The sequence below is a fragment of the Thermaerobacter nagasakiensis genome (assembly GCF_055396825.1).
In genome coordinates this window covers 1,153,006-1,210,676 of sequence record NZ_AP043740.1, presented here as the reverse complement: position 1 = coordinate 1,210,676, position 57,671 = coordinate 1,153,006, and the positions used below count along the sequence as shown (strand labels likewise).

The following is a 57,671-nucleotide window of genomic DNA, read 5'->3' as shown; positions in this document are numbered from 1 at the left end:
CCTGGCGGCACTGGCCCTCGTGTGGGTGGTCAGCGCGATCCTGGCCGCGTGGCTCTGGCGCGTCGGCTTTCAACGAGCGGACGCCAACCTGCCGGAGTCGCCCTGGACCGGTCTGTGGTGGCCCCTGGCCGCGATCGCAGCGGGTTCTCTCATGACCTTTGCCGCCGTCTACGCAAAGCAGCTGCGGGATTTCCACGATCGCCAGCAGTAGACTCAACAGTCGGCCGTCGCTGCGACGGGCTGCGTTCGTCCGGCCACTCGTTTCGGCCGTCCGGGTCACCGCCCCGCCGCGGCCTCCCAATCCCGCCGCAGGATGGCGTAGAGACAGAGATCGACGAACCGCCCCTTGCTGTACATGACCTCCCGCAGCCGCCCCTCGTACCGCATCCCCACCTTCTCCATCACCCGCGCCGACGCCCGGTTCTCCGGGATGCACCGTGCCTCGATGCGGTTCAGCCCCATCTGCGTGAAGCCGCACGCCACGACGGCGCGGACGGCCTCGGTCATCAGGCCCCGGCCCCAGTAGGACCGGCCCATGGCGTACCCGAGCTCGGCCCGGGCGTGCTGGGGCGCCCAGGCGACGAAGCCCGTGGTCCCGATCACCCGGCCCGTCTCCCGCAGGACCATGGCCCACGGAGCGATCTGGTCGTCTTCGTAGGCCTTGACCTGGGCCTCGACGAAGGCCCGGCTGTCATCGATGCTGCGGTGGGCTTCCCAGGTGGTGTAGCGGGCCACCTCCGGGTCCGATGCATAGGCGTAGACGTCCTCCACGTCGCCCAGGGTCAGCGGCCGGAGGATCAGCCGCTCCGTCTCGAGCACCGGTAGGTTGCGGAAGAACCCGGCTCGCCGCTCGGGGTCGGGCGGGCCCCCGGCGGGCTGGCCCTTCGCCTCGGCCCGCAGGGGACGGTCAGGCTCCTTTCCGCCGGTGGAACGGGCCATGGTGCCCTACACCTCCTACATGGAGTCCTGGTCATCCTTTCGCCCCTGCCGCAGGTCGGTGGGTTTCGGTACAGGGAGCTCCCCGGGAGATTTGCCACCGCCCGTGCGTGTGGGACGGTCGGAACCGGTGAACGATAGCATCATCGTATGGCCTTCTGTTCCGCCCGACAACAGAACACGGGGGCGACCCCGCCGTGACCGCCCCCGCGCTGGTCTAACCCCATTTGTCCATTCCCATTGCGTCCATTCTCATGGGCCGGCAGATCGGCCGGCATCCTGCTCGACTCGACCCTCGCCCAGGCCTACCGGCCCGCTCCGGCCATCTGGCCTTCTTTTCCCACCCCTGCCGGGCCGCGCCCCTCAGCCGGATCCTCGATGACGATCCGCAGGCGGTTGTAGTTGCGACCCCGGCCGTCCGGCTTGTAGTTCTTCTCCACCAGGCCCTTGATGTCAACGGCGAAGAAGGAGACGTCGGTCGTCCGGTCGATGCGAAGGTCCGCGGGCCGGTCCCGCACCCCTGCGGCTTCGTAGCGGGTGGACTCCAGGGTGGGTCGGGTGCCGTCCAGGGTGTAGTACACGTCCGCCGGCTCGCTGGTGTGGAACCGCAGCCGCACGGGACCGGTGAACACCAGGGTCTGGTCGCCATCCTCCTCGAAGCGGACCTCCTGGCGATCCCCCTCCCCCAGGGCGCCCGCCGCCGACCGGGTCCCCTCCTCCGGGATGATCTCGACCCAGGAGCGGGGCAGTTGCCGGTCGTTCTGGTAGTCCAGGGCGACGCGAAGCAGTTCCATCGTCCCGTTGGCGAACTCCATGGCCTGTTCGAACGCCTCCGGCCAGGCCGGCTGGAATCCCTGGGAGCGCCAGCGGCCGCCCTCAAAGCGATACGCTCCGACCTCGAAGTCCCACCCGAACACCCGGTGGCGGTACCAGAAGTGATCGGCCGAGTTCCCCGCCGCCGAGTACAGCACGTCGATGACCGGACCCGTCTGGCCGGGGAGGATCACCGTGTCCCGCCATCGCTCGATGGCGTCGAGGATCCGCTCGCCCGCCTGCCAGAAGAAGGTCTCCTCCCCCAGGGTCGGGCGGGGCAACGGGATGCGCCCGGGGACCTTGTACGCCCCCGGCGGCCACATGAAGTAGCCGCCGTGGCTGTGCACGTTCATGGCGAACTTGATGTTGGGGAAGTTCTCCACCAGCCAGACCTCGTTGCGGGCCTCGGGTTCCGACAGCGCCGCAGGTCCGGCGTAGGTCGAACTCAGCGGGTTGGTGCTCCCGCCGGAGTAGCCGTCATACACGCTGCCTGCCGCGAAGTTGCGGTTGAGATCCACCCCCCACTGGTTGCGTAGGGCGGGATCCTTGTATGCGGGCCCACCGTGGTTCACCAGGTTCTTCCGCTGCAGGTTGTAGTCGTAGAAGGAGTAGTGGGCGCCGTCGGGGTTCACCGACGGCAGGATGAAGATGTCCAGGTTGTCCACCAGGTCCCGCGTCGGCTTGTGGGTCCGGTAGTTGTAGAGCAGGCGGGCCGCCGTCTCCAGGGCCACCAGCGGCGTCACCCACTCCCGGGCGTGCTCCTGGGCGTAGATGAACACGCCGGTGCGCGAGCCGTCCCGCCGCTTGCCGATGCGCAGCACTTTGACGGTGAAGGGATCCCGCGAGACGTGATCCGGAGCCCGCAGGTAGTCGCTCAGGACCACGGGCCCTTCCGGCGCGACGATGCCGGAGGGCTCGGCGGTCCGGTACGGGAACGCCTGGACCGGCAGTTCGGGATCGGCATTCACCGCCTCGATAACCTGGCCGGCGGTGCTGGTCACCGCGCCGTCGGGACCGGTGGCCAGGGACACGTGGACCGTGCGGGTCGCCGCCTCGTAGCGGACGGTCAGGGGCCGGTTCGGCTCGCCAGGATCTTCCAGCACGACCCGCAGCCCGTTGCCGCCCTCGTGCCCCCATGCCTTGGAGTACCACACGATGGCCCGCGACGCCGTGGCACCCGTGACCCCCATGGCCTGGCGGCGGTACCCGGGGGTGCGGTACGGCAGCTCGATGATCTCCGTCAGGTCGGGGAACTCCCGGGCCAGCGCCTCGAGCCGCGCGTAGACCTCGGTGGGATCCATGTAGTGGTCGACGAAGCCCGTCCGGTAGGTCCCATCGAAGTTGAACTGGGCGTCCTGGGACGGCCACGGCTCGACGGCGGCTTGCGCCTCCGCCCCATCGGAACCCGTCACCCGGACCGCCTCGGGCAGCGACGCCACGGGCACCAGCAGGGTGTGGTACATGTACACCCCGGCGTCGATAAAGGGCGTCATGGTGCCCAGGTGCCGGCCGCTCCCCGCGTCATAGACGTCGAGCACCGCCTGCGCACCGGTCGCCGCGCGGGCTTCCACCGACACGAAGGGACCGGCGTAGTTCTCGAACCCGTCGGCCCGCAGGATGCGGATGGGCTCATCTTGCGCGGCGGCCGCGGCGGCTGGTGCCGTACCGGCTCCGGCAGAACGGCTGGGCGCCGCATCCGTCTTCGTCGGGGACCCGGGGCTCGCGGATCCGGACGAACCGGCCCCGGCACCGCCGCCCGGGCCCTGCGGTCCGCCCTCGGCCGCACCCACCGGCTGCAAGCCGAGGACGGCCAGCTGGCGGGCCTGTTCGTCCGTGACGACCAGGTCGATGACCAGGCGCCCTTGGGCGTCCAGGAGCACGGGAGCCTCGACGGCGATGCCCATCTGCTGGACCCGGGAGAGGACGGCCGTCGACGGAAGGCGGAACGTGACCACCCTCTCCACGGCGGGATCCCTCTGGACGGGGGGATCCGCGGTCCCCGCCTCCGCCAGGGCCTGGGCCCAGGTCAACCCGATGAGCAGGAGGGCCAGCACCCCGGCGCCGAGACGATAGCTGAAGGTGAACCGATGCCGAAGGCGGGAGTCACGCGGCCTGCATCCTCGGTCCATGCGCATCCCTCCAGCCGGTTCTTCCACGGGGGACGAGCTCCGACGGCGGTGGACGGTTGCCACGACGGTCGTTGCCACGATTGTAGGACAGGCCGGTCACACCCACGGCACGAACGATGTCGAGGCCCCTCGTCGATTTCCGCGGCAGCCGTTGGAGGGTCACCGTCCCATCCGCGTCAAGGGCGCCTCGTGCTCGGGTACGGAGCGCGCGAATCATCGACGCACGCCGCAGGCGTTGAGGGGAGCCGTGGGGAACGGCGAACGGCAAGCAATGAGCCTTTCGGAGGCAGCCGCTGGGAGGCGGTCCGTCCCCGTGGGAGAGGTGGGTGGCCCTGCCGCAGCGAGTCGTGACCTGCCCGGCACGCCGCCGGCGCCGGGTACCGGGTGGACGCCTTCAGCCGGTTCGTCCAGGAGGGAGATACGGCGACCCCGGGACCAGTCGACCGAACCCCAGGGCGTGCACCGGTTCGTCATCGAGCTCGACGGCCGGCCGGCGGGGATCGCCGATGCCCAGTGTTCGGACAGCCGGTGCGCGGTGGTGAGCGTATCCATCAAACCCTCAGCTCGAAGGAGACGTCCGGAACGCAGGTCGGGGCGCCGGCCGGTGGGGCGCCGCACGCCTCATCCGCCCGGTCGCTGGCAACGGTCCTGGCCGGCGTGGCGGTCCTGGGCGCGGCCCTGACGGCCGGTGGCTACCTGGGGCCGCGCCGCGTGGCGGGCTATGGCAGGATCCGGTCGGCCGTCCCCCGTGAACCGGCCGGCATGCGTAGCGACCCGTGACGTTCCGAGGCCCACGGCGGCCAGCGCCCCGCCGCACACCCGCTCGGGCGCCCGCACACCCGCTCGGGCACCCGCTCCGGCTGGCTAGACCCGCTCCGGCTGCCGCCCGCGGCCCCAGAGCCGCCGGGTCACGGGCTCGCGCCGGGGCTGGCGGCCGGTGGCCCCGGGATGACCCCTGCCGTGTCCCTCCTGGCGGGGATCCCCGTAGCGGCCGATCTCGTCGGACGGCGTCCCCGTGGCCACCTCCCGGGTCTCCGTCTCGGTCCGCGCCGCCCAGGGATCCCGGTGCGCCACGGGTTCGGGCCGCGGGTAGGTGACCTGGGCCATCCGCACGTCCACCAGCACGGGGCCGTCGACCCGCAGGGCCCGTTCCAGGGCCGGTTCCAGGTCGCGAACCCTTTCCACACGGATCCCCACGCCGCCCGCGGCCTCGGCGAAGGCGGCGAAGTCCGGATTGACGAACCGGGTGCCGAAGGGCTCGACCCCCGCCCGGTCCTGGAGCTCCTCCTCTTCCGCGAAGCGGCCGTCGTTGCAGCAGATTACCACGATGGGCAGCCGCTCCCGCACCGCCGTGGTGAACTCCATCAAGGTCATGCCCAGCCCGCCGTCCCCGGCCAGGGCCACCACCGGCCGGCGCGGGGCGGCCAGGGCTGCGCCGATGGCGGCCGGCAGGGCGAACCCCACCGTCCGCCAGTGGCCGGACACCAGCACCATCTGCCGGTCGGGGAAGAAGTAGCGGCCGAACCAGTAGGTGTGCTGGCCGGTGTCGACGCAGATCACCGCCTCGGGATCGACGACCCCGGAGAGGACGGTCATCAGCGCCGCCGGGCGCACACCCTCCCCCGCCCGGCCGCCACGGCCTGCGGCCCCACCGCGCCCGCCTGCCCGGGTTCCGGGACCCGCGCCCCGGCCCTGGGCCGCCGCATCGGCTTCCTGGAGCTCCGCGTGCCAGGTCGCCCGTGCCCGCTCCCAGAAGGCGTGCCAGCTCTCCCGCGCCTGGGGCTTGATCCCGTCCCGCAAGGCGGAGACCACCGTCTCCGCCGGGCCGGCCAGGGCCACCTCAACGGGTAAGGTCATGCCCAGGTGGGCGCGCCGGATGTCGACCTGGATCACCTTGAGCCCCCGGGGCACGAAGGCCGGCTGCCACCAGGTCGAACCCACCACCAGCGCCACGTCGGCCGCGCCCAGCACGTCCGCCGCGGCCTGGGTGCCCGCCTCCCCCAGCACGCCGCAGTAGTGGCGGTGCTCCGCCGGCACCGCCCCGAGTCCCGGCAGGGTCGACACGATGGGAGCATCCAGGGCCTCAGCCAGGGCCAGCAGGGCTTCCCGGGCCGCCCGCGCGCCCCGGCCCGCCAGGATCACCGGCTTCATCGCCGTGCGCAAGAGGTGCAGGGCCGCGTCGATCTCCCGCTGGTCGGGGGCCGGTTCGGCCTTCAGGTAGCCCGGCTTGCCGGTGGGCTTCGCGTCGGCCAGCTCTTCCCGCTGCAGGTCCACGGGCAGCCCCACCCGGGCCGGGCCCGAGCGCTCCCAGGCCGCCCGCAGGGCCGCGGGCAGGTTGCGGGTCGCCTGGCCGGCCGCCGCCAGGGTGTGGTTGAAGACCGTGGCGCCGGCGTAGACCAGGTCCAGGTTGGCGTCCTGGGGCCAGTGGGTGGCCGTCTTCGCCGTGGGCAGGCCGCCGGTGATGACCAGCAGTGGCACCCGGTCCATGGCGGCATCGTACACGCCGTTCAGCATCTGCACGGCGCCGGGGCCGGCGTCGCTGCAGCAGGCGACCATCTGGCCGCTCAGCTTGGCGTAGGCCGCTGCCATGATCGCCGCCGCCCCTTCGTGGCGGGCGGCCACAAAGCGCGGGCGGCGGTTCTGCCGGACCGCTTCGAGCAGCGGGATGATGGAGTCCCCCGGCACGCCGAACAGGCAGGGGATATCCCATTCTGCCAGCTCGGCCGCCACGTAGTCGGCCACGGTCATCCGCCGGGAAGTCATGGGTCGTTGCCTCCTTGACCTCTGGGTCCAGGTTGTGAGTGGGCGGTCGCTGCGCCCGGCGCAACGGGCACCCGCGGGCCCCGCGCCGGCGCAGGCTCCCGGGCCGCCCCGGCTCCCAGGGGCCGGCCGTCCACGGCCGGTTCGACCAGCGCGGGCGTTCCCCGCAACCGGCTGAGCCCCGCGGTCCGGGGGTGGTACGCCAGGGGCACCCCGGTGATCTCCGCCACCTCCCGGGTCAGGGCCCGCAGGTCGCCCTTGCCCACGTCCGCCAGGCGGGCGTGGCCCAGGGCGCGGGCCGCTTCCACCATCTCCTGCACGCACGCCTTCAGGTAGTTGGCCGCCTGGATCGCCGCCTGCTCCCCGTCGAACAGGTGGGTGTAGCGGCCCTTGGCGATGAAGAGCTCGTAGGGCGGCGCGTAGGGCATGAGGCGCACCATCTGTGCCTGCACCATGGCCAGCAGGATCGCCGTGCCCACGTAGCAGGCGTCGGCGCCCAGGGCCATGGCCTTGAGGAAGTCCGCCCCGTCCCGGAGGCCCCCCGAGGCGATCAGGGTGATCCGGTCCCGCACCCCCAGCTCCCGCAGGATGCGGTCCGCCTCTGGAATCGCGTAGACGACCGGCAGGCCGAAGTCGTTGATGGTGAAGAGGTACCCCTTGCCCGTGCTGCCCTTGGCCCCGTCGATGCTGATGAAGTCGACTCCCGCCGCCACCGCCGCCCGCAGGTCGGCCTCCAGGTCGCCAGCGCAGAGCTTGACGCCGATGGGTACGCCGCCCGTCATCCGGCGCAGCTCCTCGACCAGCCGGGCCAGGTCGTCCGGCGAGGCCACCTGGGGAAAGCGGGTGTGGATCACCGCGTCCTCACCGGGGCGCAGGCCCAGGTGCCGCCGGACCGGTTCGTCCAGCATGTCCCAGGGGGTCGACTCCTGGGCGCTGGCGTCGGCGCCCTGGCCGAACTGGATCTCGATGGCGTCCGCCTGCCGCAGCTGCTCGGGGCGGATGTTCCAGCCGCCGCGGTTGTACTGGACGATGTAGTGCTTCGCGTGGCGGCGCTCGTCGGCCAGGAAGCCGCTCTCCCCGGAGTTGGTGGCGGTGCCCACCATGGCCGACGCCCGGGCCAGGGCCACCTTGGCTTCCAGGGTCAGGGACAGGCCGTACGCCATACCGGTGATCAGGATGGGGATCTTCAGGTGCAGGGGCCGGGCCGCCTGGGGGCCGATGGTGACCCGGGTGTCCACGTCGGGCTCGCCCCGCGGCAGCCGGCCGATCTGGGCGGGGACGAAGACCAGCTGCTCGAACTGCATCCACGGCCGGGTGGCGCCGTAGGGGCGGGTGAAGGGCCTGCCCGTCTCCGCGCGCCGCATGATGGCCAGCATCTGCTCGGGGTCGGTGTTGCAGGCTAGCACCATCCACTGCAGCATCTGGTTGCGGTCCTGGGGGCCGCTCAGCGCCGCCACCATCATGCGGTTGAACAGGCGCCGCAGCAGGGAGGGGCCGAGCCAGGCGGCCAGGCCCGCCACGGCCCCCAGCAGCACCAGCATCGCCAGCAGCGCCCCTGCGAAGGCGGCCAGCATGCGGCCCATCCCCCTTGATCGGACGAACCCGGCCCCGGGGCCCCGGCACTGCACTGCGGGCTCCGGCCCCTGTGGGCGCCCTGGCTCCTGCGCGGCTCCCGCCCCTGGGGACGCCCCGGCCCCTGCGACCGGGCTCCGCGGCGGTCCGCCTTGGTCAGCCCGTCCTCGGGCCAGAGCAGCCGGTCCGATGGGACAGTTCCAGCTCCCGGCCTGCCACCCGGACCCGGAGGCACCTCCGGTGCGGACGGGCACGGACGGGCGGTCAAGCCCTTGCCGGACTTCGCGCGACCGGTTCGGGCGTAGGGTTCCCGCGGGGCATGGCGAGGAATGAGGGGACGGAGGGTTCCGGGCACGGACATCATCCGGTAATGGTGGGTGCCGGCCCCAGCACCGCCGTACGCGCCGGCCGCCCCAGGGGGTACCTGCCGGGGTGGGCTCCTGGGGCGGGCCCCCGCAGGCCGTCCCCCAGGCGGCTTCCCGTGGTGGACTACCACCGCGGGCTCCCGTGGCGGCCTGCCCCTCGGTTGACTGGGGCGGCCTGCCACGGCCACCTCCCCCAGTAGCCTGTCGCGGTGGCGTCCCGGTGGCCGCCCGGCAGCCTCTCTTGGCGGGCCATCCCGGCGGCCTGTCAAGTGACCGCCCGCGGCGGACCTCCCAGCGGGCCCCCGGGCTGGCCCTCGGGCGGGCGACCACGGGGCACGGGGCGGCGGCATCCCCACCGGCGCAGATCGACGGCCAGCGGCCGTCCTAGCCGGCGTTCCGCAGGCCGGCCGCGATGCCCAGGATGGAGAGCAGCAGCGCCCGCTCCAGGGCCGGCCGCTCGGGGTCGCCTTCCGGCGTGGCCCGGTACCGGGCCAGCAGCTCCACCTGCAGGTAGCTGATGGGGTCGACGTACGGGTTGCGCAAGGCCGTCTGCCGCGCCAGCACGGGGTGGTGGGCCAGAAGCGGCCCGCCGAAGGTCTCCTCCAAGAGCGCCCGGGTCCGCACCATGGCCTCCTCGAGCCGGGGGAAGAACCGGTTCGCCAGGGGCCCGGGCACCAGCCGCAGGTACTCCCTGGCCACCGCCAGGTCGGCCTTGGCCAGGGCCAGGGCCGCGCCGTCCAGCACCGAGCGGAAGAAGGGCCAGCGGGCAAACATCGCCTGGCGAAGGTCCCGCGGCACCGCCGCAAGACCTTCGGCCAGCCCGTACCAGCCGGGCAGCAGAAGACGCACCTGGGTCCAGGCCATCACCCAGGGGATGGCCCGCAGATCCTGGACGCGCCGGGCCCGGCCCGTACGGGCCACCGGGCGGGAAGCGATCTTCAGGGCGGCGATCTCCCGGATCGGGGTGAAGTGCTCGAAGAACTCGAAGAACCCGGGCTCCGCCAGCAGCTGGCGGTAGGCCTCCGCCGACCGGGCGGCGGCCCGGTCCATGGCCTCCCGCCAGGCCGCCGGGACGGGGGAACCGCCCGCGGCGAGCCCCTGGCGCCCGCCGCCCGGCCTGCTCGGCGCGGTCCCGGCCCCGCCGGGCGGGCCGGGTTCCTCCGGCGAAAGCACCGCCTCTTGGGCCTGGGCCAGCGTGTCCCGGGCCGCCGCCAGAAGGAAGTGGTAGAGGAGCTGCTCCAGATTGCGCAGGGCCAGCTCGGGGTGAGCGTAGCGGTCTGCCAGCGCCTCTCCCTGCTCGGTGAGCCGCAGGCGGCGGCCCACGGTGCCCGGCGGCAGGCTGGCGATGGCGCGGCCGGCGGTCCCCCCGCCGCCCCGGGCCGTGGACGTGCCGCGACCGTGGAAGAAGGACACCGGCACGCCCGCCGCCCGGGCCACCGCCGCGATGCCCTCCTGGGCCCGGTAGAGGGCCCAGTTGGCCGCCAGGTAGCCCGCGTCCTTGCTGGAGTCGGAGTAGCCGATCATCACCTCGCAGCCGCCGCGGCCGCGGGCGTGGACGCCGAAGACGGGGTTCTGCAGCAGCTGCTCCATGGCGCGGGGCGCCGCCTCCAGGTCGGCCAGGGTCTCGAACAGGGGGACCAAGTCAAAGGGCAAGGGGTGGCCGGGGCGGTACAGCCCCACCTCCCGCGCCAGGACGAACACCTCCAGCACGTCGGCGGGGCCGCGGCAGCCGCTGATGATGTAAGCCCCCCGGTCCTGCCAGGCCCGCAGAGCATCCAGGGCCACGGCCAGCTCGCGGCTGCGGGGCCGGTAGCCCACCGGCGCCAGCGGCCGGGGCGAAGCCAGCTCCCGGGTCAGCACCGCCTCCCGCCCGGCGGCATCCAGGGCCAGGTACTCCCCTGCCGCCATGACCCCACCGGCTTCCAGCAGCTCCGCCACCGCACGCCCGTGGGCCTCGGCATGCTCCCGCAGGTCGAGGGGCGCCATGGCCTCCCCAAAGACCTGGGCCCGCCAGCGCAGGGGACGCACCAGGGTGGCCGCCGCCTCGCCCAGCCCGGCATCCCGCAACCCCTCTTCCACCTGGAAGAGCAGGCGATCCAGGGCGGTGGAACCGGCGGCCTCCGGCCCCTCGCCGGCCGGCGGTTCCCCGGCGGTCCCCTTTGGTGGCGCGGCCGCGGCGGGCCGGGAAGGCCGTTCGCCGGCTGGGTCCGCTGGAATGGCGGGCCCTCCAGGAATGCCCTCCGCGGAAGCGGGCGACCGGGGAGGCATTGCCGCTTCCTCCGGCGGAGCCGCCGGCCGGGGAGGCGGTGCCGCTGCCTCGACTGCAGCGTCCGGCCGGTGGGGTACAGCCGGTGCCTCCGCTGGAGCCGCCGCCCGGGCGGGCGTCTCGCTCCACACCTCTTCCGGCACCGTCCTTGCCGCCCAGTACCGCTGCAGCCTGTAAGCGAAGCGCCGGTAGGGCTCGCCGGGGAACCGGCCGGCGGCCGCCGGCGGCAGCGGCGCCACCGCCCCGGCGGGCAAGGAGGGCAGGGGAGGCAGCGAAGCCCGTTCTTCCGCCACGGACAGATCCCGGGTCAGGGCGGCCAGGCCTCCGGCGTACTTGCGGGCGATCTCGGCCCGCGCGTAGGCCTGGGCCCAGGCGGTGACCTCCGGGGTCACAAAGGGGTTGCCGTCCCGGTCGCCGCCGATCCAACTGCGGAAGGCCAGGGGCGGGGGAAGAACCGGCCGCCGCCCGTAGCGGGCGGCCACCGCTCCCTCAAGGGCCTCCATGAGCCGGGGCACCGCCTCCCACAGGGTGGTGGGCAGGTAGTAGAGGCCGCCGCGGACCTCGTCCTCCACCCGGGGCGGGGCCGGGCGCAGCTCGCGGGTGGTCCAGAGCAGGGTGACCCGGGCCACCACCTCGTCCAGGTCCCCCTCGCCCCGCTCCAGCCGGTCCAGGGCCTGGTTGAGTTGCAGCAGGTGGTGGCGCAGGGTGCGCCGCCGCGTCTCGGTCGGATGGGCCGTGAAGGTCAGCTCCAGCCGGGCCGAGGCGAGGAGGCGCACCACGTCGTCGAATTCCATCCCTTGGGCCTGAAGCTGGGTGACCAGGGCCAGCAGCGACTCGGGCCGGGGCCGGTCGGGCGTGCTGGCCTGCTCGCGCCGGCGGTTCACCCGCACCCGGTGCCGCTCCTCCGCCAGGTTGACCAGATGGAAATAGGTCGAAAAGGCCCGGATCAGCCCTTCGGCCGCGGCCACCGAAAGCCCGCCGATCTCGGCCCGCAGCGCCTGCCGGGCGGCGTCGTCCCCCGGGTGCTGCCGGAGGTGCTTGGTGCGGGCGCGGATGTCCTCTTCCAGTTCGAACAGGCGATCCCCCGAGAGGCGGCGGATGGCCTCCCCCAGAGCCCGTCCCAGGAGGTCGACCTCCCGCTTGAGAAGGGGGTACAGTTCCTCTTCCGGCCGCCCATCCGGCGGGGGAACGGATCCCGCCGGGGCAGGCAACGCCTCGCCGGACGAGCCGGCCGCCGCAGGGCGTCTCCCCGGCCCGCCGCCCCGGTCCTGGCGGTCCCGGCCGTCCTGGCGGTCCTGGCTCCCCTTCCCCACAGCCGAGCCGGCCCCTGCCGGCCGGTCACCCTCGCCGCTCACAAGCCCTTCCTCCCTTATCCCGTCCCGGGTGTCCCGTACCTTGCCACTGTTCCATTCCCTTGCGCCCCTTGGACTCCAAGCCCTTCCGGTGTCTTTCCCCCTTCATCCCGGCCGGCGTCCCTAATCCCCCCGGCCGCCTCCCCCGCCGGCGGCCGCGGCGGGGGAGGGGAGGAGCCGGTGCCCGGGGCGGCTCACCAGGCCGGCACGGGCGCCCGGCCCGCCCGCCCGGCCCACGCCCACCCGGCCGGCCAGCCCCAGGGCCGCCATGCGGGCCGACAGCGCCTGGGCCACCGCCGGGGCCTGTTCGTCCGTCACCAGGGCCAGCACGCTGGGACCCGCCCCGCTGAGGCAGGCCCCCAAGGCGCCCGCCGCGGTGGCCACGCCGATCAGATCATCCAGCCAGGGAAACAGGGCGGCGCGATAAGGCTGGTGCAACCGGTCCTGCATGGCTTCCGCCAGGAGGTCGCCGCGCCCGGCGGCCAGGGCGTGGATCAGCAGGGCCGCGCGGGCGGCGTTGAAGGCCGCATCGCCGTGGGCCACCGCCGCAGGTAGCGCCCGCCTTGCCTCATGGGTGTAGCTGGCCACGGCCGGGATGGCCACCACGGCCGCCAGTGGACGGCCCAGGGGGACCGGTACCGCCCGCCAGCCGCCACCAGGGTCGCCGCCGCCTACGCCTGCACCTGCGGAGGCCTCTTCCCGGCGCCCCGCGGCTTGCCCCGCCGCCGGGGCCGGTCGCCAGGCCAGCACCAGGCCGCCGTAAAGAGCCGCCGCCACGTTGTCCGCGTGGCCTTCCAGATCGGCCGCCAGTTGCAGCAGGTCCGCCGCTGTCAGCGGTCGCCCTGCCCGCCGCAACCACTGGTTGGCAGCGGCCAGGCCGGCGACGATGGCGGCGGCACTGGATCCCAGCCCCCGGGCGGGCGGAATGGTGCTGCGCACAACCAGCCGCCAAGCGGCAGGGTGGGCTTGCCTCGCCCGGTGGAAGGCGGCGACCACGGCCCGGACCACCAGGTTTTCCCCCGCCTCCCCGGGCGGTGCCGCCGGGAGGCCCCAGCCGTCCAGATGCCAGTGCACGGCCCCGGCGGGGTGGATCCAGTGCCGCGGCTCGGCGGGCCAGGGCTCAAGCCACGCCCTGAGCTCCCAGCCCTGAAGGGCCAGACCCAGGCAGTCGAACCCCGGCCCCAGGTTGGCGCTGGTGGCTGGCACCCGGCTCCAGGCCACCGCCCGCCCGCTGCCGCCGCCTGGCGCGTGGGCCGCGGCCTCGTGGCCCGTCGCCGCACCAAGGGTCTTCTCAGGATCCGGACGCCGGGTGAGGGCGGTGCCCCGCTCCCTATGGGCGCGGGCGACACCCCTTGCGCCACCCCTTGCACCGCCCCTTGCGCCCTCGCTGGCACCCCCCCTGCCACCGGGCCTCCGGCGGTAGAGGCCCATGGGCCCATCCGGCGCCTCCCGGGCCGGTCGCCGTCCCTTCCCCATCTCTACCGACCTCCCGCCGGTGTTGCAAGCAAGTGCTGCACGACGGCCTCCGGATCCAGGGCCCGGGCTTCCAGGGCTTCCAAGGCTTCCAGGTCGCCGCCCTCGCCCCCGCTCGCCCGGGCGGCCCGCAGGGCGGTGTCCACGTCCTTCAGGCCGTGGCCCGTCAGCACGCACACCACGGGCCCCTCGGGCACCTCCCAGCCGGGTTCGTCCCCCCGGGCCAGCTTCAAAAGGCCCGCCACCGAGGCCGCCGAAGCCGGCTCGGCGAAGACGCCTTCCAGCCGGGCCAGGAGCCGCTGGGCGGCGAGGATCTCCTCGTCGCTGACCGCCAGAACCCGGCCCCCGGTATCCCGCACCGCCACCAGGGCCTGCTCCCCGTACACCGGCCGGCCGATGCGGATGGCCGACGCCACCGTCTGCGGCCGGTCCACGGGCCGGCCCCGGACCAGGGGCGCCGCCCCCTCCGCCTGCACCCCGTACAGCCGGGGTACCCGCCCCAGGCGGCCCGCCGCCGCGTAGGCGCGGAAGCCCATGTGGTAGGCGGTGATGTTGCCGCCGTTGCCCACGGGGAGGAACACGGCCGCCGGTTCGTCCAGGCCCAGGGCGGCCAGCTGGTCGGCCACCTCGAAGGCCGCCGTCTTCTGGCCCTCCAGGCGGTCGGGGTTGAGGGAGTTGACCAGGACCAGTTCCGGCCGCTCGGCCACCACCTGCCGCACCGCGGCCAGGGCGTCGTCAAAGCTGCCCCGCACGGGCAGAATCCGCGCCCCGCAGGCCACGGCCTGGCCCACCTTGCCGGCCGCCACGCCCCCCGCCGGAAGCACCAGCCAGCAGTCCATGCCCGCCCGGGCCGCGTAGGCGGCCGCAGCCGCCGCCGTGTTGCCCGTGGAGGCGCAGATCACCGCCCGGGCGCCCCGGGCTCGGGCGCAGGTCAGGGCCATGGTCATGCCCCGGTCCTTGAAGGATCCCGTCGGGTTGGCGCCCTCGAACTTGAGGAACACGGCCGGCGGCCGCCGGTCGGGGGGCAGTTCCTCCAGCAGCCGGTCCGCCCGGATCAGCGGCGTGTCGCCTTCTGCCAGGGTAAGCGGCTCGGCCCCCGGGGGTACCGGCAGCCAGTCGCGGTAGCGGGCGATGATGCCCTGACGGGGCAGGACCGGCCCGGGCTCCCCAGCCTGGCGAGGCGGGCCGAGGCGGTCAGGGCGAGTGGGACCAGACACCGCTCGTTTCACCCTCTCCCTGAAGCTCGAAACGGAAGGATGCCGGCATGGAAAATCGAACGGCCCCGCGCCCCGTTAGGGACGCGAGGCCGTGCTCGCGCGGTTCCACCCTAATTGATCCGCGGCGGCGCCCCGTGGCGTTTCGCCCGGTGCCCTGCCTGACCCGGCGGGGGCATGGGCGACACCCACCGGCCACCGCCACCGCGAATCCTCTCCGTGCCCGTAAGGGGGGCTGCCCCGCCCAGCTACTCCCGCCCCGCCTGCCCGGCCGGGCGGTTTCGCCGGCGGCTCCCGGAGGGTTTTCGGCCCGGCCCGGTGCGGGGGCTTTCAGCCAGGGCCTCCCGTCTCTGGACACCGGCTTGGGGGCCTACTCGTTCCGGTCATCGCGCACGCCGGGATGACGCATTCCTCAAGCCGAACCGGCTCTGGGAACGCTTTTGCGGGATTATAGGGCCTGGCCGGGGCCGGGTCAAGGGGTCAGAGCGCAAGGACCGCCGCGCCGGGATCAGGTAGAACCGGGCGAGACCCACCGAGGACGCGCCGAACTCAGGCTTCAACCCGGCTTGCGAACCGCTCGAGGATTACGCCCCAGCCCCCCGCGAAGGCCCGCTGGGTAGCTGCACCCGCCTCGCCGAGTTCGTCCCAGCCCCGGTGCTCCAGTTCCACCCGGGTGGCGTCGCCCTCGGGGAAGAACCGGACCTCCACCTGGGTCGGACCCGCCCAGTTGGCCTGGTTCCAGGTGAACACCACCCGTTGGGGCGGCTCGTAGACCAGAACGCGGCCGATCTCGTGCTCTTCGCCGTCCCGGAACCGCTCGTAGAAGCGGCCGCCGGCCTGGCCCTCAAGGACCAGATCGGCGCTGCGGTCGCCGCCGTAGGAGAACTGGTCCAGCGGCCACCACTGGCCGATGCCAGCCGTAAACCGGGTAAAGACGGCCTCCACGGGCCCGCGGACGACGACGCTGCGTCGAATCATCCCTCACCGTCCCCCTCGACGTGGCGGCGGAAGCGCTCCAGGGCGACGTCCCATGCTCTGGCCACCTGGTCCAGCCAGTCCCGGACCTCCGCCAACCCTTCCCGGCGCAACCGGTACAGCCTCCGCCGCCCCGATTTTTCAACCTCGACCAGACCCGCAGCCGTGAGGACGGCCAGGTGCTTGGACACCGCCGGCCGGCTGATGGGCAGCGGCCGGGCCAGGGTGACCACGTCCTTGGGCCCCGACCGGAGCACCATGATGATGTGGCGCCGCGTCGGATCCGCCAGGGCCGCGAACTTGCGATCGAGATCCATGGCGCAACGGTAACCCAGTGGTTACCCGTTCGTCAAGCCCCCTCCCCAGCAACGACCCCCTCACCGGCAGGAACCGTCCCCCGGCCGCCGTAACCGGTTGGCAACAGGCCAGGCGGCCGGTGCAGCGGGTGGATCCCGGGGAACGCCCGGGCAGGCGCCCGCCGCGCCCCACCGGCCGGCCGGATCGCCATCACGGGGGGATGCGCGATGGGGCACACCGAGGTCGAGGTGGCGGGGCCCGAGCCCGCCACGGGGGCACTGCTGGCGCAGCCGCCGGTGCCGCCGCGGAAGCTGTCGGGACGGCCCCTGTTCGAAGGGCCGAACCCGGCAGCGGCCTGTGCCGCCTACCGAGCTTGGGCGGAGGCCGACCCCGACGCCTACTGGGCGGCCATCGCCGCCGAACTGGAGTGGCTGGCGCCCTGGAGCCACGTCCGCACGGGGGAACTTCCTGACTTCCGGTACTTCGTGGGCGGGCTCACCAACGTCAGCCTCAACTGCATCGACCGCCACCTCAGGAACGGCCGGCGCAACCAGGCGGCCATCGTCTGGGAGGGAGAGCCGGGCGACCGGCGGGTGTGGACCTACCAGATGCTTCACGACGAGACATGCCGGCTGGCGCATGCTCTTCGGCGGGCCGGGATCGGCAAGGGCGACGTGGTGGCCATCTACCTCCCCAACCTGCCCGAGACCTTCGCCTCCATCCACGCCTGCTACCGCATCGGCGCCGTCTACAACGTGATCTTCTCGGGTTTCTCGCCCGACGCCATCCGCTCGCGCCTGGAAGATTCCCGGGCGCGGGTGGTGATCACCGCCGACGGCAGCTACCGCCGCGGGCGGCTCCTCCCCCTGAAGGAGACCCTGGACCGGGCCCTGGAAGGGCTCGACTTCGTCGAGCGGGTGGTCGTGGTGCGGCGGGCGGGGGCCGAAGTCCCCATGACGGCGGGTCGCGACGTGTACTACGACGACTTCGTCGCCGGCATGCCGGCCGACTTCCCGCCCGAGCCCCTGGAGGCGAACGAACCCGGGTTCATCATCTACACCAGCGGCACCACGGCGAAGCCCAAGGGCCTGGTCCACGCCGGGGTGGGCTTCCTGGTCGGCACCTACGCCAACGTCAAGTGGTCCCTCAACCTGCAACCCGGCGACATCTACTGGTGCACGGCCGACGTAGGCTGGCTGACCTTCCCCATCTTCGCCCTGGTGGGCGGCCTGGCCCACGGGGCGACCCACGTGGTCTACGAAGGCGCCCTGGACTACCCCGACCCCGGCCGGTTCTACCGGATGATCCAGCAGTACCGGGTCAACAAGGTCTTCACGGCGCCCACGGCCCTGCGGATGCTCAGCCGGGCGGGGGCCGGCTGGCCGCAGAAGTTCGACCTGCGCAGCCTCGAGCTTATCGCGCTGGTGGGCGAGCCGCTGGATCCCGAGACCTGGCACTGGGTGCGGCGGCACGTGGGCGACGGCGCGGTGGAGATCAACAACACCTACGGCCAGACGGAGACGGGCACGGCGTGGATGTCGGGCATCGCCGGCGTCACGGCCTCACGGCCGGGCTCCTGCGGCCTGCCCCTGCCGGGCTACCGCTGCCAGGTGGTGGACGCCGAGGGCCGGCCGGTTCCTCCCGGGACCACGGGCTACCTGGTGATCACGGGCCCCTTCCCCTGCCTGGCGCGGACCATCTGGGGCGATCACCAGCGGTACCTGGACACGTACTTCGCCCGCTTCCCCGGGCGGTACTTCACGGGCGACGCCGCCATGTACGACGCTGACGGCCACCACTGGGTGCTGGGCCGGGTGGACGACGTGATCAACGTGGCGGGCCACCGCCTGAGCACCATGGAGATGGAGAGCGCCCTGATCAACCACCCCCTGGTGGCCGAAGCGGCGGTGGTGGGCATGCCGGACCCCGTCAAGGGCACGGTGCCGGTGGTCTTCGCAGTGCTGCGCAGCGGGGTGACGCCGCCGCCGGACATCGAGGAGCAGCTGCGGGAGGAGATCGCCCGCCGCATCAGCCCCATCGCCCGCCCGGCGAAGGTGTACGTGGTCGACGCCATGCCCAAGACCCGCAGCGGCAAGATCATGCGCCGCCTGCTGCGGGAGGCCGTCACCTCCGGGCAGGTCACCGGCGACACCACGGCCCTGGAAGATCCCGAGGTGCTGGATCGAATCCTGGCGCGGGTGGAACCGGGGGCGGGAGGGCCCGCCTCGACCGCCTGACCGCCGGATGGAACGCGAGCGCGGGTACATGACCGGCGGGCACCGGCCGGGACCTGGCCGTGGGGTCAGGTCCCGCCTCTTTTCACTGGCCGGGGTTTCGCTCCGCCGGCCGGGTTTCAGCCTTGCGCCCCGGCGGCCCCGGCGCCCGCCTCCCCTTCCAGCTCCTCAAGCACCGCCACCGCCCGCCGCACGTGGGGAATGGTGATCGACCCGCCCACGATCAGGGCCACGCCGAAGATCTCGAAGAACTCGTCGCGGGTCACGCCTTCCTTGTGGCACTGGATCATGTGGTAGGTGATGCAGTCGTCGCAGCGCAGGACCAGTGAGGCCACCAGCCCCAGCATCTCCTTGACCTTGCTGGACAGGGCCCCCGGCTTGTAGGCCTGCCCGTCCAGGTTGAAGAACCGGCGCACCACCAGGTTGTCGTGGGCCAGGATCTTCTCGTTCATCTCGCTGCGGAAACGGTGAAAGGCGTCGAGCCGCTCGCCCACGGCATCTCCCTCCCCGAACTGCCGGAAAGGGCTGCCAGAAGCCCCGGCTCGCCGGGTTCAGTCAGGCTCCCTGGCATCCAGGTCTTCCGGCATGCCCCGGCTCTGACCGGTAGATTACCGCACCCGCCCGGGGGGAGGAACCCAGCCCCTGCCGTCCAGCCGTTGACACCACCACGCACCCGCTCTATGCTCAACGCCAGAAGCCACCGCACCGTACCGATAGCCGTGCCCGCCGGGCGGCACCCCGCAGGCCCGCTGCGCGGCCGTCGCGGCTTGGCGCAAGGGCAGCAAAAGCTGGCCTGTAGAAGCCGGGCGGTGGAACAGGCACCGCTGAAGCCGAGTCGCTACCAGGAAAGAAGGCTGTATCCGTGGCCCGATCCCTCACCCCTCCGGCGGCCTCGCGCCCGGGCGCCGGCCGCGAGGGCACCCATCCCCTGCAGGCCGCCGTAAGCCGGGGCCTGCGGTCGACCCTGCGGATCCTGGTCGACCTGGCCCGCACCATGATCCCCGCCATGATCGTGGTGATGATCCTGGACCGGAGCGGGTGGCTGGCGCGCATCGCCGGCCTGGCAGCACCCGCCATGGCCTGGTTCGGCCTGCCGGGCGGCACCGCCCTGGCCCTGCTCATCGGCAACACCGTGGGGCTCTACAGCGGCATCGCCGCCGCCATCCCGCTGGGGCTCGATTACAAGCAGTGGACGATCCTCGGCACCATGCTGGCCATCAGCCACGCCCACCCGGTCGAAGCCTCCATCATCGCCCGGGCGGGGGCCAACACCTGGACGGTGCTGGCGGCGCGGCTGCTGGCCTCGGCGGCGGCCGGGGCCCTGCTCAACCTGGTCCTCTAACGGGTTCGGGGTTCTGTCACGGGTTCCGGGGTGGACCCGGCTCCATCCGGGGAGGTTGGACCGATGTGGCTTCTGGACGCCATCGTCGACGGGATCGGTGAAGGGATCCTGCTCCTGCTGCGGATCGGCCTGTTCGTTGCCCCGGTGCTGATCCTTCTGGAGTGGGCACGGCTGACCGGCCGGCTCGACCGGACCACCCATCGCCTGGAACCCGTCTGCCGCCGCCTGGGACTGGCTCCGGAGCTGGCGCCTTCGTTGACGGTGGGCGCCGTGCTGGGGGTGATCCTGGGATCCGGCGTGGTCCTGGAGACCACCCGGGAGCAGCCGGTGCCCCGGGACCAGGTGACGTTGCTGTTCGTCTTCGTGGGCATCTTCCACGCCATGTTCGAGGAGACGGCGGCCATCTTCGCCTTCGGCGGCAACGGGCTCATCATGGTGACCACCCGGTTTGCCTTCGGCCTTGCGGCCTTCTGGGTGTACCGGCGCTGGCTTGCCCTGCGGCCGGCGGCCCTGGGCGGGCCGGTCCTCGCCCCCCACCCGGCGCGGCACCGGAGCTAGCGGTGGCCGGGACCCCTCCGGCCCCCCGGCCCGGCCTCCCGGCCCGGCGCCGCGCCCCGCCTCCGGGTCAGCCGGCCTTCCGCTGCTCGATCTCCCGCGCTAGGCCGCCGAAGAACTGGCCCATGATCATCTTCGCCACGCCGCCCAGCACCCGCTGGCCGATGCTGGCCACCGGCCCGCCCACCTGGGCTTCGCCCTGGTACTTCAGCAGGGTCCCGTCGCCCTGGGGTTCCAGGTCAAGCACCAGGGAGGCCCGCACGAAGCCGGGCCCGCCTTCCCCCTCGATGTTCAGGCGGTAGCGGTTCGGCGGTTCCTTGTCCTCGATGGCGATCCGGCCCTTGTACCTGCCGCGGATGGCCGCGATGCCCAATTCCAGCTCGGCTTCGTAACGGTCTTCCGCCACCCGGGTCAGCTGCTTGCAGCCGGGCGTGCACCGGGCGAGGACGTCCTGGTCGTTGAGGCAGGCCCAGACGGTCTCCACGGGTGCGGCGATCTTCTGGCTTCCGGCAACCTGCATTCCTGGCACCCCCAAGCGCTGATCGAGCTGCAGCGGAGATTCGCCGGCGGAATTCGCCGGGGATGGGGCTCCCCTCCGGCGGCTGGCGTCACTGCCGTGCCAAGGGCTTTCGGTTTTCGGCAGAATCTTTCCTGCTGGGACGCCGTTGCCGGCCACCGCCCGTCAGGCCGCCCCTCCGGCTGCGCCCCCGCCGCCGGCCGCCCCCGCGGGAATGGCTGCAGGGCCCTGGGGCCGGTTCGTCCGGCGGCAGGCGATGATCTCGGCCATGATGGCCACCGCCATCTCCTCCGGCGTGCGGGCACCGATGTCGAGGCCGATGGGCGCGTGCAGCCGCTTGAGGGCGCCGTCCCCGACGCCCGCTTCCCGCAGGGCCGCCAGGCGGCGCTCGTGGGTTCGCCGGCTCCCCATGACACCGATGTAGCCTGCGGGGGAGCGGAGGGCGGCCAGCAGGGCGGGAACATCGAACTTCAGGTCGTGGGTGAGGACGCAGACCGCATCCCGCGGCGTGATCCGGACACCGCTCAAGTACTCGTCGGGCCACTGGCGGGCGATGGCGTGGGCCGCGGGGATCCGCTCGGGGGCCGCAAAAGGCGACCGCGGGTCGCAGACGACGACCCGGTATCCCAGGAACCGGCCCGCCTCCGCCAGGGCGGCGGCGGGGTGCACGGCACCGATGACGTAGAGCACCGGCGGCGGCGCGAAGGGCTGGATGAACACGTCCGCCCCGGCCAGCTGCTCACGGGCGGCCTCATCCCGGGCCAGGAGCGCTCCCGCCCGCCGGGCCAGCTCCCCGTCAAGGCCGGCATCGCCGGACGAACCGGCCACGATCCGTGCCGGGCCGCCGGGCTCGGCCTCCTCGAGCAACACCACCGCACCGGCCGGCACCGGCCCCGCGCCCTGCGCCCCGGCACCGTCCCCCGCCGCGGCCCCCAGCACCCGCGCCAGGGCCACCGCCTTCCCGGCCGCCAGCGCCTTCTGCAGCTGGCGGGCCACCCCCGGCCACGGCCCGCGGGCCGGTTCGACCCACACCCGGATGGTGCCGCCGCAGCTTAGCCCTACTTCGAAGGCGTCGTCATCGGAGATGCCGAAGGTGACGAGGCGCGGCCGGCCGCCTGCCAGCACCTCCTGGGCCACCTCGACCACCGCCGGCTCGACGCAGCCGCCCGATACCGAGCCGGCGATCTCGCCGCGGTCGCTGACGGCCATGGTGGTCCCCGCCTCCCGCGGTGCCTTGCGGATCACCTCGACCACCGTGGCCAGGGCCACGTCCCGGCCCGCGTCCAGCCACTCCACCACCCGGTCGAGCACGTCGCGCATGCCACGTCGCCTCCCGCTCGCGCCCTCAGACGGTGCGCCAGCTCCCAGCCGGGCGCCCGCCCGGCCCGCTCCGCCCAACCGCGACGGCGCCCTAGCCCTCCCGGACGCGGGCCAAGACCAACCCATCGTAGGCCGGCAGCATCGTGCTGACCAGCCGGGGGTCCGTGGCGACCCGGCGGTTGAACCGCCGCATCGCCTCCACGGCGGGGGCGGCGTCCGCCGGGTCCGCGACCCGCCCGTGCATCAGGGCGTTGTCGGCCACCAGCAAGCCGCCGGGCCGAAGCAGGCGCAGGCTCCACTCCAGGTAGTCGGGGTAGTGTTGTTTGTCGGCATCGATGAAGACGAGGTCGAAGGAAGGATGCGCTGGCTCCGCCACCAGGGCCGGCATGAGGGTGAGGGCGTCGCCGACGCGAATCTCGACCCGGTCGGCGAGGCCGGCCGCCGCCACGTGGGCGTGGGCGACCCGGGCATAATCGGGGTTCTTCTCCAGGGAAATCAGCCGGCCCCCCGGCGGCAGGCCGCGGGCGAGGCAGATGGCGCTGTAACCGGCAAGGGCGCCGATCTCCAGCACCCGGCGGGCCCCGCTGGCCGCCACCAGCAGAGTCAGCAGGCGGCCGTATGCGGGGCGGATGGCGATGTCCGGCATGCCCTGGGCCTCCATGCCGGCTCGTACCCGCTCCAGGTCGGGATCGGGCGGGTACAGGGACTCCAGGTACCGGACGTCCCGCTCGGACGGCAGCACGGGCGCCTCCCCCTCTCGGCGGCCGCACCGATCACCGGCCGTACCCTGCGGCCGCACCGACCGGCGGTACCCGTCAACACCGACCCCGCCGGTGAAGACGGGTGCCTTGCCCCCATCGTACCACCGCGGCAGGGCAGTGGTGCGCCTTCTGTTGACGCGGCCCCTGCCGGGTTCCCGGATGTTCGTCGACGTCTTGCGTGGGTAGGTGTTCCCCGCCTCGTGCTGCCGCGGCCGAGCATCGACGGGCGGAAGAGCCCGGGGTGACGGGATGCGAAGCGGAAGGCCCCCCGCGGGCCACTGCGGTCGACGGGCCGGTCGACGGGCCCCCGCCGAACCCCTCGCTCCCACCGCCGGCCGGGGGCAGGAGCCCCATCTCCCGCGTTGAACTCTCGCTTGCCGGTACGGGGCACCGCCGCCCTCACCCCGTTCACCCCGCCCCGGCGGCACCTTCACCCCTTAAACCGATTAAACCGAAAGGAGGAAGGCCGGTCATGTCCCACAAGCTTCGCTGGCTCGGCCATGCCGGCTGGGAGCTGACCACGGCCGGCGGCAAGGTCATCCTGTTCGACCCCTGGATCAACGGCAACCCCAAGGCCGCCGCCCGCATCGAGGACCTGAAGGCCGACTACATCCTGATCACCCACGACCACTTCGACCACGCCAGCGACGTGGTGGCGGTCCAGAAGCAGACCGGCGCCACGGTGATCCTGCAGCCGGAGACGGCCGAACGCTACCAGAAGGAAGGCCTGCCGGGCGACAAGTGCATCGGGATGAACATCGGCGGCTCGGTGGAGCTGGGCGGCGTCGTGGTCACCATGACCGAGGCCTATCACTCCAGCGAGACCGGTGAGCCGGCCGGGTACATCGTCACCCTGGAGGACGGCAAGCGGGTCTACGACGCCGGTGACACGGGCATCCACTGCAACATGGCCACCTGGGCCGAACTGTATCCCCTGGACGTGGCCATCCTGCCCATCGGCAGCCACTTCACCATGGACCCGCGGCAGGCGGCCCACGCCCTGACCTTCCTCAAGCCCCGGCTGGCCGTCCCCCAGCACTACGGCACCTTCCCGCTGCTGGTGCAGAGCGCCGACGACTTCGTCCGCTTCGCCCGGCAGAAGGCGCCCGGGGTCGAGGTCATGGTGCTGGAGCCGGGCGGAAGCTTCGAGTTCTAACGCTTCGGGTTTTAACTCCTGGTGGAGCCGGTGGGGGCGCCGGACCGGTGGAACCCCGGTACGGGCACCACCGCGGCGGGCGATGAGCCCGGCGCGGGGCGGAGCTCCCGTACCGGAGGGAAGCTTCCGGCACCCCACCGGCACGCCCGCTTTGCCAGGCGCTGTGCCCCCCGGGCCACGGCAAAGCACGACCACCCGGGGCAAAGCGCTGCCGTCCGGGGCTAAGGACTACCGTCCGCGCGGCTCAAGGCTCGCGGGGGGAGGAAGGCGGCCCGTCCCCCGGGCGCCCGGCCGAACCCGGCACCACCACCGGCTCCCCGCAAGCCGCGGCGCCCCCCTCTGCCTCCAGCCGGTGGACCACCGCCGGCAGCGCCTGCTCGGCCGGCGCCGCCACCACCACCTCGGCATCCAGGGCCGGGTGCGGGTTGACCTCGGCCAGCACGGCCCCCGCCTTCCGCGCCCAGCGGGGCAGGCTGGCGGCCGGTTCGACCTCGGCGGAGGTGCCCACCACCAGCAGAAGCCCGGCGTTCTGAACTTCGGCCCACGCCTGCAGGAAGGCGTATTGGGGCAGTTCCTCGCCGAAGAACACGATGTCAGGTTTCAACCAGCCCCCGCACCAGCAGCGGTGGCCGCCACCGCCCGGCAGTCCCGCCAGCCGCCGCACGCTCTCGGCCGCGTAGCGGCTCCCACAGTCCATGCACACCACGCGCCGGAAGTTCCCGTGCAGCTCGATGACGTTCCGGCTGCCGGCCGCCTGGTGCAGGCCGTCGATGTTCTGGGTGATCACGGCCCGGAGGCAGCCCATTTCCTCAAGCCGCGCCAGGGCCTGATGGGCCCGGTTGGGGCGGGCTTCCGCCAGGGCGTCGTAAAGCTCGTCCAGCATGGACCAGACGCGCTCCGGGTCCCGGCGGAAGGCATCGATGTGGGCAAACTCTTCCGGGTCGAACCGGCTCCACAGGCCGTCGCGGCCGCGGAAGGCGGGGATGCCGCTGGCCACCGACACCCCCGCCCCCGTCAGGGCGACGGCCCGCCCGCGGTGCTGTTCCAGCAGGCGAGCCAGCTCGGCGACCGGGTCCCCGGGCTTGAGGCCCGGCGGTTCGGTCCGGCGCCGTTCCATGTCGACAACCCTCCCCGTGACGCACCGCCGGCCCGGCCCGGGTGCGGTCCGTTGCCCTATCCCGGGCGCACCGGGCCGTGCCCCCGTCTCCATCTTCTCCCAGGCTGTCCCGCGGTCCCGTCACTCGAGCCCGCCGAAGCCGATGGGACGCGGCCTGCGCCCCTCGCCGCTCACCACCACGCAGCGGATCCGGAAGGCGGGGAGCCACACGGTGGCCTCACCGTGCAGCTGGCCCGATTCCAGGCCCAGGACCTCGGCCAGAGAGTTCGCTCCCTGGGCTCCTTCCACCTTGTCGACGGCCTTGACGGGCAGCAGGATCCCCCCGTTGTGCCAGGCTCCCGCCTGCAAGCGGGCGTGGAGGCGCTGGCCGCCCTCCAGCACCACGATGGCGGGGACGCCCGGCAGGTCAGGGTCGACCAGGGGCACGATCTCGTCCAAGTCCGTTCCCTCCCGCGAAAGGCTCGGGCGTGGTGCCCTGCGCCCTGGCTTGCCACCCGGCCCCCCGAACACCTCGAGCGCGGTGCCGTCCCGGGCCGCAACCCAGGGGGCCCGGGCCTCACGCCCGGCTGGTCCAGCCGGGGTGCACCGCCGGGCGGAGGGGCTCGCCGGCGGCCGGGCGGGTCACCATGGGCTCGCCCCACTTGCCCGGGTTCATCAGGTCGAGGGGATCCAGGGCCCCCTTGATCTTGCGGATCACGTCCAGCGCCGGGCCGTACTCGTCGGCCAAAAGCGGCAGCAGCTTCAGCCCCGTGCCGTGGAGGCACTCCATGTTGCCGCCCCGGGCCTGGGCCATGCGCAGCAGATCGTGCATCAGCGACTCCATGGCCGCCGCATCCTCGGCCGTCCAGGGGGCTTCCCAGGCGTCCCCGCCGGCCTCGTCGACCGCGGCGCTGACCAGCAGGGAGAACACTTCGGGACGACCCCACAGGCCCGTCTCTCCGGCCCGGAAGCGGGGGTCCTGGGCGATGCGGGCCAGGGCCTCGCGCCGGAAGGGGATGACCTGGCTGGCCGGCAAAGCCAGATTGATGTAGTCGAAGGCGCCCTGCTGCCAGCGCCGCCGCGCATCACGGGCCTGCACCACGGGCAGGGCGAATTCTTCGGCGATTTCGTGGCGCCGCTCCCAGAAGCGGCGGGCCGGTTCGTCCCCCAGGTCCCGGGCGCCGAACTGGCGGGCGATGCGGGCGGCCGCCGCGGCCCGGCCGCGGGCCTCCTCCGCCAGCCCGAAGAACCCCAGATGCAGAAGGCCCGTGCGGCCCAGGTCGTCCTCGTAACCCGGCTCCAGTTCGACCGCTGCAGGCACGTCGTCGGTGAAGTCGAGCAGGTCCGGGATGACCCCGGCCCGCCACATGGCCCGCACGGCCTCAAAGCCGGGGTCGAAGCCCCGGAAGCGGTAACTCCGGAAGAGCATGACCTCCGGCACGCCCACGGCCCGGATCCAGGCCCGGGTGACGATGCCCAGGGTCCCCTGGCTGCCGGCGAAGAGCGCCCGCAGGTCGGGACCCGCCGGAGGCTTGGGGACAGGCCGGGTCCGCACCACCTGCCCGCCGGGCAGCACCACCTCCAGGGCCACCACCTGCTGGCCCATGCTGCCCCAGCGACCGGCCAGGTAGCCGACCCCGTCGGTGCCGATGGCGCCGCCCACGGTGGCGATGCCCACGCTCCAGGGGTCGTGGGCCAGGGCCAGGCCGTGGCGCCGCAGGGCCGCGTCGACGGCGGCCAGGGTCGCACCGGCGCCGGCCTCGGCCAGCAGGTCGTCGGGGTGCACCACCACGTCGTCGAGCCGCGTCAGGTCGACCACCACCGCCGGCTGCTGCGGGACGGCCGACCCCATCACCCCGGTGCCGCCGCCCCGGGGCACCAGGGGGATGCGGTGGCGCTCCGCCCAGAGGACCAGTTGCCGGACCTCCCCGGTGTCACCGGGGCGCACCACCGCCAGCGGGCGGCGGGCCTGCCCGCCCGTTCGTCCCAGCCGGTAGCCGCCGGCGAAGTCCATGGCGGCCCATTCCAGGTCATGGGGGTCGACGCTCACGTGGTGGGCTCCCACCAGGTCGCAAAGCTCTCGACGCAGCGCTTCGGGTAAGGCAACCGGTTCCGTCCCACGGGAACCCTCGCCATCCATGCCGATCCCTCCGCTTACGGCTATCTTTACCTTAATCCGGGAGCGGGCGACCAGGGCAAGAGGCGGTGCCGGGCTCTCCCGGGTGGCCTACCGCCGACCGGGTGGCCTGCCGCCAACCTGGTGGCCTACCGCCCCGTTGCCCTTCGAGCGGGAGGAACCGGCAGGCGGGACGCGGGTCCGCCGCCGGGGCCAAGTCAGCCCAAGCTTAGCCCAGGCCGTGGACTCGCCGTGTTTCGGCAATCTGGGCAATGTGGTGCAAGGCATGGCTGGCCAGCATGGCAATCAGTTCGCGAGCCGTCATCGGAGCACCCAGGGTCGGCTCCACGGCGCCGTCCAGCGCTTCCGGCCGGTGACGCACCAGGGCCGCCACGTGGTGGCGGATGGAAGCGATCAGGGCGAGGGACGGCTCGATGGGCCGGTGGGCGTGGTCCAGGCGCTCGACCCAGATGTCCTGGTCATAGGGGTTGTTGTTGTACGGGCGGCCCGGCTCGGCCAGGCACATCAAGATGCGGATCAGACTTGATGCATCGGAATCGGCGATGTGGTGGACGATCTGCCGGATCGTCCACTTGCCGGGGGCCCGGGCCAGGTCCAGCTGGTCGCCGGTCAGGCCGGCAAGGGCTTGGCTGAGGCGATCGGGCGCGCTGGTGTAGATGACCAGCAACTCCTCATCGGTCCATTCCGGCCCCTGCCAGAAGGACAGCCGGTGACCGTCGGGATCTTGCAGCCCGAGGACGAGGCTCCCGTCCGGCGCCTGCTCCGGCGGTGGAACCGGCAGGCCCTGATCGCGCAGCCGGTGAACAAAGGCCTCCAGGTTGCCTCCAGGAGCCCCCAGATAGAGCTGCCGGCCTTCGGCCAGTTCTTCAAAGACCTCATGGAGCCAGGGTGTGGCGTCGACGCCGGGCAGCGCCAGGGTGAAGGGATGCCCATCGACAGGGTCGACCACAGCCACGCCCGCTTCGGGATCGTAGGTGCAGATGCGGAAGCCCAGTTGCCGGTAAAAACGGACCGACCGGTCCAGGTCCTGGACGCGCAGCAGCGCCAGGGACGGCCGAACAGACGACATGGAATCCCCTCCTTGCCGCACGGCACCGTGGACCTGGAAGAACCGGCCCTGCCACCCTGCCCCTGGGGCCCTGCGGCGTCGATCGAGGGATGGTTCGGCGGAACGGGTCGTGATACCTTTGCAGGTAATACCCCCGCCGCCGGACACCCCGGGGGACGGCACCGGGTGCCGGCTGCGACAGCGCCTGCGGGAAGGAGAGGGGGCGGCCTGGCACCCGCCCCAGGGGAGGCTGCACTGTGGATCCTTCCGCCTTGTTGCTGCCCGTCGCCTTTCAGGGCGAGCGGGGCGCTTTCAGCGAAGTGGCGGTTCGTGCTTACTTCGGGCCGGATGCCGAGCCCGTGCCCTGCCCGGCCTTCGCCGACGCCTTCGACCGCCTGGTGGCGGGGGCCGTGGCGGCTGCCATGCTGCCGGTGGAAAACTCCTACGCCGGCGACGTGGGCGAGGTATACGACCTGCTGCGCCGGTACCCCGTGCGAGTCCGAGGCGAGCTGCAGCTGCCCGTCCGCCACTGCCTGCTGGCGCGACCCGGCACCCGGCTCGGTGACCTGCGGGCCGTCCGGTCCCATCCCCAGGCCCTAGCCCAGTGCCGCGAGTTCCTCCACCGCCACGGCCTCATCGCCGAACCGGTCTACGACACCGCCGCCGCGGCCCGGCAGGTGGCGGAAACCGGCCGCCAGGACCTGGCGGCCATCGCCTCCCACCAGGCCGCCGCCCACTACGGCCTTGAGGTGCTGGCCGAAGACATCCAGGACTCGGCCGGCAACGTGACCCGGTTCTTCCACCTGGAACGGGACGAACCGGCCGCCGCGGCACCGGCGGAACCAGCGAACCCGCCCGGCCTGCGCCGCTGGCAGGGCCCCCAGGGCCTGGATGCTGCCGGCATGCAGGCCGGGACGGCGGATCCGAAGGAAGGGGAGGGTCCTGGTACCGGGCAGCGCCGCCCCGCAGAGCCCGGGACCCCTGGCCTGCCGGCGGGCAGCCGGCTGGTCCCGGGCCAGATCAAGACGTCCCTGCTGTTCGTCGGCGAGGATCGTCCGGGCGCCCTCTACCGCTGCCTGGGCGCCTTCGCCCGGCGGGAGATCAACCTGACGAAGCTGACGGCCCGGCCGGAACCTGGCGGGTCTTGGCAGTACATGTTCTTCGCCGATCTGGAGGGAAGCCTGGAGGAACCGCGGGTGCGGGAGGCGATCGAGGAGCTGCGGCGGCAGGCGACCTACGTCCGCATCATGGGCAGCTACCGCGTGTGGCAGGTCCATGATGCTGACGCCGGGCATTGACACCTGCAAGTCCTCGACCGTTGAGGCCCTACCGGTCCGGGGTCCAGGGCCGGGCCAGGATCGGGCAAGGGTCGGGCATGGCGTCACCACGCCGCGGCCGTTGCCGGCCCTGGCCACCGGGGCGCCTTCCCAACCGTGTGGTGGGGCCTGGCCGATGTATCCGTCACCAGGATGGGTCCGTCACCACGGGGTCATGGAACCGACATTCTGCCGTAAGATGGTTCCGGTACCATGCCAGAAGCGATCAACTCCGGAGGGTCTGCGTGGTCATGGGCCAGAGCGTCAAGGGGCGTGCGATGAAATCGCTGGTTCAGGGGCTGTCGTCACTGTTTTTGGGGATGGCGCTCATCTTCTTCATTAGCCCCCTGCTCGTCTACTGGTTCGTCCACGGCGATCCGGAGCGGTACCTGTGGATCATCCGCGGACCCTACCCCTTTAGCCATCTGGGCAGCGGACCGTTCCAACTGGCTGTGGGCCTCTTGCTGATCGCCGCCGGGGTGGGGAGCCTGATCCTGTCCCGGGTGTTCGCCAGGATGGCCCGGTGAACCGGCTCGGGCCCTCTTGGACCCCTCCCGGACAGAACGTCCCCGTGGAGGCCGGGGGGACCTGCGTCCTTTCGAAAGACCCGCGGCAGACGCCCTTGGGTCAACTCCCCGTCCGGGGCTCTCATCCTTGACAAGCGGTGGCTAGGGAACGACAAGCATCCCGCAGGTGGCGGTTTCTCCTCATCTCACCCGCCGTCGTACCCACCAGAGTGATCCGACAATAACTGCCAGCGCACCCGCTCCAAATCCGGCCCATACCGGATTCGGCATAGCATGCTCGGGTTCTGAACTAACACCAGTAGGCCCACCAACAGCACCCTTATCAGAAGACGACTGTATTCTCTGTCGAACCTCACTCACCAACCGCTCCATATCCACGACTTGCGACGAGGGAAGATTATACATGCTTATGTCACGCATGGGCGCAAACCGGCTGTTGCCACGGCTGTCGACCCCCACAAGACCAACTATTCTATGTCCCTCGTCATAGACCAATCGCATTTGCCCAGTAATACCATTGGCCACAAGTATCCGTTGAGCCTCTCGTACGTCATTCGCAAACCGCGAGTCACTTGATACCCCAATAATCTTCCACTCATCACCGACCCTTTGTGCCCATGCGATGCCAACCGGATTTGCATTCACGTAAATTGGGAAAATATGGAGGCTTGGATAGGGCTTAATGATGTCATCCACGTCCGTTGATGCGTCGATAACACCTTGCTCAGAGACATAGTGGACGCGAAAGCCCTCGCCGAAAGTTACGTTATCCGCATCACTCAGTTTTGTAAGTCCAAAATGTTGCGGTTCGCCTGCCAACACAACCCGCACATATGGGATGTCGTCCTTAATGCCCTGGACAACATCAGGCGGTGCGTCAGCGTACGTCGTGTTTACAACTGCAAAGACTGCCACTGCCACCAGCACAGCAACGCGAGTAACGCCTGAGGTTAACCGCCACATATTTTCACCTCGATTGCGAAAAGCGCTCCATCCGCTCGTCCCGTTCGGCACATACACGGGAGACCTCGCTCTTGCTCACCCGTCACTTCGATTTGTTCGCGAACCTCGGCCTCCCTGGCCTCCTGCACGAACCAGCAACATCATCAGCGCCGGAATGGTTAAAACAATACCTCATTCGGAACGATTATTCCTTCCTCAGATAGATCATTTCTGCCATAGAGGCTTGTATCATGAACTCCGAAAACAGAACCCCTCGCTGTAGCACAAGGCGACAAGGGAGCCCACCGACTCAGCGCACAAATACCCTTGGAGTCGGTTTGTGGAGGCGAGTGATAGATACCACGCCTGAGTCGTTTCGACGCATATGACTTGCATTTGACCCGTTCGAGAAAGCGGTCGGCTGCTGGCACCGCCTTGATCTGCTCGAACACCGGCTCGACGGTCTGGAGCAACACGAGGAGTGGCTGGCCTCCCGACGCGACTTCAGATCCGAGTCGATGGCGAATGCCGAAGGGCCGGGTCCTCCCCGGCCCTTCCCACGTCCGCTGCGCTGCGGCACACCCCTCTTCGCCGATCCTGGTATACCTCGGTTGGGTTGGATTCCCGCGGTCCCGTCCTGCCGGCTTTCTCCGCGGTGCATCCGAGACTGCCCATCCGTCGGACCCGGGCCCGCAGTGGGCACCCGACCGGCGTTACGAGCCGCCCCTGCCGACCGACGTTGCCTCACGCTCCCCGGGCTGCCCGGGGCACCTCCTCGAACTGTTCCTCCTCCGTCGACCCCTTCAGCGCCAGGGTCGACGACTGCCCGCCCGAGATGACCTCCGAGACCCGATCGAAGTAGCCCGTCCCCACCTCGCGCTGGTGCCGGGTGGCGGTGTAGCCGAGTTCCTCCAGCTCGAACTCCCGCTGCTGCAGCTTGACGTAGGCGGTCATGCCGGTGCGGGCGTAGCCGTGGGCCAGCTCGAACATGGAGGCGTTGAGGGCGTGGAAACCCGCCAGGGTGATGAACTGGAACTTGTAGCCCATCGCGGCCAGTTCCCGCTGGAAGCGGGCGATGGTGTCGTCGTCCAGGTGGCGCTTCCAGTTGAAGGACGGCGAGCAGTTGTAGGCCAGAAGCTTGCCCGGGAACTGGCGGTGGATCGCCTCGGCAAACTGGCGCGCCTCCTCGAGATCGGGCTTGGCCGTCTCGAACCACAGGAGGTCGGCGTAGGGCGCGTAGGCCAGGCCGCGGGCGATGGCCGCCTCGATCCCGTTGCGCACCCGGAAGTAGCCCTCGGGCGTCCGCTCACCGGTGATGAACGGCTGATCATAGGGGTCGACGTCGCTGGTCAGCAGCGTGGCCCCCAGGGCGTCGGTGCGGGCGATCAGGATCGTGGGCACGCCGCACACGTCGGCCGCCAGGCGCGCGGCGGTCAGGGTGCGGATGAACTGGCTGGTGGGCACCAGCACCTTGCCGCCCATGTGGCCGCACTTCTTCTCGGAGGCCAGCTGGTCTTCGTAGTGGACCCCGGCCGCCCCGGCCTCGATCATGGCCTTCATCAGCTCGAAGGCGTTGAGGGGCCCGCCGAAGCCCGCCTCGGCGTCGGCCACGATGGGGGCGAGCCAGTGGATGGAGTCGTCCCCCTCGGACCAGTGGATCTGGTCGGCCCGGCGGAGGGCGTTGTTGATCCGCCGGATCACCGCCGGCACGCTGTTGGCGGGGTACAGGCTCTGGTCGGGGTACATCTGCTCGGCCAGGTTGGCGTCGGCGGCCACCTGCCAGCCGCTGAGGTAGATGGCCTTGAGCCCTGCCTTCACCATCTGCACCGCCTGGGCCCCGGTCAGGGCACCGAGGGCGGCCACGTAATCCTCGCTGTGGAGGAGCTGCCACAGCCGTTCCGCGGCCTGGCGGGCCAGACTGTACTCGACCCGGATCGAACCCCGCAGCCGGACCACGTCCTCGGCCGAGTAGTTGCGCCGGATGCCCTGCCAGCGGGGACTGGTCCGCCACTCCTCCTCCAGTTGGGCGGCCTCCTGCCGGATCCGCTCCTCCAGGGGCCGCCGGTCGGGGTGCGGCGGTGCCGCCGAGCCGGCCGGCTCCCCGGCCCTGGGCTTGCCGTTGCGGATGCTCACGGGGATCCCTCCCGGTGGGTGTGGGTGAGAACTGTTCCCTTACCACGTACGGCGGGAGGGGTGACAGAGGCAATGGCCCGCCGGCAAACGGTGGTCCTGGCTCACCGAAGGGGCCGGGAACGGGGGCGGACGGCAAGAGGCGGCCCCGGCCCCCTGGCCGCGCCTTTCCTCACGGTGGCCGGACCCTGCAGGCGCTCCCGGCCCTGGCCAGCCCTGGACACCCAACCCTCGAGCGCCGAACATTAACAAACCTTAACCCTGCATCCTTCGGTGGAGTGGGTTGACACCCCCGTAGCCGGTGTTATAATCCAGGTCAAACCTGACACGGACACCCAGCATCTCGATAGAGAGCGGTCCGAGTCGGTTTGGGAAGTGCGCCTAGGGTTCCGCACCGGCGTTGTGGCGGCCCACTGCGTCCCCGGGGTTCCGGGGACCTGGCGGACCCGCCATCCGGGTCGCGGGGAGACCGGTCTCAACGGTCTCCGGAAAGCGGCCCGCCGCCGGTGGACTGGACCAAGCGGCGCAACCCGCCGGTTCCGCCGGCGGGACACCGTGGGGATAAAAGCCCCGAGCGGCAGGTTCCCAACCCCGGTTGGCGCCTGTGCCGCTCGGGGTTTCTTATTACCTCTCGCCGTTGTCCCTTTGCCCTGGCCGGTCCAGGCGGCGCCAGGGGGTGCCCGGCGGCGACGCCCGGCCAGGTTGACAGCCCAAGGCCAGTTCAGCGGCCGTGAAGGGGAGCAGTACCCGGCAAGCCCGGCTGCAGAGAGCCGGTGGCTGGTGCAAACCGGCGCCGAGGAACCGGGGAACTCGCCCTGGAGCCGTTCCGGTGAAGGGCCTTCAGGCCCCTAGCCGGATCCGGCGGTCTCCCCCCCCGTCCCCGCCGCCCGGCCGGTATCCTCCCGCCGGGGCCCCTGCCGGGGACGGTCCAGGAGGTCGTCGTTAACCCGAGGGTGGCGGCCCGGACACCGGGACACCCGGACACCGGGAAACGGGATACCCGCGGCCCGGGCCACCGGCATACCGGCAACACCGGTACGCCGGCGACACCGGCGACCCGCAGTTCCGCCCGCCGCCACCCGCCAAGGCCGCCGCCGCGAGGCGGCGGCAACCGGGGTGGTACCGCGAAGCGGCGCTCTTCGCCCCCGGCCCGATGGGCCCGGGGCGAAGAGCGCCTTGGTTTTTCCAGCCCTCCAGCGGGGCTGGCCGGCCCCGGGCCGGCGAAAGGAGGTGAACCCTTGATCCACGTCATGGTGCTGGCCGCCGACCGGCCCGGCGTCCTCCGCCGCATCCTCGGCGTCTATGAGAGCCGCCGGTACCGGGTCCGCTCCCTGGCCACCGGCCCCGCCGGGCCCGCCGGGTTCGTCCGCGTCAACCTGGTCCTGGACGAACCGGCCGACCGGGCCCACCGGCTGGCGGCCCAGCTGGCCCGCCTGGTGGACGTGGCCGGCGTCGAGGTGGCCGAACCGTCCCGGGCGGTGGGGCGGGAACTGGCCCTGGTCAAGGTGCTGCTGGAGCATCCTGCCCGGCGGGCCGACTTGCTCCAGATGGCCCAGGTCTTCCGCGCCCGGGTGGTCGACGTGGCCCCGCGCTCCCTGGTGCTGGAGGTCACCGGCGACCCCGCCAAGCTCGACGCCTTCCTCGGCCTGGCCCGCGAGTTCGGGCCGGTGGAAGTGATGCGGACGGGGGTGGCGGCCCTGGCGCGGGGTTCGCAGGTGCTGGCGGCAGCGGTCGTAGCGCCTGCAGGCACGCCGGGGCCCTCCTGGGAGCCTTCCGGGGAGGAGGAACCGCTCCCCGCCGGGGCCGGCGCCTTCTCCCCCGCCCTGGCCGCGGGATCCGGCCCCTGAGCGGTGCCGGCCACCGGCACGGTCCGGGATGGATGCCCGCCGGAACCCCGGCCCCACCGTCCAGGAGAGCGAAAGGCGTAACCAAGGATGGGAGGGAGCACCTTGGCGACGATCTACTACGACCGGGACGCAAACCCGGAACTTATCCGGCGGCGGCGGGTCGCCGTCATCGGCTACGGCAGCCAGGGCCACGCCCAGGCCCAGAACCTGCGGGACCGAGGCGTCGAGGTGGTGATCGGCATCCGTCCGGGCCCCAGCGCCGACCGGGCCCGGGCCGACGGCTTCCCCACCTGCACCCCGGCCGAGGCGGCCGCCGGCGCCGATGTGGTGGTCATGCTGATCCCCGACGAGCGCCAGCCCGCCGTCTTCCAGGAGGCCATCGCCCCCCACCTGACCGAGGGCAAGGCCCTGGCTTTCTCCCACGGCTTCAACGTCCATTTCGGCCAGATCCAGCCGCCGCCCGGCGTCGACGTCTTCATGGTGGCGCCCAAGGCGCCCGGCCACCTGCTGCGCCGGTTCGTCCGGGAAGGGCGCAGCGTGCCCGGGCTGCTGGCCGTGGCCCAGGATGCCACGGGGCAGGCCCGGCAGCTGGCCCTGGCCTACGCCTGGGGGATCGGCTGCACCGGGGCGGGGGTCATCGAGACCACCTTCCAGGAGGAGACGGAGACCGACCTCTTCGGCGAGCAGGCGGTGCTCTGCGGCGGCGTGACGGAGCTGGTCAAGGCGGGATTCGAGACGCTGGTCGAGGCCGGCTACCAGCCCGAGATCGCCTACTTCGAGTGCCTCAACGAGCTGAAGCTCATCGTGGACCTGATGTACGAGGGCGGCCTGGCCCGCATGCGCTACTCCATCAGCGACACGGCCGAGTACGGTGACCTCACCCGCGGGCCGCGGATCATCGACGCCGGGGTCCGGCAGCGGATGCGGGAGATCCTGGCCGAGATCCAGAGCGGTGCCTTTGCCCGGGAGTGGATCCTGGAGAACCAGGCCGGCCGGCCGGTGATGAACGCCCGCCGCGCCCAGGAGGCCCGGCACCCCATCGAGGCGGTGGGCCGCCGGCTGCGGGCCATGATGGACTGGCTGCCCCGGGAGGATGGTGCCCCTGAGGCGGCCGGCCAGGGGCCGGCGGCGGGTACGGAGGCACGGGCCCTTGAGGAGGCCCCGGCGACCCCGGCGGCTGCGACGGCGGCCGCCCCGGCGGCCCGGGCGGGCTAGCCCGGCCCGGTACCGGCCGGAGCGGGACGAACCGGCTCCGGCCCGCACCCCAGAGGGAGGGATGCCCCATGGCGGATGGGGTTGGCGAGGTTACGCGGACCCCCATGGCTTGCACCGCCGGCTCGGCCCACGGCGGGGACGCCGGGTTCGACCGGGACCGGGTGCGGATCTTTGACACCACCCTGCGGGACGGCGAGCAGACGCCCGGCGTCGCCCTCACGGTGGACGAGAAGGTGGAGGTGGCCCGCTGGCTGGCGGCCCTGGGGGTCGACATCATCGAGGCCGGCTTCCCCGTCGCCTCCGACGGCGAGTTCGAGGCGGTGAGCCGCATCGCGGCGGAGGTCCATGGTCCCACCATCGCGGCCCTGGCGCGAACGGCGACGGTGGACATCGACCGGGCCTGGGCGGCCATCCGTCACGCCCGGTGGCCGCGGATCCACGTGTTCGTCTCCACCTCGCCCATCCACCTGGAGGCCATGCTGCGCATGACCGAGGACCAGGTGCTGCGGCTGGTGGAGGAGATGGTGGGCTACGCCCGGTCGCTCTGCCCGGACGTGGAGTTCTCCGCCCAGGACGCCACCCGCAGCGACGTGGGCTTCTTGGCCGAGGTGACGGCGGCCGCCATCGAGGCCGGCGCCGGCACCATCAACCTGCCCGACACCGTGGGCTACGCCACGCCCTGGACCTACGCCCAGATGTTCCAGGAGGTGATGGCCCGGGTGCCGCGGCCGGAGCGGGTGGTCTTCAGCGCCCACACCCACGACGACCTGGGCATGGCCGTGGCCAACGCCCTGGCGGCGGTGCGGGTGGGCGTGCGCCAGGTGGAGTGCACCATCAACGGCATCGGCGAGCGGGCGGGCAACTGCTCCCTGGAAGAGGTGGTGATGGCCCTGGCCGTGCGGGGCGACGTCTTCGGCGCCACCACCGGGGTCGACACCCGGCAGCTGGTTCCCGCCAGCCAGGTGGTCTCCCGCCTGACCGGGGTGCCCGTTCCGCCCAACAAGGCGGTGGTGGGCGCCAACGCCTTCGCCCACGAGTCGGGGATCCACCAGGACGGGGTGATCAAGAATCCCCTCACCTACGAGATCATCCGGCCCGAGGCGGTGGGCGCCGGCGGCTCCCAGCTGGTGCTGGGCAAGCACTCCGGCCGCCACGCCGTGCGGGTCGAGCTGGAGCGCCTGGGCTTCAGCCTGCCCGAGGACGCCTTCCGCGAGGTGTTCCGCCGCTTCAAGGCCCTTGCCGACCGACGGGAGTTCGTCAGCAAGGAGGCCCTGGCGCGGCTGGCGGCCCAGGTGCTGGAGGAACGCCAGCAAGAGAGCGGGGCCGCATCCCGGCTTGCCCACGGCGCCTGACCCCCCGAAGCGGGCCGTGGCAAGCACGGGGGCGACCCCCGCAAGACCGGGCGTGCGGCCGGGTCCCCAGCCCGGACGGCCGGCCGCATGCCCAGCCTATGAACATTCGCCGGCCGGGGTACCGGCCCCTGCGAAGGAGGTTCATCCCATGGCGGCCCAGCGCCCCATGACCATCACCGAGAAGATCCTGGCCGCCCACGCCGGCGTCCCCTGGGTCGAACCCGGCCAGCTGGTGGAGGTCCGGGTCGACTTCCTCATGGCCAACGACATCACCGCGCCCCTGGCCATCCGCGCCTTCCGCGAGATGGGGGCGACCCGGGTCTTCGATCCCGAGCGGGTGGCCATCGTCCTGTCGCACTTCGCCCCCAGCAAGGACATCCGCAGCGCCGACCAGTGCAAGGTGGCGCGGGAGTTCGCCCGGGAGCAGGGGCTGGTCCACTACTACGAGATGGGCGAGGGCATCGAGCACGCCCTGCTGCCCGACCGCGGGCTGGTTCTTCCCGGCGAGCTGGTGCTGGGGGCCGACTCCCACACCTGCACCTACGGGGCCGTGGGCTGCTTCTCTACCGGCGTGGGCAGCACCGACCTGGCCTACGCCATGGCCACCGGCGAGACGTGGCTCAAGGTGCCCGAGACGCTGAAGTTCGTCTACTACAACCGGCTGCAGCCCTGGGTGACGGGCAAGGATCTGATCCTTTACACCATCGGCCGCATCTCCTGCGACGGCGCTACCTACAAGGCCATGGAGTTCACCGGCGAGGCCCTGGCCGACCTCAGCATGGACGGGCGGCTGGCCATGGCCAACATGGCCATCGAGGCCGGCGGCAAGAACGGCATCTTCAATCCTGACCAGCGGACCCTGGACTACGTGGCGCGGCGGGCCCAGCGGCCCTGCAGCCCCGTCTGGTCCGACCCCGACGCGGAATACGCCGAGGTGTACGAGTTCGACGCCGCCCGGATCGAGCCCCAGGTGGCCCTGCCCTGGTCGCCCGACAACGTGCGGCCCCTGAGCCAGGTGGAGCGGGTCCCCATCGACCAGGTCTTCATCGGCTCCTGCACCAACGGGCGCCTGGACGACCTGCGCACCGCCGCCCGCATCCTGCGGGGCCGGAGGGTCCACCCGGAGGTGCGGGCCATCGTCATCCCGGCCTCCCGGGACATCTACCTGCAGGCCCTCAAGGAGGGGCTGATCGAGATCTTCATGGCCGCCGGGTGCGTGGTCAGTGCCTCCACCTGCGGGCCCTGCCTGGGCGGGCACATGGGCGTGCTCGGCAAGGGCGAGCGGTGCGTCAGCACCTCCAACCGCAACTTCGTCGGCCGGATGGGCCACCCCGAGTCGGAGTCCTACCTGGCCAACCCGGCGGTGGCCGCGGCCTCGGCGGTGGCGGGCCGGCTGTGCCATCCGGAGGAACTCGGCATCCGCTACGAAGAGGTGGCCGGGGTGGCGTGAGGCGCCGGCCGGTGCGGCCGCCGGTGGGCCTGCCGGCCGGCGGCCGGTTCGTCCCAGGACGGATGAGGAGGTGGCGGCCGTGGGCCGCGTGTGGAAGTACGGCGACGACATCAACACCGACGTGATCATCCCGGCGCGATACCTTTTCACCACCGATCCGGCCGAGCTGGCCGCCCACTGCATGGAAGACCTGGACCCCAGCTTTGCCTCTGGCGTCCGGCCGGGCGACGTGATCGTCGCCGGGCGCAACTTCGGCTGTGGCTCGTCGCGGGAACACGCGCCGGTGGCCATCCGGGCCGCCGGGGTGCAGTGCGTCATCGCCCGCTCCTTCGCCCGGATCTTCTACCGCAACGCCATCAACGTGGGGCTGCCCATCCTGGAGTGCCCGGACGCGGTGGCGGCCCTGGAGACGGGGGAGCAGGTGGAGGTCGACCTGGCCACCGGCACCATCCGCCGGGTGGCCACGGGCGAGACCTTCCAGGCCGCTCCCTTCCCGCCCTTCATGCAGGAGATCCTGCGCTGCGGCGGGCTGGTGGAGTATGCCCGGCGCAAGCTGGCCGCCCAGGGCGCCGGGGGCGGCGGAGGGGGTGCCGGCCGTGGCGCCGCCGGCCGGTAGTGTTTCCGCTGGCAGCAGGGTGGCCGCGGGTCCCGCGGCGGCCGTTGCGACGACGGCCGCAGGCGGTGCCCGCGCCCGAGTCGCCGGGGCGGCGGGGCATCCCACAGGACCAAGGGCTGCCGCGGCGGCAGATCCTGCTCCGGCAACAGGTCCCGCCACGCTAGCAGGGCGTCCCACAGCAGGAGCCACGACCGCACCAGACGGCGGCCGCACGGCGGCCGGAAGCTGGTGGAGGGGGCGAGGAACATGACCTGTCGCATCGCCGTCCTGCCGGGCGACGGCATCGGGCCTGAGGTGATCCGGGAAGCCGTGCGGGTGGTCGAGGCCGTGGGCGCGGCGACGGGCATCGCCTTCGACTTCACCGAAGCCCCCATCGGCGGCGCCGCGGTGGAGGCCACCGGCGATCCCCTGCCGCCCGAGACGGAACAGGCATGCCTGGCGGCCGGCGCCATCCTGCTGGGTGCGGTGGGCGGCCCCCGCTGGGACCGCGAACCGGCGGCCCGCCGGCCCGAGACGGGCCTGCTCCGGCTGCGGAAGGCGGTGGGCGCCTACGCCAACCTGCGGCCGGTGCGGGTTCATCCGGCCATGGCCGGCCGGGGGCCCCTGCGGCCCGAGGTGGTGGGGACCGGCATCGACGTGCTGATCGTCCGGGAGCTGACGGGCGGCCTCTACTACGGCGAGCGGGGCCTCCAGCAGGAGCCCTTCGGCGAGAGGGCCTACGACACCATGGTCTACACCACGCCGGAAATCGAGCGCATCGTGCGCATGGCCTTCCAGTTGGCCCGGGGCCGGCGGCGCCGGGTGGTGTCCGTGGACAAGAGCAACGTGCTGGAGACCTCGCGGCTGTGGCGCCGGGTCACCGAGGCGGTGGCGGAGGAGTTCGGCGATGTGGAGCTGGAGCACATGCTGGTCGACAACGCCGCCATGCAGCTGGTCCGCAACCCCGGCCGGTTCGACGTCCTGGTGACGGAAAACACCTTTGGCGACATCCTGAGCGACCTGGCCGCCGCCCTCTGCGGCTCCCTGGGCCTCTTGCCCTCGGCCAGCCTGGGCCTGCCGGGGCGGCCGCCCCTCTTCGAGCCGGTCCACGGTTCGGCGCCCGACATCGCCGGCCGGGGCATCGCCAATCCCCTGGCCGCCATCGCTTCCGCCGCCCTGATGCTCCGGTATGCCTTCGGTCTGGAGCGGGAGGCCCGGGCCGTGGAGGACGCCATCGACGAGGTGCTGGCTTACGGCCCGTGGACGCCCGACATCGCCCCGCCCGGCGCTCCCGTAGCCGGAACGGAAGAGGTGGGCCGGGCCGTGGCCCTGAAGGTCAGGGAGCGGCTGGCTCCCGCGCCCCTGGAGCCTGTGGACGCGCCGCTGCAGGTGGCCTTCTGGGATCCGGTAGAGCCCGCTGATCCCGCGCCGCCCGGGGAGGGTTCCCCCGGTGGGACGGCCGGGACCACGGGAGAGACGCCTCCTGCGGCTGTGCCGGGATCTTCCCTTTCCGCCGCCGCTGCCCCGGCCGCTTCCGGCCCCGGGGTGGCCGGCGACAACCTGGCCGTGTCCTGGATCGCCGGCGACCACGGCTTCCGGCCGGTCCTTCCGGACGAACCGGACCCGGCGGCCCCGGGGGTGGCGCCGGTCGCCCCGCCCCCGGCCGGGGCGACCTCCAGCGGCCACCGCTGTAGCCACCGGACCCGCCACCCCGCCGGCCGCCGGGCGGAGTCGAAGGCCCGCACCCGGGCGGGGGCCGGGAGCCTGCCCGGGGCAGGGAAGGGAGCGTGACGCCCTTGACGGAAACGGCCACCCTGCGCAGCCGGGAGGTGGTGGAGGGGTTCCACCGCGCCCCCCACCGCTCCCTCTTCAAGGCCATGGGCTACACCGACGAGGAGTTGCGCCGGCCGCTGATCGGGGTGATGAACAGCCGCAACGAGATCATCCCCGGCCACGTCCACCTGGACAACATCGCCCGGGCGGTGTGTGACGGCATCCGCATAGCCGGCGGCACGCCGATCCAGTTCGGCGTCATCGGCGTCGACGACGGCATCGCCATGGGCCACCGCGGCATGCGCTTCTCCCTGCCCAGCCGCGAGCTGATCGCCGACTCCATCGAGACGGTGACCGAGGCCCACCAGCTGGACGGCCTGGTACTGATCCCCAACTGCGACAAGATCACGCCCGGCATGCTCATGGCCGCGGCCCGGCTGAACCTGCCCACGGTGGTGGTCAGCGGCGGGCCCATGATGGCCGGCAACGTGTTCGGCCGGGCGGTGGACCTGGCCACCGTCTTCGAAGGCGTCGGCGCGTTCCAGGCGGGCCGCATCACCGCCGAGGAACTCTTCGAGCTGGAGGAGGCCGCCTGCCCCACCTGCGGTTCCTGCTCGGGCATGTTCACCGCCAACTCCATGAACTGCCTCACCGAGGCCATCGGCCTCGGCCTGCCCGGCAACGGCACGATCCCGGCGGTGGAAGCCGCCCGGCTGCGCCTGGCCAAGCAGGCGGGCATGCAGGTGATGGAGCTGGTGCGCCGCGGCATCCGGGCTCGGGACATCCTGACCGAGGCCGCCTTCCGCAACGCCCTGGCCGTGGACATGGCCCTGGGCTGCTCCACCAACACGGTGCTGCACCTGCTGGCCATCGCCTACGAGGCCGGGCTGGCAGACGTCATCAACCTGGATTTGATCGACGAGATCAGCCGCTCCACGCCGCAGCTCTGCAAGCTCTCGCCGGCCGGCCCGCACCACATCCAGGACCTGCACCAGGCGGGCGGCATCCAGGCGGTGATGGCCGAGCTGCTGCGGGGCGGGCACATTGACGGCTCGGTGCTGACCGTGACGGGCCGCACCGTGGCCGAGAACCTGGCCGCCGCCGAGCGGCGCATCCTGCGGGCGCGAGCTTGGCGCTCCGAGGTCATCCGGCCGCTGGAAGAACCCCACAGCCCCGAGGGCGGCCTGGCGGTGCTGCGGGGCAACCTGGCCCCCGACGGCGCCGTGGTCAAGCAGGGGGCGGTCCACCCCGCCATGCTGCGCCACCGCGGGCCGGCCCGCGTCTTCGACGGGGAGGAAGAGGCGGCCGAGGCCATTCGCCGGGGCCGCATCCGCCCGGGCGACGTGGTGGTGATCCGCTACGAAGGGCCCCGGGGCGGCCCGGGCATGCGGGAGATGCTGGCCGTCACCGCCGCCCTGGCGGGCATGGGCCTGGACCGGGAGGTGGCCCTGATCACCGACGGGCGCTTCTCCGGCGCCACCCGCGGCGCCTCCGTCGGCCACGTCTCCCCGGAGGCGGCGGCCGGCGGCCCCATCGCCCTGATCGAGGAGGGCGACGTCATCGAGATCGACATCCCGGGCCGGCGCCTGGAGCTCCGGGTTCCTCCGGACGAACTGGCCCGCCGCCGCGAGCGGTGGCAGCCGCGGCCCCCGCGGGAGACGCGGGGCTATCTGGCGCGGTATGCCCGGGCGGTGACCTCGGCGAACACGGGCGCGGTGCTGATGGGTTGACCGGATGGGCGACAAGACGATCGGTTGAGGAGGGTTGCACCGTGTCTTCATCTGGCGAGCAAGTCGCGGCCCGCCCAGCTTCGACGACCGCCGCGGACGGACCTCCGCCCGGCCCGGAGGGGGTGCCCAACCCGGAGGGGAGGCAGTCCGGGCTCCTTCGGGCGGCGCCGGCAGCAGGCCATGGCCGGGTTGCCAACGGAAACCCGGCGCCGAGGGTAGCAGGTGACGACGGGGCAAGCAAGACAACCTCGGACGGCCGGGTGAGTTGGTGGAACGGAGCCGAGGCAGCCACGGCCGGGACCAGGCAGGCACCCGCCGCCGGCAGTGAGCATCCACCCGTGACCGCCGGTAGCGAGCGTGCACCCATGACCGGTGCGGAAGCGGTGGTGCGGGTCCTGGTCGAGCAGGGCGTGGAGGTGGTGTTCGGCATTCCCGGCGGCGCCGTGCTGCCCCTCTACGACGCCCTCTACGGTGCCCCCATCCGCCACGTCCTGGCCCGCCACGAGCAGGGTGCCGCCCTGGCCGCGGACGGCTACGCCCGGGCCAGCGGGCGGGTGGGGGTGTGCATCGCCACCTCGGGCCCTGGAGCGACCAATCTGATCACCGGCCTGGCCACCTCTTATCTGGATTCGGTCCCCGTGGTGGCCATCACCGGCAACGTGGGGCGGGCGTTCCTCGGCACCGACGCCTTCCAGGAAGCCGATACCTTCGGTGTCAGCATGCCGGTGACCAAGCACAACTACCTGGTGCTGGACCCCGAGGAGCTACCCGCCGTCCTGCGGGAGGCCTTCGCCGTGGCTGCATCCGGCCGCCCCGGGCCGGTGCTGGTGGACATCCCCAAGGACGTCTTCACGGCCACCATCTCGCCTCGGGCCTGGGACCGGCCGTTGCGGCGTTCGGTATCTTGTTTCGGGCATTCCGCCGCGGATTCCGGGACGGGCCTCGCCCGACCCACCCCCCCTGGGCGCTGGCATCCTCGCCCGCACGACGCGGAGCGCCTCGAGGAGGCTGCCCGGCTCATCGCCCGCGCCCGCCGGCCCGTGCTCTATGCCGGGGGCGGCGTGATCGTCGCCGGGGCCGCCGAGGCGCTGCGCCAGCTGGCCGAAGGGGCGGTTCTTCCGACCACGACCACCCTCATGGCCTTGGGCGCCATGCCGGGCGACCATCCCCTCTTCCTCGGCATGCCCGGCATGCACGGCACCTACGCCGCCAACATGGCCCTGACCGAGACCGATTGCCTGATCGCCGTCGGGGCCCGCTTTGACGACCGGGTGACCGGCAGGGTGTCGGACTTCGCCCCGGAGGCCGCCATCATCCACATCGACGTCGACGCCGCGGAACTGGGGAAGGTCAAGGCACCACGGGTGGCCATCGCCGCCGGCGCCCGGGAGGGACTCGAGGCGCTCGGGGCGGCCCTCGGCCGGGTTCCTCCAGACGCGTGGGCCGATCGCAGCCCGTGGCTCGAGCGGGTGAACGGTTGGAAGCGGGCGCACCCCTACCGCTATGACCGGGGCTTGGCCCGCCGCGAGCTGCTCCCCCAGGCGGTGATCGAGGAGCTCGAGCGCGCCACGGGCGGTGACGCCCTCGTGGTCACCGGCGTCGGCCAGCACCAGATGTGGGCGGCCATGTTCTACCGCTATCGTTGGCCCCGGCAGTTTTTAACCTCCGGGGGCCTGGGCACCATGGGCTACGGACTGCCCGCCGCCCTCGGCGCCCAGCTGGCCCGCCCGGACGCCCGGGTGCTGTGCATCGACGGCGACGGCAGCTTCCAGATGAACGTCCAGGAGCTGTCGACGCTGGCCGAGCTAGGGCTACCGGTGAAAGTCTTCGTTATTAATAACCGCGCCCACGGCATGGTGCGGCAGTGGCAGGACCTGTTCTACGGGCAGCGGCTGTCGGCCAGCGTCTTCGAGCACCAGCCGGACTTCGTCAAGCTGGCCGAGGCCTACGGCATCGCCGCCTTCCGCATCACCCACCCGGACGAACTGGCCGGGACGGTGCGCGAGGCCCTGGCCCGCCCGGGGCCGGTGGTGGTGGACTGCGTGGTGCGGCAAGAGGAGCACGTGCTGCCCATGGTGCCGCCGGGGGCGGCGCTGAAGGAGATGATCGTGGGGTAGCCGGCAGGCTACCCCGCAACGTTATCGGGCCACAACGTCGTCGGGTACCCGCCGGTGGGATACGGCGGCACCGGCTGATGCCGTCGCCCCCTCCCCCGCCCGCAGGTGGCAGGCCACCCAGTGACCGCCGCCGATGTCCACCAGCGGCGGCTCCTTCTCCCGGCAGATCTCCTCCGCCAACGGGCAGCGGGTGTGGAAGCGGCAGCCCCGCGGCGGGTTCAAGGGACTGGGCACGTCGCCCTGGAGGATGATGCGCTCCCGCTTCACCGTAGGGTCGGGGATGGGGATTGCCGACAGCAGCGCCTCGGTGTAGGGGTGCCGGGGATTGCGGTAGAGCTCGTGCTTGTCCGCCAGCTCTACCAGCTTCCCCAGGTACATCACGCCCACCCGGTTGGAGATGTGCTTCACCGCCGCCAGGCCGTGGGCGATGAACAGGTAGGTGAGACCGAACTCCCTCTGCAGGTCGGCCAGGAGGTTGAGGATCTGGGCCTGGATGGACACGTCCAGGGCCGACACGGGCTCGTCGCATACGATCAGTTTGGGGTTCAGGGCCAGGGCCCGGGCGATGCCGATGCGCTGCCGCTGGCCGCCCGAGAACTCGTGGGGGTAGCGGTGGGCGTGGGCCGGAGACAGGCCGACCACTTCCAAGAGCTCCTTGACGCGCTTCCGCTTGGCCGGGCCCCGCGCGACGCCGTGGACCTCGAGAGGCTCTCCGATAATCTCCTCCACCGTCATCCGCGGGTTGAGGGAGGCGTAGGGGTCCTGGAACACGATCTGCATCTCGCGGCGCAGCCGGCGGAGTTCCTCGGGCTTCATCTTGAACACGTCCCGGCCCTCGAACAGCACGGAACCGGCGGTGGGCTCCTGCAGCCGCAGGATCACCTTGCCCAGGGTGGTCTTGCCGCAGCCCGACTCGCCCACCAGACCCAGGGTCTCCCCGCGGAAGATGTCAAAGCTGACGCCGTCTACCGCCTTGACGTGGCCGATCACGGTGGAAAACAGCCCGCCCCCGGTGACGGGGTACCACTTACGCACATCCCGGACCTGCACCAGGACCTCCTGCTGGGGCCGCACGGCCTCCTCCGGGAATCGCGTCGCCACTTCGGCCGCCATCTCAGCCCACCCCCTCCCCGGTCAGGCGCTCCGCCGCCAGGTGGCAGGCCGCGTACCGCCCCTCGCCCAGCGGTTCCAGGCGGGGTTCGACCTCCCGGCAGGTGTCCGTGGCATAGGGGCAGCGCGGGTGGAACGGGCACCCCCGGGGCAGTTGCCCAGGGCTCGGTACGGTGCCCTCGATGGCGGGCAGCCGCTCCCGGTCTTCGTCGAGGCGCGGGATGGAGCGTAGGAGGCCTTCCGTGTACGGGTGGACGGGATTGCGGAAAATCGAGTACACGTCGCCTTCCTCCACCACCCGGCCGGCGTACATCACCACGACCCGCTCCGCCATCTCCGCCACCACGCCCAGGTCGTGGGTGATGAGCAGGATGGCCATGCCCAGCTCCTCCTTGAGCCGGCGCATCAGGTCGAGGATCTGGGCCTGGATGGTCACGTCCAGGGCCGTGGTCGGCTCGTCGGCGATGAGGAGCTTGGGATGGCAGGCCAGGGCCATGGCGATCATGACCCGCTGCCGCATCCCGCCCGACATCTGGTGCGGGTACTCTCGCACCCGCCGCTCCGGCGCCGGGATGCCCACGTGCCGGAGCATCTCCACCGCCTGTTCCAGGGCGTCCCGACGGCTCATGCCCCGGTGGAACATGAACACCTCGGCAATCTGGTCTCCGACGGTGAAGACCGGGTTGAGGGAGGTCATGGGCTCCTGAAAGATCATGGCGATCTCGTTGCCGCGGATGCGCCGCATCTCCTCTTCGGACAGGCGGAGGAGATCGCGCCCCTCGAAGATGATCTGTCCCGCCTCGATCCGGCCCGGGGGTGAGGGAATCAGACGCAGGATGGAGAGAGCCGTCACGCTCTTGCCACAACCCGATTCCCCCACCACCGCCAGGGTCTCGCCACGACGAATGGCGAGATCGACACCGTGGACGGCGGGAACCAGCCCCTCTTCCGTCTGGAAGCTTGTCCGTAGACCGCGGATCTCCAACAAGCAGTCCTGTTGCATGCGTTCTCACGCTCCGTCCAACCAGCCACAAGACGCAAAACATAACGTGGCCACATCGGCCCGGTACCTGCCGCCGCAGCCCGGCCCTGCCCCCCTGCCGTGCACAGTCGCAGCCCTCGACTCTGCCCGAGCGTCCTCAGGAACCCGCATCGGGGCGGCGCCGGCCAGGCCACCTCCCATCGCTCATGCGGCCTTGACGTTCCGCAGGCGCGGGTCCAGGGCATCCCGCAACCCATCGCCGACCAGGTTGAAGGCGAGCACGGCCAGGAAGATGGCAACACCGGGGATGGTCGCCAGGTGGGAGGCGCTAAAGATATACTGCCGGCCCTCGCCCAGCATCGCGCCCCACTCGGGGGTCCCCGGGGGCACGCCCAGGCCCAGGAACCCGAGGCCGGAGGCGACGAGGATGGTCGAACCCATGCTCAGAGTCGCCTGCACGATGACCGGGGGCCACGCGTTGACCAGGATGTGACGGAAGATCACACGCCCGTCCGAGACCCCGATGGAACGGGCGGCTTCCACGTAGGGCTGCTCTCTGAGCACCAGCACGACCCCCCGCACGATCCGTACAAAGGCCGGGATCGTCCCGATGCCCACCGACAGCACGGCATTCTCGACGCCGACGCCCAGCGCGGCCACCAGCAACAGGGCCAGGAGGAAGGTCGGGAACGAGAGCAAGATGTCCGTCACCCGCTGAATGATCAGATCGACGAAGCCCCCGTAGTACCCGGACACGACCCCCAGAGGAACCCCCACGGCCAAACCGATGGCCACCGCCAGGGCACCGATCGCCAGGGAGTAGCGCGCCCCGTAGAGGAGCCGCGCGGCCATATCCCGTCCCAGGTGGTCGGTCCCCAGCGGATGCTCTCGCGACGGCGGCTGGAAGACGGCCGAGAGCTTCTGGGCCTGCGGGTCGTGGGACGTCAGCACGGGCGCCAGGATGGCCAGCAACGTGAGCAGCACCACGATGACCAGTCCGACCACCGCCGGCCTGTTGCGACGAAACCGCCGCCAGAACGCCCCGCGCCGCGCCCGCTCGGGTACCCGGCCCTCGGGTGCCATGGGCGCCGTCTCAACCGTAGCGGATCCGGGGGTCAACGTAGGCATAGAGCAGATCCACCCCAAGATTCAAAAGGATGATCATGGTCGAGTAGATCAGGACGATGCCCTGCACCATGGGAAAATCCCGGGCAAAGATGGAGTCCACCAGCAGCAGGCCGATGCCCGGCCACGCGAACACGGACTCGGTGAGAACCGCACCGCCCAGCAGGGCGCCGAACTGCAGCGCGACCACGGTGACGATGGGGACCAGCGCGTTACGCAGGGCATGCCGGTAGATGATGCGCCGCCGCGGCAATCCCTTGGCCCATGCCGTACGCACGTAGTCCTGCTCCAGCACCTCGAACATCGTGGCCCGGGTCATCCGTGCCACCAGCGCGACCGAATAGGCAGTGAGGGTCAAGGCCGGCAACACGATGCTCGCCGGTTCGTCCGCCCCCGCCGCAGGCAGCAACTGCAGGCGCACGGCGAAGAGCACGATGAGCAGGAGGCCCAGCCAGTAGACCGGCATCGAGACACCGAGCAGGGTGCCAAACGAGGCCAGGTAGTCGAACAGCGTGTAGCGGCGGGTGGCGGCGATCACCCCCGCCGCCACCCCCGTTACCGTCGCCAGGGCACCGCTCACCAATGCCAGTTCCAGGGTGTAGGGCAGCCGCGCCAGGATCTCACGCAATACCGGTTGCTGGGTACGGGCCGAAACACCCAGGTCACCCCGGATCAGCCGGGAAAGGTAGGCCCCGTACTGCTCCAGGAACGGCCGGTCGAGTCCCAGCTGGGTGCGGATGCGCTCGACCTCCTGGGCGCTCGCCATAGGGCCGGCGATGACCACCGCCGGGTCACCCGGAATGAGCCGCACGGTGAGGAACACGGCGAAGGTGACGCCGAGCAAGGTGATCACGGCTGCCAACAGGCGCTTCACGATGTACCGTTTCATCGACGATCGAGGCGGCCCCCTCCCGCATACCCGTCACTGAACCGGCCGCGCGTAGATGGCATCGAACTTCTCGTTGGGCAGGTACGAGATGTTGGTCACCTCGGCCGAGTGTACGATCGGGAACCGCTGCACCCAGAGGAAGATCCAGGGCGCGTCCTCCCAGATGATCTTGGCCGCCTCACAGTACAGTTGCTCGCGCTTCGCCTGGTCGACCTCGCGGTTGGCTTGGGCCACCAGTTCCTCCACCCGCGGGTTGGTGTAGTAAGAGGACGCCAGGCCCTTAGGCGGGTGGTTGTCCTTGGTGAACTGCAGCATCTGCTGCTGGGCGTCCATGAAGGTCGGTGCCCAGCCCAGGATGTGGAGCTGCACCGTCGCCTGCTCGGGCGGTACCTGCACCGTGGCGGTGTAGGTCGGCCAGTCCATGGTTGACAGGGTCGTCTTGACGCCGGCCTGCTGCAAGAAGTTGGCGATGGCCTGGGCGGCCTGGTAGTCCTGCAAGTACCGCCCCGTCGGCGTGACGAACTTCAGCTCCAGGTTCGTCACCCCGGCCTCCTGCAGCAGTTGCTTGGCCTTCTCGGGGTCGTACGGGTAAGGACCCGTCTGGCAATACCCCAAGAGCGGCTTGGCCATGGGCGCGTCCATGACGTCTGCGGCGCCGAAGAGCACGTTCTTGATGATCTCTTCCTTGTTCACCGCGTAGTTAAGGGCCTGACGCACCCGCTTGTCCTTCAGCGCCGGGTGCTGGGTGTTGATCGCGACGAAGATCGTCCGGTCGCTGGGCGCGAGCAGGACCTTGACCTTCGAGTTCTTCTGCAACGCGGGAATGTCGGAGGTCGGCGGCAAGATGATCATGTCCACCTGACCGGCGAGCAGGAGGCTCTCCCGGGTCGCCGCCTCGGGCACGATCTGGAACACGACCTGGTCATAATAGGGTTTCTCGCCCCAGTAGTCCTGGAACTTCTCCAGGACGAGCTGGCTGCCCTTGGTGTACTGCTTCAAGACGTATGGACCCGTGCCCACCGGGTGCTGATAAGCCGTCATGCTGTTGCCGTGCTCGTTGACGGAATTCGGCGAGATCATCCCGGCCGCGGTGTAGGTGAGAGCGCCCAGCAGGTACGGCGCAGGCTCCTTGAGCTGGAGGGTCACGGTGTACTCATCCTGTACCTCCACGCCCTGGATCACCGCGTAACTCGCCCGCAGCGGCATCCGCACGTCGGGGTTCAGGATCCGCTCGATGTTGAACTTGACGGCCTCGGCGTTGAACGGCGTGCCGTCCTGGAACTTGACTCCCTGCCGCAGCTTGAAGGTGATCGACCGGCCATCGGGAGCCACCTGCCACGACTCCGCCAGAGCCGGTTGGATATTCCCGTCTTTGTCGATCTTGACCAGCGTCTCGACGATGTAGTCCACCATGTTGGCCACGGTGGTGGTGGTCATGCCGGCGGGATCCAGCGTATCGGGATCGATGCCCACGGCGATGCGGAAGGTCTTGTCCCCATCCGCACTGCTGCCGGACCCGCCCCCGGAGCTCCCGGACGGAGCGGCCCCGCCGCCCGAGCAGGCGGAGAGCAGCAGAGCGGCGACCAGGACGACGGCAAGTGCGATGAATGGCATGCGCCTCAGCGAACGCATCCGGCTTCCCTCCTCGCACGACACGATGGGTTTGACGACACGTTACGCGGCCTGGAGCCGGTGATGCCAGGGCCTGGGGGTCAGGCCTCCTCGCCCAGCCGCTGCAGCAACCGGACATACCCCCGCTGCCCGCGGTCGAAGTTCTCCAGGCGGAAGAACTCGTCCGGCGCGTGGAACCGCTCGTCCTCGACACCGAAGGCCACGGTGATGGTGTGGGCGCCCAGGTGGGCGAGGAACAGGGCCAGGACGGGTACGGTTCCTCCCGTACGGATCAGGTAGGGCTCCTTGCCGTACACCTCGGCCAGCACCTGGCGGGCCACCCGCAGGGCGGGCAGGTCCGGCGGCACCACGTAGGGGTGCGCGCTGCCGGGGAAGGGGCGCACGGTCACCCGCACGCCCGGCGGGGCGTTCTGCTCCACGTGGGCCTTGATGCAGGCGATGATCTCCTCCGGGTCCTGGTCGGGCACGAGGCGGCAGGAGATCTTGGCGTGGGCCTCGTTGGGGAGGACGGTCTTGGTGCCCTCGCCCTGGAAGCCGCCCCAGATCCCGTTGATCTCCAGGGTGGGACGGATCCAGGCCCGCTCCAGGGTGGTGTAGCCGGGCTCGCCGAAGGTCGCGGGCACGCCCAGGTTCCGGGCGTAGGCCTCCTCGTCGAAGGGGATGCGGGCCAGCATCTCCCGTTCCTCGGAGGAAAGGGGCGCCACCCGGTCGTAGAAGCCCTCGACCAGGATCTTCCCGTCCGGGCTGCGCATGGAGTCCAGCAGCCGGACCAGGGCGTGGATGGGGTTCTGGATCGTGCCGCCGTAGAGACCGGAGTGGAGGTCGCTGCTCGCACCCTGCACGTCGATCTGGAGCGCGCAGAGGCCGCGGGAGCCGACGGACAAGGAGGGCTGGTCCTCCGCCCAGTTGGCGCCGTCGGTGCTGATCACCAGGTCGCAGGCCAGAAGGTCCTTGTGCTGGGCGATGAAGGCAGGCAGCTGGGGGCTGCCGATCTCCTCCTGCCCCTCTAGGAAGAACTTGACGTTCAGGGGCAGCCGGCCCTCGCCGCGCAGCAGCGCCTCGACGGCGAACACCGCCAGGATGAAGTTGCCCTTGTTGTCGGAGGCACCCCGGGCGTAGACCCGGCCATCCCGAATCGACGGGTCGAAGGGCGGGCTCGACCACAGCTCGAGCGGGTCGACGGGCTGCACATCGAAATGGCCATAGATCAGCACGGTGGGCTTGCCCGGCGCGTGCAGCCACTCGCCATACACCACCGGGTGCCCGCCGGTCTCCATCACCCGCACGCCCTCAAGGCCCGCGGCCTCAAGCCGGCGTGCGACCCATTCCGCCGCCCGCCGTACGTCCTGGGCGTGTTCGGGCAGAGCGGAGATGCTCGGGATGCGCAGTAACTCGAGGTAGTCTTCGAGGAACCGGCTGCGGTGGTCATCCAGATAATGCTGCCAGGACGCCATGGTCGCGACCTCCTCGTCGTCAGGTCAGGGTTGCCTCGTCCTAACAAGCCGTCGGCAAGGATTCCCCGGGCAGGGACGGCGGCCGGCCAACAGCGCCCGGAATGGGGCATTCACACCGGCTGCCATCATGCCTGCTTGCCGGTATGCAGGTTGTTGTGCGATACATCCGCTTCTCGCCAATATTTCCCTAGATGGTTTCATATTTCGAAACAAAGTGGGGGCATGTTGTTGTTTCACAAGTCATACTCTGTAGATTCAGCAATTCCTGCTGGCGAGGTGCGGGGGTTCCTGACCGGCCGGGACGACGGGAGGCATTCCGTACCGGAAGGTGTCCTGTACAGCACAGGTCGAAGGAAAGGTGTTGATCGCAGGAACCAGATCGAAGAACCCCATGTGGGCGAAGGGAGACGTGAACACGGTGCCGGGGTCACGCCCGACGGTACGCACCGAGCGGCTCTGGGCCGACATCATGCAACTTGCCGCCTTCACGGAACCGGACCGACCATACACCCGCCGCGCGTTCACGGAGGTGTACCAGGCGGGCCGGCGCTGGCTCGCCGCCCGCATGCAGGAGGCGGGCCTGGCGGTTCGCGTCGACGCGGGTGGCAACCTGATCGGCCGGTGGGAGGGAACCGAGCCAGGGCGGTCGCCGTTGATGCTGGGATCGCACACCGACACCGTCCTCGATGGAGGGCGGTTCGACGGGGTGGCCGGCGTCCTCGGCGCCCTAGAGGCGGTGCGCGCCCTGCGGGAGGCAGGGGTACGGCTGCGCCACCCGGTAGAGGTTGTCGACTTCCTCGCGGAGGAACCCAGCGACTACGGACCCTCTTGCATCGGCAGCCTGGCGCTGACCGGAGGCCTCGCGCCGGAGATGCTGGCAGAGGTCAACCCGGCCGGTGAAACCTTGGCCGAGGGCATCCGGCGCATGGGCGGGGAACCCCGCAGCCTCTCCGCTCCCCTGCGCCGGCCGGGCGATGTCGCGGCGTATGTGGAGCTGCACATCGAGCAGGGGCCCGTGCTGGAGCAGCGCGGTGTACCCATCGGGCTCGTGACCGCCATCGCCAGCATGGAGTGGCACAGCGTGACCCTGGAGGGCCAACCGGGCCATGCGGGGACGACTCCCATGGAACTGCGGCGTGATGCCCTGGCGGCGGCTGCAGAGGTCATCCTGGCGGTCGAGCGTACGGGCCGTGAGCTTGCCACCGGCGGCCATTGCGTCGCGACCACCGGCCGCCTGCTCATCGAACCCAACAACGTCAACGTGATACCAGGACGAGTCGAACTCACGGTCGACGTGCGCAGCCACGACCCGCGGCGGCTGGCGCAGGCCTGGGCCGACATCCGCACCGCCATCGAGCGGATCGCCCGCACTCGCGGCGTGCAGTGGTCCAGCCGCTGCCTCGGACGGGCCGAGGGAGCCGCGGCCGACCCGCAGGTGATGGAGGCCCTCGAGGTCGCGGCCCACGAGCTGGGCTATCCGGTGCTGCACCTGGCCAGCGGCGCCGGGCACGACGCCATGCACCTGGCGCGCATCGCTCCCATGGGCATGCTCTTCATCCCCTGCCGCGGGGGCCTCAGCCACTGCCCGGAGGAGTGGTCTTCTCCCGACGACGTGGCCCGCGGTACCCAGGTGCTGGCCGTTGCCCTTCAATACCTGGACCGCATCCTCCCCTGAGAGGGAGCCCCGGCACCACGAGCCCCACCCGGCTTGCGCCCCGTGGCCGACCCCTGCCCCTGCATCCCGTCGCGCCGCAGGAGTTGGTCCCGATGGTGCAAACTGTTTCAGCCATCCGGGGGCAGAACACGGGGTGCCATTCCATAATTAAAGTATGCATTCCATGACGCGACACCACATTGCAGCCCGGGACGTGGAGTTCGCCTACTCCGAGCGGCTGGCCGCGCCGGTTCAAGCCCTGGCCGGCGTGTCCCTCAGCATCGAGCCGGGCGAGCACCTGGCCGTGGTCGGCTCCAACGGCAGTGGCAAGTCCACCCTGGCCCGCCACTTCAACGCCCTGCTCCTGCCCACCGCCGGAACCGTCCTGGTGGACGGGCGCGACACGCGCCACGTGCTGGCCGACCCCGCCCTGCGCAAGCAGGTCCGCGCCACCGTGGGCATGGTCTTCCAGAACCCCGACAGCCAGATCGTGGCCACCATCGTGCGGGAAGACGTGGCCTTCGGCCCCGAGAACCTGGGCGTCCCGCGGGCGGAGATCGAGCGGCGGGTCGCCGAAGCCCTGGCCTGGACCGGGATGGAAGCGGCTGCCCTGCGCCCGCCCCACCTGCTGTCGGCCGGCCAGCGCCAGCGGGTGGCCATCGCCGGCGTCCTGGCCATGCGGCCGCGAGCGGTGATCTTCGACGAGGCCACGGCCATGTTGGACCCCGCCGGCCGCCGCAGCGTCATGGCGATCCTTGACCGGCTGCACCGGGCCGGGGTGACGGTGATCCAGGTCACCCACCACATGGACGAGGCCGCCCGGGCGGACCGGGTGGTGCTCCTCCACCGGGGGCGGGTGGAAGCCGATGGCCCGCCGGGCACCGTGCTGGTCGAACCCGAGCGGCTGCAGCGTTACGGCCTGGATGTGCCGCCCACGGTGGCCATCGCCCGCCAGGTGGCCCGGGCTGTGCCGGGCTTTCCCGCCCGGGTGCTGACCGTCGACGAACTGGTCCAGGCCGTGCTGGAGCGAGCCGCTTCCCGGGCCGGATTGACGACAGCCCATTTGACAACCCCGAACGGTGAAGCGCCTCGCGGGGGCACCCCCAGTGGCGCTGCCTTCAACGCAGCCCCTTGGACGGGGACATCCCCCTGGCTGGGGGGAACCGGAGCAACCGGCGGTGCCGGCAGGGCCCCCCAGGGGGCCTACCAGGCCGCTGGCGGCGGGCAGCCGGGCGAACCCGCCCCGACGTCGGCGGAACCCCATGGCGGGGCCCCCGGTGGGCGCCGCCACCTGCCGGACCCCGTCATCCTGGTGGAAGATCTGGCTCGCGACTACCTGCCGGGTACGCCCCTCGCCCACCGGGCTTTGGACGGGGTTTCCCTGGCCGCCGGCGCCGGCGAGGTGGTGGCCATCATCGGCCCGACGGGCTCGGGGAAGTCGACCCTGATCCAACACTTCAACGGCCTGCTCCGGCCCCAGCGGGGCCGGGTCCGGGTGGCCGGCATCGACCTGGCCAGCCCCCGGGCGGACCTGCGGGCCCTGCGCCGGCGGGTGGGCATCCTCTTCCAGCGGCCGGAGGACCAGCTGTTCGAACGCTTCGTAGGCGACGACGTGGCCTTCGGCCCCTACAAGTACGGCCTGCGCGGCGATGCCCTGCGCCAGCGGGTCCGGTGGGCCATGGACGTGGTGGGCCTGGACTTTGACACCTTCCGCGACCGGCCCGTCTTCGCCCTCAGCGGCGGCCAGCGGCGCAAGGTGGCCCTGGCGGGCGTGCTGGCCCTGCGCCCCGAGATCCTGGTCCTGGACGAGCCGGCGGCCGGCCTGGATCCCCAGAGCCGCGTGGAGCTGCTGGCCATCCTGGCCGAGCTGCGGGAGCGGGAGGGGCTGACGGTGGTGCTGGTCAGCCATGACCTGGACGAGGTGGCCCGCCTGGCGGACTACGCTTACGTGCTGGCGGGGGGCCGGGTGGTCCTTCACGGCACGCCCCGGTCCCTCTTCGCCCGCCCCGCGGCCCTGCAAGCCCTGGGGCTGGACGTGCCGCCGGCGGCCCAGGTGGCCCACCGGTTGCGGGCCGCCGGGCTGCCGGTACCCGCCGGGGCCATCCACCCCCAGGAGGTGGCCGCAGCCATCACCCGGCTGCTCACGGTGCCCGAGGAGGCCCACGGCCGTGCAGGAGTTTGACCTGCTGCGCAACATCACCATCGGCCAGTACCTGCCCACGGGGTCGGTGATCCACCGGCTGGATCCCCGGGCGAAGCTGCTCTGCGCCACCATCCTGCTGGTGACCATCACGGTCAACGCCAGCTACACGGGCCACGGGCTGCTGCTCCTGGTTCTGGCGGCCATCCTGGCCCTGGCGCGGATCCCGCTGGGCTACGCACTGCGTGGCGTCCTGCCTGCCCTGCCCTTTCTCGTCATCCTGGCCGCGATCCAGCTGCTGTTCTTCGGCCGGAGCCTGGACCCGTCAAGCCCCGTACTCTGGGAGTACGGGTTCGTGGTCATCACCCAGGCCACGGTGAAGACCATCGCGGTCTCCTTCCTGCGCCTGGTGGAGCTGATTTTGCTGGCCAGCACGGTGACCTTCACCACCGCGGTCACCGAACTGGCCCACGGCCTCGAGGGGCTGCTCCGCCCCTTGCGGCCCTTGCGGGTTCCGGCGCACGAGCTGGCCCTGATCGTCACCATCGCCCTGCGCTTCGTGCCCACCTTCGCCCAGGAGCTGGAGCGGATCATGAAGGCTCAGGTCTCCCGCGGTGCCGACTTCGGATCGGGCGGCCGGTTCAACTTCGTCCGCCGGACGGTGAGCATGCTGCCTTTGCTGGTGCCGCTGTTCACCATCGCCCTGGAACGGGCGGAAGAACTGGCCCTAGCGATGGAGGCGCGGGGCTACGTGGGCGGCCAGGACCGCTCGGCCCTGATCGAGCTGCGGGCCACGGCCCGGGACGGGGCAGCGGTGGCCCTCAGCCTGATGGTCGCCCTGGTGGTTCTTCTGGTACCGTTTCCCTTTTGACAGGGACCGGAAAGGAGGTAAGTTTCAATGACCGATTTCGGCCCGTCCAACACCCGCCCGTCCAATTACAGCCTGTCGGTACGGCGGATCGTCGTCGCCGGGGTGCTGGCCGCCGTCGCCATCCTGCTGGGCGTGACGCGGCTCGGCTTCATCCCGATGCCGACGGGGATCAACGCCACCATCATGCACGTGCCGGCCATCATCGGTGCCGTGGTGGAGGGCCCGCTGGTGGGCGCCATCATCGGCACCATCTTCGGCATCTTCAGCCTGGTCAACGCGACCCAGCCCCTGTTCATGGATCCGCTGGTGGCGATCCTGCCGCGGATCGTCATCGGCATCACGGCCTACTATGCCTACGCCGCCCTGCGGCGGAACGAGTGGCTGGCCCTGGGGGTCGCGGCGGCGGTGGGGACCCTGACGAACACGGTCCTGGTGCTGACCATGGCCACCCTGCGGGGCTACCTGCCCGCCAACGTCGCCCTCACCGTAGGGGTGACCCACG

At 71.6% G+C, this 57,671-nt stretch carries 44 protein-coding genes (2 of these 44 only partly in view); 19 read left to right on the top strand and 25 right to left on the bottom strand.

The window, feature by feature from the left end:
* Positions 1 to 211 carry the 3' portion of a hypothetical protein gene (locus ACZ5T9_RS05190; RefSeq protein ID WP_464834246.1) on the top strand. Its footprint begins 119 nt before the window's first position, so only the last 211 of its 330 coding nucleotides appear in the window; its start codon lies off the left edge, out of view; the stop codon is at positions 209 to 211.
* Between the two features lie 65 nt (positions 212 to 276).
* Here the strand turns inward: ACZ5T9_RS05190 and ACZ5T9_RS05185 are convergent, their stop codons facing one another.
* The 9 genes from ACZ5T9_RS05185 to ACZ5T9_RS05145 form a co-directional block, all read right to left on the bottom strand.
* Positions 277 to 939, bottom strand: coding sequence for a GNAT family N-acetyltransferase (locus ACZ5T9_RS05185; RefSeq protein WP_464834245.1), 663 nt, complete (start codon positions 937 to 939; stop codon positions 277 to 279).
* A gap of 302 nt (positions 940 to 1,241) precedes the next feature.
* Entirely contained in the window at positions 1,242 to 3,878 is a 2,637-nt protein-coding gene (locus tag ACZ5T9_RS05180; RefSeq protein ID WP_464834244.1) for a M14 family zinc carboxypeptidase, read from the bottom strand.
* An 864-nt stretch (positions 3,879 to 4,742) separates the two neighbouring features.
* A complete protein-coding gene (locus ACZ5T9_RS05175; protein ID WP_464834243.1) occupies positions 4,743 to 6,641 on the bottom strand; it encodes a thiamine pyrophosphate-binding protein in 1,899 nt (632 codons plus the stop codon).
* Positions 6,638 to 8,212 carry an FMN-binding glutamate synthase family protein gene (locus ACZ5T9_RS05170; RefSeq protein ID WP_464834241.1) on the bottom strand — a complete coding sequence of 525 codons (1,575 nt, stop codon included), beginning with the start codon at positions 8,210 to 8,212 and terminating at the stop codon, positions 6,638 to 6,640. The genes ACZ5T9_RS05175 and ACZ5T9_RS05170 overlap by 4 nt, the downstream gene beginning before the upstream one ends.
* A gap of 747 nt (positions 8,213 to 8,959) precedes the next feature.
* Complete coding sequence (locus ACZ5T9_RS05165; RefSeq protein ID WP_464834239.1) at positions 8,960 to 12,196, bottom strand: phosphoenolpyruvate carboxylase; 3,237 nt, start codon at positions 12,194 to 12,196, stop codon at positions 8,960 to 8,962.
* A 120-nt stretch (positions 12,197 to 12,316) separates the two neighbouring features.
* Complete coding sequence (thrB, locus tag ACZ5T9_RS05160) at positions 12,317 to 13,669, bottom strand: homoserine kinase (protein ID WP_464834238.1); 1,353 nt, start codon at positions 13,667 to 13,669, stop codon at positions 12,317 to 12,319.
* A 2-nt stretch (positions 13,670 to 13,671) separates the two neighbouring features.
* Positions 13,672 to 14,883 carry a threonine synthase gene (thrC, locus tag ACZ5T9_RS05155; RefSeq protein WP_464834236.1) on the bottom strand — a complete coding sequence of 404 codons (1,212 nt, stop codon included), beginning with the start codon at positions 14,881 to 14,883 and terminating at the stop codon, positions 13,672 to 13,674.
* A 546-nt stretch (positions 14,884 to 15,429) separates the two neighbouring features.
* A complete protein-coding gene (locus tag ACZ5T9_RS05150) occupies positions 15,430 to 15,858 on the bottom strand; it encodes an SRPBCC domain-containing protein (RefSeq protein WP_464834234.1) in 429 nt (142 codons plus the stop codon).
* Complete coding sequence (locus ACZ5T9_RS05145) at positions 15,855 to 16,172, bottom strand: ArsR/SmtB family transcription factor (protein WP_464834232.1); 318 nt, start codon at positions 16,170 to 16,172, stop codon at positions 15,855 to 15,857. The genes ACZ5T9_RS05150 and ACZ5T9_RS05145 overlap by 4 nt, the downstream gene beginning before the upstream one ends.
* 207 nt (positions 16,173 to 16,379) lie before the next feature.
* Here ACZ5T9_RS05145 and acs point away from each other — a divergent pair, with 207 nt between their 5' ends.
* On the top strand, positions 16,380 to 18,389 hold the full coding sequence (gene acs, locus ACZ5T9_RS05140; protein WP_464834231.1) for an acetate--CoA ligase: 2,010 nt from the start codon (positions 16,380 to 16,382) through the stop codon (positions 18,387 to 18,389).
* A 116-nt stretch (positions 18,390 to 18,505) separates the two neighbouring features.
* On the opposite strand, the gene ACZ5T9_RS05135 is transcribed toward acs, so the two are convergent.
* A complete protein-coding gene (locus tag ACZ5T9_RS05135; protein ID WP_464834230.1) occupies positions 18,506 to 18,880 on the bottom strand; it encodes a carboxymuconolactone decarboxylase family protein in 375 nt (124 codons plus the stop codon).
* 368 nt (positions 18,881 to 19,248) lie between these two features.
* On the opposite strand from ACZ5T9_RS05135, the gene ACZ5T9_RS05130 reads away from it, so the two are divergent.
* Positions 19,249 to 19,728, top strand: coding sequence for a nucleoside recognition domain-containing protein (locus ACZ5T9_RS05130; RefSeq protein ID WP_464834229.1), 480 nt, complete (start codon positions 19,249 to 19,251; stop codon positions 19,726 to 19,728).
* Between the two features lie 63 nt (positions 19,729 to 19,791).
* A complete protein-coding gene (locus tag ACZ5T9_RS05125; protein ID WP_040826234.1) occupies positions 19,792 to 20,286 on the top strand; it encodes a hypothetical protein in 495 nt (164 codons plus the stop codon).
* 67 nt (positions 20,287 to 20,353) lie between these two features.
* Here the strand turns inward: ACZ5T9_RS05125 and ACZ5T9_RS05120 are convergent, their stop codons facing one another.
* The 3 genes from ACZ5T9_RS05120 to ACZ5T9_RS05110 form a co-directional block, all read right to left on the bottom strand.
* Positions 20,354 to 20,803 carry an SRPBCC family protein gene (locus ACZ5T9_RS05120; protein WP_460039857.1) on the bottom strand — a complete coding sequence of 150 codons (450 nt, stop codon included), beginning with the start codon at positions 20,801 to 20,803 and terminating at the stop codon, positions 20,354 to 20,356.
* Positions 20,804 to 20,965: 162 nt separating this feature from the next.
* On the bottom strand, positions 20,966 to 22,120 hold the full coding sequence (locus ACZ5T9_RS05115; protein WP_464834227.1) for an XdhC family protein: 1,155 nt from the start codon (positions 22,118 to 22,120) through the stop codon (positions 20,966 to 20,968).
* Positions 22,121 to 22,211: 91 nt separating this feature from the next.
* A complete protein-coding gene (locus tag ACZ5T9_RS05110; protein WP_460039859.1) occupies positions 22,212 to 22,862 on the bottom strand; it encodes an O-methyltransferase in 651 nt (216 codons plus the stop codon).
* A 491-nt stretch (positions 22,863 to 23,353) separates the two neighbouring features.
* Here ACZ5T9_RS05110 and ACZ5T9_RS05105 point away from each other — a divergent pair, with 491 nt between their 5' ends.
* Positions 23,354 to 24,037 carry a metal-dependent hydrolase gene (locus tag ACZ5T9_RS05105; RefSeq protein WP_006903361.1) on the top strand — a complete coding sequence of 228 codons (684 nt, stop codon included), beginning with the start codon at positions 23,354 to 23,356 and terminating at the stop codon, positions 24,035 to 24,037.
* A 244-nt stretch (positions 24,038 to 24,281) separates the two neighbouring features.
* On the opposite strand, the gene ACZ5T9_RS05100 is transcribed toward ACZ5T9_RS05105, so the two are convergent.
* The 4 genes from ACZ5T9_RS05100 to ACZ5T9_RS05085 all read right to left on the bottom strand — a co-directional run bounded on the left by ACZ5T9_RS05100 (position 24,282) and on the right by ACZ5T9_RS05085 (position 28,339).
* Positions 24,282 to 25,154 carry an SIR2 family NAD-dependent protein deacylase gene (locus ACZ5T9_RS05100; protein ID WP_006903360.1) on the bottom strand — a complete coding sequence of 291 codons (873 nt, stop codon included), beginning with the start codon at positions 25,152 to 25,154 and terminating at the stop codon, positions 24,282 to 24,284.
* Positions 25,155 to 25,274: 120 nt separating this feature from the next.
* Positions 25,275 to 25,592, bottom strand: coding sequence for a hypothetical protein (locus ACZ5T9_RS05095; protein WP_464834226.1), 318 nt, complete (start codon positions 25,590 to 25,592; stop codon positions 25,275 to 25,277).
* Positions 25,593 to 25,710: 118 nt separating this feature from the next.
* Positions 25,711 to 27,273, bottom strand: coding sequence for an FAD-binding oxidoreductase (locus tag ACZ5T9_RS05090; RefSeq protein ID WP_464834225.1), 1,563 nt, complete (start codon positions 27,271 to 27,273; stop codon positions 25,711 to 25,713).
* 205 nt (positions 27,274 to 27,478) lie between these two features.
* On the bottom strand, positions 27,479 to 28,339 hold the full coding sequence (locus tag ACZ5T9_RS05085; RefSeq protein ID WP_460039862.1) for a DinB family protein: 861 nt from the start codon (positions 28,337 to 28,339) through the stop codon (positions 27,479 to 27,481).
* 236 nt (positions 28,340 to 28,575) lie between these two features.
* Here ACZ5T9_RS05085 and ACZ5T9_RS05080 point away from each other — a divergent pair, with 236 nt between their 5' ends.
* Both ACZ5T9_RS05080 and ACZ5T9_RS05075 read left to right on the top strand, forming a co-directional pair.
* A complete protein-coding gene (locus tag ACZ5T9_RS05080; protein ID WP_464834224.1) occupies positions 28,576 to 29,616 on the top strand; it encodes a prephenate dehydratase in 1,041 nt (346 codons plus the stop codon).
* A 296-nt stretch (positions 29,617 to 29,912) separates the two neighbouring features.
* Positions 29,913 to 30,161 carry a hypothetical protein gene (locus ACZ5T9_RS05075; RefSeq protein ID WP_460039864.1) on the top strand — a complete coding sequence of 83 codons (249 nt, stop codon included), beginning with the start codon at positions 29,913 to 29,915 and terminating at the stop codon, positions 30,159 to 30,161.
* 180 nt (positions 30,162 to 30,341) lie between these two features.
* Here ACZ5T9_RS05075 and ACZ5T9_RS05070 read toward each other — a convergent pair whose 3' ends face one another.
* Entirely contained in the window at positions 30,342 to 31,082 is a 741-nt protein-coding gene (locus ACZ5T9_RS05070; protein WP_464834222.1) for a hypothetical protein, read from the bottom strand.
* Between the two features lie 765 nt (positions 31,083 to 31,847).
* Positions 31,848 to 33,236 (bottom strand): isocitrate lyase, encoded by a 1,389-nt coding sequence (aceA, locus tag ACZ5T9_RS05065; protein WP_464834220.1) that lies wholly within the window; start codon positions 33,234 to 33,236, stop codon positions 31,848 to 31,850.
* Positions 33,237 to 34,471: 1,235 nt separating this feature from the next.
* On the opposite strand from aceA, the gene ilvN reads away from it, so the two are divergent.
* The 8 genes from ilvN to ilvB all read left to right on the top strand — a co-directional run bounded on the left by ilvN (position 34,472) and on the right by ilvB (position 45,312).
* Positions 34,472 to 35,080 (top strand): acetolactate synthase small subunit, encoded by a 609-nt coding sequence (gene ilvN / locus ACZ5T9_RS05060; RefSeq protein WP_464834219.1) that lies wholly within the window; start codon positions 34,472 to 34,474, stop codon positions 35,078 to 35,080.
* Positions 35,081 to 35,182: 102 nt separating this feature from the next.
* Positions 35,183 to 36,295 carry a ketol-acid reductoisomerase gene (ilvC, locus tag ACZ5T9_RS05055; RefSeq protein WP_464834218.1) on the top strand — a complete coding sequence of 371 codons (1,113 nt, stop codon included), beginning with the start codon at positions 35,183 to 35,185 and terminating at the stop codon, positions 36,293 to 36,295.
* Positions 36,296 to 36,363: 68 nt separating this feature from the next.
* Positions 36,364 to 37,647: a 2-isopropylmalate synthase gene (locus tag ACZ5T9_RS05050; RefSeq protein ID WP_464834217.1), complete on the top strand. Its 1,284-nt coding sequence runs from the start codon at positions 36,364 to 36,366 to the stop codon at positions 37,645 to 37,647.
* A gap of 148 nt (positions 37,648 to 37,795) precedes the next feature.
* Positions 37,796 to 39,097 carry a 3-isopropylmalate dehydratase large subunit gene (gene leuC / locus ACZ5T9_RS05045; protein WP_460039870.1) on the top strand — a complete coding sequence of 434 codons (1,302 nt, stop codon included), beginning with the start codon at positions 37,796 to 37,798 and terminating at the stop codon, positions 39,095 to 39,097.
* 79 nt (positions 39,098 to 39,176) lie between these two features.
* Entirely contained in the window at positions 39,177 to 39,713 is a 537-nt protein-coding gene (locus ACZ5T9_RS05040) for a 3-isopropylmalate dehydratase small subunit (RefSeq protein WP_464834216.1), read from the top strand.
* 246 nt (positions 39,714 to 39,959) lie between these two features.
* Positions 39,960 to 41,483 carry a 3-isopropylmalate dehydrogenase gene (gene leuB, locus ACZ5T9_RS05035; RefSeq protein WP_464834214.1) on the top strand — a complete coding sequence of 508 codons (1,524 nt, stop codon included), beginning with the start codon at positions 39,960 to 39,962 and terminating at the stop codon, positions 41,481 to 41,483.
* Positions 41,484 to 41,506: 23 nt separating this feature from the next.
* Entirely contained in the window at positions 41,507 to 43,195 is a 1,689-nt protein-coding gene (gene ilvD, locus ACZ5T9_RS05030; protein ID WP_464834395.1) for a dihydroxy-acid dehydratase, read from the top strand.
* A gap of 365 nt (positions 43,196 to 43,560) precedes the next feature.
* Positions 43,561 to 45,312, top strand: a complete 1,752-nt coding sequence (gene ilvB, locus ACZ5T9_RS05025; protein WP_464834212.1) for a biosynthetic-type acetolactate synthase large subunit — start codon at positions 43,561 to 43,563, stop codon at positions 45,310 to 45,312.
* Between the two features lie 21 nt (positions 45,313 to 45,333).
* On the opposite strand, the gene ACZ5T9_RS05020 is transcribed toward ilvB, so the two are convergent.
* The 6 genes from ACZ5T9_RS05020 to ACZ5T9_RS04995 form a co-directional block, all read right to left on the bottom strand.
* On the bottom strand, positions 45,334 to 46,425 hold the full coding sequence (locus ACZ5T9_RS05020; protein WP_464834211.1) for an ABC transporter ATP-binding protein: 1,092 nt from the start codon (positions 46,423 to 46,425) through the stop codon (positions 45,334 to 45,336).
* 1 nt (position 46,426) lies between these two features.
* Positions 46,427 to 47,425: an ABC transporter ATP-binding protein gene (locus ACZ5T9_RS05015; RefSeq protein WP_464834209.1), complete on the bottom strand. Its 999-nt coding sequence runs from the start codon at positions 47,423 to 47,425 to the stop codon at positions 46,427 to 46,429.
* Between the two features lie 183 nt (positions 47,426 to 47,608).
* Positions 47,609 to 48,409, bottom strand: coding sequence for an ABC transporter permease (locus tag ACZ5T9_RS05010; RefSeq protein WP_242823227.1), 801 nt, complete (start codon positions 48,407 to 48,409; stop codon positions 47,609 to 47,611).
* 88 nt (positions 48,410 to 48,497) lie between these two features.
* Complete coding sequence (locus ACZ5T9_RS05005) at positions 48,498 to 49,418, bottom strand: ABC transporter permease (protein ID WP_464834208.1); 921 nt, start codon at positions 49,416 to 49,418, stop codon at positions 48,498 to 48,500.
* 33 nt (positions 49,419 to 49,451) lie between these two features.
* Positions 49,452 to 51,050, bottom strand: a complete 1,599-nt coding sequence (locus tag ACZ5T9_RS05000) for an ABC transporter substrate-binding protein (RefSeq protein ID WP_464834207.1) — start codon at positions 51,048 to 51,050, stop codon at positions 49,452 to 49,454.
* An 80-nt stretch (positions 51,051 to 51,130) separates the two neighbouring features.
* Positions 51,131 to 52,504 carry a dipeptidase gene (locus ACZ5T9_RS04995; protein ID WP_464834206.1) on the bottom strand — a complete coding sequence of 458 codons (1,374 nt, stop codon included), beginning with the start codon at positions 52,502 to 52,504 and terminating at the stop codon, positions 51,131 to 51,133.
* 418 nt (positions 52,505 to 52,922) lie between these two features.
* Here ACZ5T9_RS04995 and ACZ5T9_RS04990 point away from each other — a divergent pair, with 418 nt between their 5' ends.
* The 4 genes from ACZ5T9_RS04990 to ACZ5T9_RS04975 form a co-directional block, all read left to right on the top strand.
* A complete protein-coding gene (locus ACZ5T9_RS04990; protein ID WP_464834204.1) occupies positions 52,923 to 54,179 on the top strand; it encodes an allantoate amidohydrolase in 1,257 nt (418 codons plus the stop codon).
* Between the two features lie 163 nt (positions 54,180 to 54,342).
* A complete protein-coding gene (locus ACZ5T9_RS04985; RefSeq protein WP_464834202.1) occupies positions 54,343 to 56,340 on the top strand; it encodes an ABC transporter ATP-binding protein in 1,998 nt (665 codons plus the stop codon).
* Positions 56,327 to 57,169: an energy-coupling factor transporter transmembrane component T family protein gene (locus tag ACZ5T9_RS04980; RefSeq protein ID WP_464834201.1), complete on the top strand. Its 843-nt coding sequence runs from the start codon at positions 56,327 to 56,329 to the stop codon at positions 57,167 to 57,169. Before ACZ5T9_RS04985 ends, ACZ5T9_RS04980 begins: the two co-directional genes overlap by 14 nt.
* 27 nt (positions 57,170 to 57,196) lie before the next feature.
* Positions 57,197 to 57,671, top strand: the 5' portion of a protein-coding gene (locus ACZ5T9_RS04975) for an ECF transporter S component (RefSeq protein ID WP_464834200.1). Its footprint extends 92 nt past the window's final position; only the first 475 of its 567 coding nucleotides appear in the window; it begins with the start codon at positions 57,197 to 57,199; the stop codon falls past the right edge of the window.

What these genes read in the sequence shown, in the direction of transcription:
- ACZ5T9_RS05185 (WP_464834245.1), bottom strand. Translation starts at nt 939, where the DNA reads ATGGCCCGTTCCACCGGCGGAAAGGAGCCTGACCGTCCCCTGCGGGCC.
- ACZ5T9_RS05180 (WP_464834244.1), bottom strand. Translation starts at nt 3,878, where the DNA reads ATGGACCGAGGATGCAGGCCGCGTGACTCCCGCCTTCGGCATCGGTTC.
- ACZ5T9_RS05175 (WP_464834243.1), bottom strand. Translation starts at nt 6,641, where the DNA reads ATGACTTCCCGGCGGATGACCGTGGCCGACTACGTGGCGGCCGAGCTG.
- ACZ5T9_RS05170 (WP_464834241.1), bottom strand. Translation starts at nt 8,212, where the DNA reads ATGCTGGCCGCCTTCGCAGGGGCGCTGCTGGCGATGCTGGTGCTGCTG.
- thrB (WP_464834238.1), bottom strand. Translation starts at nt 13,669, where the DNA reads ATGGGGAAGGGACGGCGACCGGCCCGGGAGGCGCCGGATGGGCCCATG.
- ACZ5T9_RS05150 (WP_464834234.1), bottom strand. Translation starts at nt 15,858, where the DNA reads ATGATTCGACGCAGCGTCGTCGTCCGCGGGCCCGTGGAGGCCGTCTTT.
- ACZ5T9_RS05145 (WP_464834232.1), bottom strand. Translation starts at nt 16,172, where the DNA reads ATGGATCTCGATCGCAAGTTCGCGGCCCTGGCGGATCCGACGCGGCGC.
- acs (WP_464834231.1), top strand. Translation starts at nt 16,380, where the DNA reads ATGGGGCACACCGAGGTCGAGGTGGCGGGGCCCGAGCCCGCCACGGGG.
- ACZ5T9_RS05125 (WP_040826234.1), top strand. Translation starts at nt 19,792, where the DNA reads ATGTGGCTTCTGGACGCCATCGTCGACGGGATCGGTGAAGGGATCCTG.
- ACZ5T9_RS05120 (WP_460039857.1), bottom strand. Translation starts at nt 20,803, where the DNA reads ATGCAGGTTGCCGGAAGCCAGAAGATCGCCGCACCCGTGGAGACCGTC.
- ACZ5T9_RS05115 (WP_464834227.1), bottom strand. Translation starts at nt 22,120, where the DNA reads ATGCGCGACGTGCTCGACCGGGTGGTGGAGTGGCTGGACGCGGGCCGG.
- ACZ5T9_RS05105 (WP_006903361.1), top strand. Translation starts at nt 23,354, where the DNA reads ATGTCCCACAAGCTTCGCTGGCTCGGCCATGCCGGCTGGGAGCTGACC.
- ACZ5T9_RS05100 (WP_006903360.1), bottom strand. Translation starts at nt 25,154, where the DNA reads ATGGAACGGCGCCGGACCGAACCGCCGGGCCTCAAGCCCGGGGACCCG.
- ACZ5T9_RS05090 (WP_464834225.1), bottom strand. Translation starts at nt 27,273, where the DNA reads ATGGATGGCGAGGGTTCCCGTGGGACGGAACCGGTTGCCTTACCCGAA.
- ACZ5T9_RS05085 (WP_460039862.1), bottom strand. Translation starts at nt 28,339, where the DNA reads ATGTCGTCTGTTCGGCCGTCCCTGGCGCTGCTGCGCGTCCAGGACCTG.
- ACZ5T9_RS05075 (WP_460039864.1), top strand. Translation starts at nt 29,913, where the DNA reads ATGAAATCGCTGGTTCAGGGGCTGTCGTCACTGTTTTTGGGGATGGCG.
- ACZ5T9_RS05050 (WP_464834217.1), top strand. Translation starts at nt 36,364, where the DNA reads ATGGCGGATGGGGTTGGCGAGGTTACGCGGACCCCCATGGCTTGCACC.
- leuC (WP_460039870.1), top strand. Translation starts at nt 37,796, where the DNA reads ATGGCGGCCCAGCGCCCCATGACCATCACCGAGAAGATCCTGGCCGCC.
- leuB (WP_464834214.1), top strand. Translation starts at nt 39,960, where the DNA reads ATGACCTGTCGCATCGCCGTCCTGCCGGGCGACGGCATCGGGCCTGAG.
- ilvB (WP_464834212.1), top strand. Translation starts at nt 43,561, where the DNA reads ATGACCGGTGCGGAAGCGGTGGTGCGGGTCCTGGTCGAGCAGGGCGTG.
- ACZ5T9_RS05020 (WP_464834211.1), bottom strand. Translation starts at nt 46,425, where the DNA reads ATGGCGGCCGAAGTGGCGACGCGATTCCCGGAGGAGGCCGTGCGGCCC.
- ACZ5T9_RS05015 (WP_464834209.1), bottom strand. Translation starts at nt 47,425, where the DNA reads ATGCAACAGGACTGCTTGTTGGAGATCCGCGGTCTACGGACAAGCTTC.
- ACZ5T9_RS05005 (WP_464834208.1), bottom strand. Translation starts at nt 49,418, where the DNA reads ATGAAACGGTACATCGTGAAGCGCCTGTTGGCAGCCGTGATCACCTTG.
- ACZ5T9_RS05000 (WP_464834207.1), bottom strand. Translation starts at nt 51,050, where the DNA reads ATGCGTTCGCTGAGGCGCATGCCATTCATCGCACTTGCCGTCGTCCTG.
- ACZ5T9_RS04995 (WP_464834206.1), bottom strand. Translation starts at nt 52,504, where the DNA reads ATGGCGTCCTGGCAGCATTATCTGGATGACCACCGCAGCCGGTTCCTC.
- ACZ5T9_RS04985 (WP_464834202.1), top strand. Translation starts at nt 54,343, where the DNA reads ATGACGCGACACCACATTGCAGCCCGGGACGTGGAGTTCGCCTACTCC.